Raw genomic sequence first — 57,671 nt, 5'->3', positions numbered from 1 at the left:
CCGCTGCGGGGTGTTGAGCGGTCCCTACCAAATGGGTAAAATTGACCAAGGGGTCATTGTTCTTTGGATGGCAAAACACTTTTGGAATAAGTCTTTGTCCTACATTGGTTTTGGAGGAAAAGGCCAACAAATACGAGATGTGTTGCATGTAAAAGACTTATTCCGATTGGTCCTTTGGCAAATTCAACATATTGATTTACACCATGGTCAGCTTTTCAATGTAGGTGGTGGCCTTGAAAATAGTGTTTCATTAGCTGAATTAACAGACTTATGTGTGGAGATTACAGGAAATACCATTCCTATCTCTTCAAATACGGAAAATAGACCCGGCGATTTGCCGATTTACATTACCGATAACAGCCAAATTACGGCCTTTAGTCAATGGATGCCCGAAATCAGCGTACCACATTTATTAAGAGAGGTTCATGACTGGTTTATTCAAGATCAAGCATTCTTACAACCAATTTTAGCATAAGGGTATGTCGAAACTAAGCATTGTCATACCTGCCTATAACGAAGAAGGCTCCATCATTGAGACTTTAGAGTCCCTCTATGCGGCCTTGAAATCAGAAGAAATTGACCATGAGATTGTTGTAGTTAATGACAATTCCAAGGATAAAACCTTATCGATATTAGAACAATTACAACAATCTATTCCCACCTTAAATTTTTATACTAACCCAGGACCCAACGGATTTGGTTATGCCATTCGCTACGGACTAGAACGATTTCAGGGAGATATAGTGGCAATCATGATGGCGGATTTATCTGATGACCCCAAAGACCTCATCGCCTTCTATCGATTAATGGTGGCCAAAAATTTAGACTGCGTATTTGGTTCCAGATTCATCAAAGGAGGAACAACCCAAGACTACCCAAAACACAAGTACATCATTAATCGATTGGCCAATACCCTGATCCGAATCTTGGTGGGTATTCCCTATAATGATTCAACGAATGCCTTTAAAATGTACCGAAAAAATACCATTGAGGGGCTAAAACCTTTTTTATCTGCACATTTTAATCTAACCATCGAGCTTCCTTTAAAAGCCATTATTAGAGGCTATTCATATGAAGTTTTACCTAATTCTTGGAAAAATAGAAAAGCAGGGCAATCCAATTTGAAAATTAAAGAAATGGGAAGCCGCTATTTGTTCATCTTATTGTATATCTTGATTGAGAAATACCTTTCTAGAAACGATTATTTGAAAAAATAATGCTTCCAACTCTTCCATCAACCATGCCCTCCAAGGAAAAACTAGCTTGGTTATTGGCTTTGGGAGCCATACTTTTTTTCCACTTTTACCGACTGCATCTTTATACCCTTAACTTCCCTAATTGGGGAGATGATTATGCCTTTTTGGAACTGATAGACTATGTGAAAAACCATAATTTGACAGAGAACATTTCCTATATTTTTCACTTCCATAATCAAATACATCGAATCGCTTATGCCAGACTTTGGGTTGTCATTCAATATGCCATTGGGGGCGAATTGAACTTCAAAACTGCCATTTTCTTGGCTAATCTACAACTCATCTTACTACTTATTCCTTTTCATTTATTCTTACAAAAAATCAAACGCTCTCCTTGGCATTTAATAGGTATTGCTTGCCTACTCTTTTCGCCATTGGGCAATTTAGACAACTATAATCTAATTGGCGTTTTACAGCATACGGGGTCAATCCTATTTTTGGTTTGGATAAGCTACGGTCTATTTTATGCTGAAAACTCTTTTTGGGTTCTTTTTTTAGCGCTTTGTTATCCCTTTGTCTCGACAGAAGGTCTCGCATTTTTGCCCATGGTAACTTATGTTTGGTGGACCAAAAATTCTAAGTTAAAAATTGTTTTTAGCCTTCTTGCCATCACGGTAATTGTCTTTTATTTCCATGATTATGTAGGAACAAGCAGCAGTAAAGGCTCCTTTTCATGGTTGCATTTAAAAGGTTTATTAATATTCTTAGGAAACTGGGCCTTACCTATTTCTGATTCCTTCAGAGCTTGGATTAACTTATTGGCTGGTACCCTAGTTTTACTCTATTTCACTTGGAAAATCATTGGCTCCATTAGCATCAAACTTTCCTTTCCTGCATTACTATTTCTTCAAGTTCTTGCCACGGGTGTGCTCATTTGCCTCGGTAGAGCAAGTATGGGAGATTTAGAGTTAATCACGCTATCAGACAGATTTTTACTTTATGGCCATATAACATTGCTTGCTGTTTATGGGAATTTACTCATAAATAAGAATTTCACCTTTCGCTTAGCTTGGGGCTTACTCCTTTCTGGTGCTTGGATGCTTGCCTCATTTTTTATGGCCAGAAGACCTTTGCAAGAAATTACTCTACGTTGGAAATCAGATCTACTTGGAGCTTATTTCTTTCAAAATGCTAGCTCTTACAATTGTCCTGAAGAAACAATACAATTACTAACTAAGTCCTATTTTAGCTTTAATCCATTAGAAATCCCCAAAAAACTTCCTGCTTTTCAAGAAAAAAATAATATCCAAATTCTTCCATTTAGACAAGAATTCAAAGATGGCCAATTAGCACTATCTTGGAAAAACCTTCCTGAAAAAAAATCCCAGACAGATCAGAGATTTATTGTAATTAAAGAGCTCCAAGCTCATAAAACCATTTTCAAAATAGCTGCTTTGGCAAATGATTATCCTAACCGAATCAAATTTAGCCAAGCAACATTGGGAGGAAATTCCAGCTCCACTAACGTGGAAATATACTTATTGAATCTATCCAAAGAGAAGATTACAAGAGCCCAATATGTATGTTCATTAACCCTAAATAATTGATTTTCTGGCAGTTTTGGTAATTTCTATCCATATTTAGAAAATTTTAGTTAATTTTCACTCGGCATGGAAATACTTACCGTTCATTAAAGAATGCCTCCCACTCTTCCAATCATTAATAAAATCTTATGAAATTTTTAAAGCACATTCCCACTTACCTGTTGGCATTCCTGTTTTTATTCGGAGGCCTAAATTTTTTCTTTGACTTCGTACCAGCACCTCCTTTATCAGGAAATCAGGCAACGTTTTTTAATTTGATGGTTCCTACAGGCTTTATGAGGATTGTCAAAATTTTAGAAATTCTAGGTGCCGTTTTATTATTATTCCCTTCAAAAAGAGCTCTTTCATTATTGATTCTTACCCCCATCGCCATCAATATCTTGTTACTCGAATGGCTTGTACTAGGTGGACTTGGTGCAGGACCACTGTTAATTATATTGATTGGAATTATCGCTTATCAGGAGTTTGATAAATTTAAGGCTTTATTATAGCCAATAATGGAATGGGAACAGTATCCAGTTTATTGGACAATAAACCCAAATTTTGATTCGTTCGAACAACGCTGTTAAGGTTTCAAACCTTGACAGCGTTGTTTAAACCATCATTTATTTCTTCAATAAATACTGCCTAAAACTGGCATAATCCGTTCCGAGAGAAATGGCTACTTTTTCTTTATTCAAAAGTGCCGACAAACGCTCTGGAACAGGAACTTGCTGACCCAATGTTGATTCTACAGTAGGTAGAAATTTAGCATAATGTGCCGTGGATAATAATATACCTGTATATTCCCCAGGGTTCTCCGATCGATACTGCTGTAAGCCATCATAAGCTACTGCTGTATGGGGACACATCACATAACCCGTTCTGTCATACACCTCTTTCATCCGCAGCTTGGTTTGCTCATCATTCGTAAAATAGCCTTTCACCAACTCTCTAACTTTTTCCCATTGCTCTCCAGCAAGCAGTTTCATCCTAATAAAATTGGAAGGATTCCCAACATCCATGGCATTCGAAAGTGTCTCGACACTAGGTTGTGGACTAAACTCCCCAGAACTAAGGTACTCAGGAACTACCTTATTTTCATTACATGCCGCCACAAAGGCCTTCACCGGAAGCCCCATTCGATAAGCCATTAATCCTGCACTTAAGTTTCCAAAATTCCCAGAGGGCACACTAAACACAATCGGCAATTTTAGACCTTTCCTCTTCGCTTCCGCATAGGCAGAAAAATAGTAAAAAGACTGTGGTATCAACCTCGATATATTGATAGAATTTGCCGATGCTAAATTAAATTTTGCCCTTAATTCTTCATCCAAAAAGGCTTGTTTTACTAACCTTTGACAGTCATCAAAAGTGCCATCTATTTCCAAAGCACTTACGTTTCCACCTAAAGTAGTTAACTGTTTTTCTTGAATGTCTGAAACCTTACCCTTGGGATATAAAATCGTTACAGAAATGCCTGGAGTATTAAAAAATCCTTGTGCCACAGCCCCTCCCGTATCTCCAGAAGTGGCCACTAAAATGCGAATTTCCCTATTAGATTTTAGCAAATAATGGGACATAATGGCCGCCATAAACCTTGCTCCAAAATCTTTGAATGCCATAGATGGTCCATGAAACAATTCCAATACTTGCACATCCTTCTCTAAATCAAACAAAGGTGCTGGGAATGTCATGGACTGACTAATCATTTGATGAATCTCCTCGAGACTCAAATCCTCTCCCAATAAATGCTGACATACCGCCTCTGCTATTTCTGGAAAGCTTTTATCCTGAATGGTTTCAAAAAATGAAGGGTCCATTTTTTCAATGGAAATGGGCATATATAAACCATTGTCAGGCGGCAAACCACGAAAGATTGCCTCCTCTAAGCTTACATCAGGACTTTGGTGTTGTGTACTATATAACTTCATCACATTACTTATTTCGGCCAATAGAATTTAAAATCAATCTAGCCTTAATTTATTTCCTTTTAAACGAGGAAGAATGGGGTATAAATCCCTCTCCAAGCAAAAACTAATATCCTTTTCAATCCCTAATCCCAATAAACGATTCACATGGGAAGATCCCTTCACCGCTTGAAGCATATTAGACGCAGCTTGATGATAGGTTCCCAAAGCCATCATAGCAGCATCATCTGCTACACGATAAGTACCCTGCAATAAATCAATCAATGCCCCCGCAAACAAGGTATCCTCCAAATTAGGCTTTCCCTTCCATCCTGCACAAACAATTAACGCATCCCCTTCCCACTGTTTCAACGCCTCTGCCACTCGAGAAATATTTAGAAATGCCCCTACAAACAAAGCAGGCGACTTTCTTGACTTCCTAATGGCTACCGTTCCATTGGTTGTGGTAACGCATATTTTGGATCCTTTGACCTTTTCAACCTGATAGCTAAAAGGTGAATTATCAAAATCAAAACCCTCTGGAGTCACCCCATTTCGCTCCGCAGACGTCAAATACCCTTTCAATCCATAAGCATGACATAAATCCATTTTCTCTACGGGAACAATTTCCTTTGCCCCATGTGCAAAAGCTGTCACCATACATGAAGTAGCCCTAAAAATATCTACGACCACAACTGCCAAATTAGGAATGTCATACAAATGAATCAGCTCTGGTGATAAACAAACGTCAATTTTCCTCATAGCTAAGTCTAGATAAAAGGCATTTTAACTATCACTGCCTTCAAGGATTTATCCCTGATTTGAACAAAAATTTCTGTTCCAATTTTGGCATATTCTGTTTTTACATAACCCATCCCAATTCCCTTGGATAAATTTGGCGACTGCGTTCCCGATGTTACTTCCCCAATAGATTCTCCTGCGGCATTGACCAAAGGATAATGCTGTCTGGGAATTCCACGATCAATCATTTCAAATCCTACCAATTTTTTCTTCGGGCCTTCTGCTTTAATCTTAGCATGAATATCTGAAGCAATAAAGGTTTTGTTGAATGAAGTAATCCAACCCAACCCTGCTTCAATCGGTGAAGTAGTATCATCAATATCATGTCCATACAAACAATAACCCATTTCGGTACGCAAGGTATCCCTAGCCCCTAATCCAATAGGCTTAATGCCGAATTCTTCTCCTGCCTGAAATATAGCGTTCCACATAGCCAAGGCTTCCTCATTCTTCACATAAATCTCAAATCCTCCCGCTCCTGTATATCCTGTATTAGAAATGATAATATCATCCATCCCTGCCATCTGATCTATGGTAAAAGCATAATAGGGAATAGCAGATAAATCCACCTCCGTTAATTTTTGAAGCACATTAATGGCATCTGGACCTTGAACCGCAAATAGACTATAATCATCGCTTAGATTAGTCATTTCTACACCAAATGAATTGTGCGATGAAATCCAATTCCAATCTTTTTCAATATTGGAGGCATTCACCACCAACATATACTCTTGCTCTGAAATTCTATATACCAACAAATCATCCACAATTCCTCCTTGCTCATTCGGCAAGCAGCTATATTGAACTTTCCCATCAACCAATTTAGAAGCATCATTTGAACAAACATATTGAATCAAATCCAGCGCCTTCGGCCCCTTCAATATAAATTCCCCCATGTGACTAACATCAAATACTCCCACTTTTTGGCGAACGCAAAAATGCTCCTCAATTAAATTTGAATACAAGACAGGCATGTTAAAGCCTGCAAAAGGAACCATTTTCGCCCCTAAAGCTACATGGGTGTCGTTCAAATGAACTTGTTGTAATTGTTCTGACATAGTTATTCTCGATATAATACTTGTAGTAATGTTTGCCCTACGGCATATAATGTCTTGGGATCAATAATGGACATATTGTCTCTATGTGTATGATGATATGGACCAAAAATATCCCCCATACTTCCGGGTGCCTGAGGTCTTAAGTCAATAATATCAATCATTTGAATCTTAGCGACCTCATTTACCGCTGTATGATCATCTGTAATTCCAGGCCCTTCTTCTTGAATAAATAAACTGCTAAAGCCTAAATCTTCTGCTGCCGACCATATAGACCTAACTACGCTCGGAGCATATTGCATGGATCCATATTCCTGAGGAAATACGGCTCCTTTGGCTCCTACCATGTCCAACAAAATTCCATAATATGGCCTATAATTCTGTGGGAAAATATGGGCCGCCCAATACTGAGATCCCAATGCCCAGGTATTCTGTACATTGGTTTCTACACCATGTGGCTCTCCTGTATCTTCTAAATCAAAAAACAAAAAATCTACCCCAACTGTCGTCTTTTTTTGTGCCGAGGAAAGTTGCCTAGCTAATTCAATCAATACCGCCACCCCACTTGCTCCATCATTCGCCGCATCAATAGGCTCATTTTTACGTACAGAATCTTTATCGGCCACAGCTCTGGAGTCCCAATGGGCTGCCAACAATATTCGCTTCCCAATCCCAGGCTGAAACTGTGCCATGATATTTGTTCCCTTCAATACTTTTCCCTCATAATTGGTGGCTGTAAACGGCTGCGTACTGACTTGTAATCCGTAAGATTTCAATTTGGCAATAATCCAATCTTGACAATTTTTATGAGCTACTGTTCCTGGGACCCTGGGACCAAAATCCACCTGCTGCTTGACATATGCATAAGCCGAATCTGGACTAAAATTCGGAGTTTCAACCAATTGAACAGCCGAAGGACTTGTCTCAGTACTTATTTTATTCGACTTAAACCAAAAAATCAGGCCAGAAGCTATAAAGACGACTAATAATACGAGAGCAATCTTGGATCGATTCATGTAATAAAAGGAAAAACAAGCTCAAAAGTACTAAATAGAATTAGGATTAGAGAATGAAGCCATTGGAATTAATCCGATTCAGCATCAATTTGCTAAATTGACCGCCTATGTTCCTTGAAGAATTTGTCAAAGCCCGTTATTCATGAATTTATTGATCCAAGAGGAAATAAACAATGGATAATCATTGTGTAGGTAAAAACCCGTACCTTCGGGATAGTTTTAAATTTCAATTTATATGCCAACTTCCCCAAAGGAACAACGTTTTTTGGCTGCTTTACAAAAAGAGATCCTGGAGTTTTTCGAATTAAACGACTACAGGTCCTACTCCATCAACCAAATTCATAAAGCTTTTGCTATTCGTGACCGCAAAACCAAGGAGCTTTATGCCGACATAGTACATAAACTTGCCTTAGAAAATCGATTGATTAAACAGTCAGACGGTAATTACCGATATGACAATGAGTCTTTCCAAACCGAAGGACGCGTGGATCACGTCAACGCCCGATTTGCCTTTGTCATCCCAGATGATGGAAGCAAAGACATTTGGGTAGCTACCAGTGATTTAATGAATGCCAAAGACGGAGATCGTGTACGTGTTCAAGCAAGAAAACCTTCAGAAAAAAAGAAAAATGACCGCCCAGAAGGTGAAGTCATTGAAATATTAGATAGAAAATCCTCCGAAATCGTGGGGGTCATTCAAGTTACTCCACATTACTCTTTCTTGATTCCCGACTCCAAAAAGATCTACGAAGATATCTATATCCCAAAAACAGAAACACTTGAAGCTAATCATTTGGATAAAGTGATAGTAGAAGTAACCCGTTGGGGAACCCCAGGAAAAAAGGCAGAAGGCCGAGTGATTAAAGTGTTGGGTAAATCTGGAGAGAATGAAACAGAAATGCACTCCATTTTGGCCGAATTTGGGCTACCATATGAATTCCCTGAACAGGTGGAATTGGCCGCCGAAGCGATACCGACTGAAATAAGTGCAGAAGAAATAAAAAGGAGAAAAGATCTCCGAAAAATCTTAAGTTTTACCATTGACCCCAAAGACGCCAAAGATTTTGATGATGCTATCAGCTACCAAAAACTGAAAAATGGGAACATCGAAATAGGAGTGCATATCGCTGACGTTTCTCATTACGTCAAACCAGGAAGTGTACTAGATCAAGAAGCTTACCGAAGAGCTACATCTGTGTACTTGGTAGACAGGGTGGTTCCTATGCTTCCGGAGAAGCTTTCCAATGGCCTATGTTCGTTAAGACCAAATGAAGATAAACTAACATTTTCTACTCTTTTTGAGTTTGATCCAAATGGAATCATCGTCAAAGAATGGTTTGGGAAAACCATCATTCATTCTGACCGACGATTTGCCTATGAAGAAGCGCAGGTGCTCATTGAACATGAAGGAGAAAGTACGGATCCCTATGAGCCTGTCATCAAAGATCTCAATCGAATAGCCAAAAAATTAAGGGAACACCGATTCAGTCATGGCTCCGTTAATTTCGAAACTGTGGAGGTAAAATTTGAATTGGACGAGCATGGAACGCCTTTGGCCGTATTTCCCAGAGAGAGAAAAGATGCCCATAAATTAATCGAGGAATTCATGTTGATGGCCAACAAAAAAGTAGCCGAATATGTGCATGAATTGAAGAAAACCGAACCTCGCAACACGATGGTGTATCGAGTACATGAAGCTCCTGACCCAGAAAAATTACGAGTATTTTCTGCTTTTGCTAAAAAGTTTGGCTATCAAGTTTCTACCGAACCCAAACAAGTTTCTCAATCCTTCAATGCCTTGATGGAAAATGTGGAAGGTAAGGCAGAAGAGCATGTATTACAGAGTTTGGCCGTAAGAACTATGTCAAAAGCCCGATACAGTACAGATGCTATTGGGCACTTTGGCCTAGCTTTCCCTTTCTATTCTCATTTTACCAGCCCTATCCGTAGGTATCCCGATGTGATGACACATCGATTATTACAATTGTATTTAGAAAAAGGGAACTCCCCTGAAAGAGCCCCTCTGGAAATTCAGTGTAAGCATTGTTCAGATCGAGAAAAACTAGCGGCTGATGCAGAAAGGGCTTCGGTTAAATACAAACAAGTGGAGTACATGGCTTTACATGAACCACAAATATTTGATGGTATCATTACTGGTGTAACTGAATTTGGAATCTTTGTGGAAATCGGAGAAACCTCTTGCGAAGGGCTAGTAAGAATGGTTGACCTAAACGATGATTATTACGATTTAGATAAGGAAAATTACCGAATTGTTGGGAAATCCAATGGCCGAGTGTTCTCCTTTGGAGATGCAGTCAAAGTAAAAGTCCGTGATACTAATTTGGCCAAAAGAACCATCGACTTAGAACTAGTTGGAATGAGATCCAATGGTCAGCGATTTGAAAATAATCGCATAAGAAAGAGACAAAGCCGTTCAAGCCACGTGATACCCAGAGGAAAATCCAGAAAAAATAACATCGGAAGGAAAAGAAGATAAAAAATGAGACTTATTCCAATCAAATGAAATAAGTCTCTTCATTACATTATAGTCAATTTTTAATGCCTATTAATCCAGCACAGCTGGGGAAGGACGGGTAGTATGGTATAATTCATACCAATCTTGATGATCCAATTTAACACTGAAGGAGTTTACGATATTCCGAATACGATTTTCTTCCAGAGTACCAATCAATGGCAATGCTCCTAACTTCACAATCCAAGCTACTGCAATGGATTCAATATTACTAGAATATTTTTCTGCCATCTCCACTAATTTCTTACGCACCTTTAAAGCCAACTCATCTGTTCCATGTTCAATTCGGCCACCTGCTAAAGGAGAAACGGCCAAGGGGCGCATATACTTTTGCTTGACATAATCCAATGCCCCATTATCCAAAGCAGCTGTTTGTAATAAATTCAAATCTATGTGATTAGACACGACAGGAATCGATAAATATGACTCCAACAATTGATGCTGATATACAGAAAAATTGGATACTCCGATATTCTTTACCTTACCTGAACTCTTTAATTTTTCCAAAGCTAAGGCCGTACTTTCTAGGTCAGACAAAGGGTCCAATTGATCCAATAAAAAGACATCCAAATAATCCGTCTGAAGATTCTTTAAGGAGTTTTCCACGCTTTTGGTAATATGAGCAGCTGAGCTATCCACATGGCTCACTCGAATCTCGGGCTTAGATGGATCAGGCACATTCACCCCACATTTGGAAAATAAGACTATGTCACTACGCTTAAACGATTTGGTGGCTAATACTTTCCCAAATTGACCTTCACAACTATATTTCCCATAGCGATCAGCGTGATCAAAAGTATTAATTCCCAATTCTAGACATAAATGAACAATCTTATCCATGTCTTTTTGGCTATTCGCACTTTCCTTTTCCCATCTCCAAAATCCATAAATGGCTGGAGAAACCTTAGGACCTGCGTCACTTAAATATATTTTTTCCATGATACTATGATAATATGATCTTAGATGCTGCTAATAAATCTTTTACTACGTAATTGGCTTCAGTAAGCGTACCCTCTTCGGCAATACGGATGGTCCTAAGACCCGCTCGTTTTCCTGCTAGTACATCTCTTTCATGATCTCCTACCATGTAGGATTGACTCATGTCTACATGATATTTTGCTACCGCTTTTTCAATTAATAAAGACCCTGGTTTCCTCGTTAATGAAGCGCTATCGTATAATTCATGATAAGGACAAAAATACAGATCATCCAACCTTCCTCCACATGCTTCTTGTAAAGCCTCATGTATAAGCCAAACATCCTTTCTCTCATATATTCCCTTGGCAATACCACTTTGGTTGGTAATCACAATCAATAAATACCCCGCATCCTTCAATACTTTCAAGGCTTCCACTACTCCATCAGGAATCACAAAATGACCTAGGTGATACACGTAATCCACACGATCCACATTTAATACACCGTCGCGGTCCAAAAATACGCACTTATTGGTCATTAGGCTAGACGACTCCAAGGAATACGGCTTAGAATCAATAAAAGAGCAATACCAAATAATAACCACGCATTCTTGTGCTTTTGTGCGTCAGCAATAGCTTTTTTGTTTTTAGAATACGCAATCGTAACTAAAATAGCCGCTAATATATTCACTGTAATATGCTCTACCGCGATTAATCTGACCGCTGGGTCTTTCATCGCCGCTCCAAAATCTGCAAATGCCGCTTGTGTGATTGGACTAAATACAAAATACAACAATAACCCAATTAAAAGCTGGGTATGAACTGATATTAAGAAAAACAAACCTGATTTTCTGTCAGATTCAGTAAATGGCGCCGCTGATTGAGCTCCTTTAAAACCTCGATAAATGGCTAAAACGCCTAGGATTAATACGAGCCAACGTAAATAAGAATGAACATTTAATAAAATAGGATACATAAGATGGTATAGTTTAGTTGTTTACAAAGATACAAATTCCCCTAAGATGCCCGCCCGCTTTCGAGTTAATCCTTGAATTTTCTTTACCTTTGTACCTTTAACCGAAAAATTATGTCAAACCCATCTAAATTGGCAGCCACCATTAATGCCCGTTGTCCTCAATGCCACGAAGGCCGAATTTTTACTTATAAATGGTGGAATATTTTCAAATTTAGCCAGATGAATGAACACTGTCCATCTTGTGGTTTACGCTATGAAGTGGAGCCTGGATTTTTCTTTGGTGCCATGTATATATCTTATGCCTTTACAGTAGGCATCATGATTGTGGGAGGTATCATCATCTACAATTTCTTTGGTGACCCATCTGCTGAGGGATATATCATCCCTATTACACTTGTTTCTGTCATCATGGTACCATTTAATTTCCGCATGGCCCGGGTGTTGTTCATACACTTGTTTTCCATGGTTAAATATAAAAGTGACGCTGCCGGTACTGCTCCAAGCAAATAATGAAAATATTAGATCTATACATTTTAAAAAAATTTCTGAAAACATACGTTTTCGCTGTTTTTCTAATTGTATTGATTGTGATGGTGATTGACTACACGGAAAAAATCGATGATTTTATTCGTAAACAAGCCCCATTAAATGAGATTATTTTCGACTACTACTTAAATTTTATTCCTTACTGGGCCAATTATATTAGCCCTTTGATGGTATTTATAGCCACGGTATTCTTCACCGCTAACCTGGCTGCTAAAACTGAAATTATCGCCATTTTAAGTTCTGGAGTAAGTTTCACCCGACTCATGAGACCTTACCTCATAGGTTCAGGAATCATTGCCGTAGGTACTTTCATTATGATTGGTTGGATTGTACCCAATGCCAACAAAATTCGGGTACCCTTTGAACACAGGTACATCAACAATACCTATTTCTTTGATAAGCGGGACGTGCACATTAAAATTGCCCCGGAAATATACGCCTACATTGAAAGCTACGATAACAGTACCAATACGGGCTATCGATTCAGTTTAGAAAGAATTTCCAACAATGAAATCAAAGAAAAGTTGATGTCAGACCACATCACATGGGACTCTGTCAGAAAAAAGTGGACCATTCATGATTACCGAATCCGTAATCTGGAAGCGGGAAAAACGGGTATTGTTTTTGGGACCAAAATAGACACTACATTAAATCTTTTCCCCAAGGACTTTCAGAATAAGCACTTATTGCATGAAACCTTCACCCTGCCCGAGCTTGAAAGACATATTCAACTAGTTCGATCACGTGGTGCTGACGGGATAGAGGTATTCTTAATTGAAAAATACTTACGATTTGCTAATCCCTTTTCAGTTATCATACTTACCATCATCGGCTTTTTGGTTTCTGCCAGAAAATCAAGAGGTGGCGTGGGATTTCAAATCGCCTTAGGTTTTTCTTTGGCCTTTGTCTACATCCTATTTTTCATGATGAGTAAAGGAATTGCTGAAGGTGGAGGAATGCCCCCCCTTTTAGCCGTGTGGTTACCCAATATCATATTCGGGGGAATTGGCGTAGGACTTTATTACACCCTTCCTAGATAATGAAACAAGCGCCAAGGCTTTTAGACTATTTGAAGATTCACTTCATTGTGATCTTGTACGCATTTACTGCCATTTTAGGAAATGCGACTCAAGCTAATGCGCTGAGTATCGTGTTTTTTCGCTGCGTCATTAGCTCCATTTTTTTACTGGCCATACTTCGATTTCAACAGGTAAATTTCAAAGTTCCAAGTAAAATATTGTACCAATGGATTCTAAATGGATTTTTTATTGCCCTCCATTGGCTTCTCTTTTTTGGCGCAGCTAAAGTTTCCACGGTAGCCATGTGTTTGGCAGGATTATCAACTCAAACCTTTTGGACAAGCCTATTGGAACCTTGGACCAAAAAAGAAAAAATAAAAAGAGTAGAAGTATTTTTGGGCGTGCTAGTCATCATTGCCCTTCTCATTATTTTTTCGGTAGAACAAGCCCAAGCTCTCGGACTGATGATGGGCATTGCCTCTGGTTTCTTTGGTGCTTTATTTTCGGTGATTAACGGAAAATATACTCACCAATATGACCCTCGACTCATAACTGTCTACGAAATGATCACCGCAGGGATCATCACAGGAATCATTTGGATTTATGGCTATGCGGTTCAAATGCCCCATTATTTACCTGTCAATCTAGATTGGCTATGGATCAGTATTTTAGCCATCGTTTGTACCGTATATGCCTACACTGAAACCATCCGGTTGTACCGAGTATTTTCGGTATTTTCCATCAATCTGGTTATCACCTTAGAACCCGTTTATGGTATTTTACTCGCGGTGTTTATTTTTGGAAGCAAGGAAATCATGCACTCCGGTTTCTATTGGGGCACTGCGCTGTTAGTGATTACGGTCATGATTCACCCTTTCCTGACAAATCGAAATAAAAAATAGTAAAAAAATTCAGATATTGCCTTATAATAAACATGAGAAGTATTTAAGTATACCTGTCTAATTTAAATCTTACTTTCTACTATGAAAAAATTTAATCTTGCCATTGTTGGCTTAGGATTTGGAGCGGAATTCATCCCCATTTATTTAAAGCACCCATTGGCCAATATGTATGCCATTTGCCAAAGAAATGAGGAAAAACTCAATTCCATTGGCGATGCATACGGAATTACAAATCGATATACGGACTTTGAAAAATTAATCCAAGATCCCAATATCGACGTAGTTCACATTAATTCTCCCATACATTTACATGCCCAGCAAACCCTTCAAGCCTTATTGGCAGGAAAGCATGTGGCGTGCACGGTACCTATGGCAACTACCGTAGAAGAATGTAAGGCTATTGTAGAGGCAAGCCGTAAGATGGGCAAAAAGTACATGATGATGGAAACCGTGGTATATTCTCGCGAGTTTTTATACATCAAAGAGTTATATGAAAAAGGAGAACTAGGGAAGATTCAATTCCTAAAAGGCTCCCACCAACAAGACATGGATGGATGGCCAGATTATTGGCCAGGTTTACCTCCTATGCACTATGCCACTCACTGCGTAGGACCCGTAGCTGGACTTTTACGCCTTGAGGCAGAATATGTTTCCTGCTTTGGCTCAGGTACTATCCGTGAAGAATTAATTCAACATTATAATTCTCCATTTGCCGTAGAGTCAGCCCATATCAAATTCCGTAATTCAGACCTGTGTGCTGTCGTTTATCGCTCACTCTTCGATGTGGCTCGTCAGTATAGAGAAAGTTTTGAAGTATATGGTTCCAAAAAAAGTGTGGAATGGCCATTAATTGAGGGCGAGGAGTTGGTCGTTCATACTGCCAAAAAGCCAGAGCCTGAGATTCCAGAAAAAGTTGTCACTCCTGATTTTGCCCATTATTTACCTGAAGAAATCCAACGATTTACGACCAAAGGAGTGTACGATGAAAGCGAAAACACACACCTTTCATTCACCCAAGGCGGAGGACATGGAGGCTCACACCCTCATTTGGTTAATGAGTTCTTACAAGCATTGGCCCAAGATCGTGATCCATTCCCGAATGCACCGCAGTCGGCCAACTGGACCTCTGTCGGCATATTAGCCCATGAATCAGCTTTACAGGGCGGTAAAATTATCGAAATTCCTGAATTTTAATCCTTCCCCAATTGGTAATAATCACATGAAAAAACTTACCTGTTTTCTGTTAGTATTTGTAGCAACATTTCAGCTGCTGGCTCAAAATTCCAGGCCTAGGAGATTGGAAATGCTTTTTTTGGGAGATCGTGGACATCATAAACCATTGGACCGCTTTCCTGCCTTACAATCAGCATTAGGAGTAAAAGGCATCAACCTAACTTATACCGCATCATTAAATGATTTAAACCCTAGCTACTTAAACAAGTTTGACGGTTTGATCATTTTTGCTAACCATGATTCCATACCAAAGCCACAAGAAAAAGCGCTTTTGGACTACATTAGTTCTGGGCATGGATTAGTGGCTTTACATTGCGCATCCTTCTGTTTCAGAAATTCCCCGGAATATATGAAAATGGTCGGGGGGCAGTTTTGGCGCCATAAAATGGATTCAATCCGCATCCAGAATGTACAGCCCCAACATCCAGTGCTAAAAGGATTTCCTGGGATTAAAACAATCGATGAAACTTATTTGCACAGTCAATTACAAGCAGATAACATAGTAATTCAATCCAGAATCATTGGGCCTGAACAGGCAAATGATAAACCTGGCCAATCAACCGAGCCTTATACTTGGGTAAGAAGTTATGGTAAAGGAAACGTCTTTTACACGGCCTATGGGCACGATGAAAGAACTTGGGAAACCGAAGGCTTCCAAACTTTAGTAGAAAAAGGAATCTTATATGCTGTAGGGAAAGACAAAGTTGCCCTCTTGGAAAATCTGAGATTAGCTCCTCTTGCCTATAAGGAAGCCAATTTGCCTAATTACGAGAAAAGACAAGGGCCACAATTACAACAGCTACCACTTAGTCCTGAAGAGTCTGTTAAATACATTCAAATTCCGGTAGACTTTAACTTAAGTGTTTTTGCGGCAGAACCTGATGTCATGCACCCAATTGCCATGGCTTGGGATGAAAAGGGTCGCTTATTTGTACTAATCACCAAAGACTATCCAAATGAACGAAAAAATTCGGGAGGAAGCGACTACATCTTAATGTGTGAGGATACTAACCACGATGGTAAAGCCGATAAATTTACCCGATTTGCTGATGGTTTAAGTATTCCAACAGGGATGGTTTTTGCCAACGGTGGACTCATCGTTTCTCAGGCTCCTCATATTTTATTCTTAAAAGATACCGACGGAGATGATAAAGCCGATGTAAAACAAGTTCTAATCACAGGATTTGGAACGGGAGATACCCATGCTGGTCCTTCTAATTTGCATTACGGTTTTGATAACTGGATCTGGGGATCAGTAGGTTACTCTGGATTTAAAGGAAAAGTAGGAAATGATTCCCTACAATTTGGCAATGCCTTTTTCCGCTTTAAACCAGATGGTTCCAAAATGGAACATGTGACGAATACCTCCAATAATACCTGGGGATTTGATTTCAATGAAGCGGGTGATGCTTTTGGGTCCACGGCCAACAACTCCCATGGCTGGTATATTCCTATTCCGAATAAAAACATCTGGCAAGCTCCATTTTCTTTCAACGGAAGTAAGAGTACTGATACCCACAAAGACATGAAAACTATCACCAAAAAGGTGCGTCAAGTAGACGTATTTGGTGGTTTTACGGCAGCAGCTGGACATAATTTCTATTCGGCTAGAGCTTTTCCTAAAAAGTACTGGAATAAAATTGCCTTCGTGTCAGAGCCTACTGGGCACGTAGTTCACCAAAATAAAATGGTTAGAACCGGTAGTGATTACAACGACGAGGAGGCCTTTAATTTATTAGCGGGTGCTGATGAATGGGTTTCCCCCGTATTCGCTCAAGTAGGTCCGGATGGAGCCGTTTGGATTGCCGATTGGTACAGTTTCATCATTCAACATAACCCCGTTCCTAAAGGATTTACCAATGGATCGGGTAATGCTTATGAAACAGATTTACGTGATTATACCCACGGACGTATCTACCGAGTAGGGTGGAACCAGGCTCCAGCTTATCAGCCCATCCAATTGTCTAGCAACGACCCAGCAGCCTGTGTTAAGGCCTTATCTAATTCCAATTTATTCTGGAGATTACATGCTCAACGTTTATTGGTAGAACGTGGCAAAAAAGATGTAGTACCGGCTCTATTAGCATTAATTGCCAATAAAAAAGTCGATGAGATAGGCTTAAATGTGGGTGCAATTCATGCTTTAAGAACCTTAGATGGATTAGGAGCCTTGGATCTTCCTGCTGTTAAATTAGGACTAAGCCAAGCCTTAAGTCACCCTAGTGCAGCAGTACGCAAAAATGCCGTTCAAATTTTACCTAGAACGAATGCCGGAGCCAAATTATTGATTCAAAAAAATGTCCTAAATGATTCCGATACGTTAGTTGCCCTTCACGCGGTATTAGCCAGCATAGAGATGCCAGATAGTCCTGAGTTAAGCAAAGCCATGGAAGCGAAGATTGCTAAAGAACAAAACAACCGCGATCGCTGGTTGCCTGAAGCTTTCTCTGCTTGGATTATGGCCAAAGGTGGGCAAAGAATGAAGGATTTTATTGTAGCTGAAGGTAAAAGAAAACCTGTAGCTGCTGCGGAAAAAGTAGGTAAAGAATTGAACAATCCTAGCACAGACGGACAGAGTTCCGGCTTAGATTTAGTCGTTACGGAAGTTCAAATCAGGGGAGGTCAATTTAAATTGAGAGAAAACTCAAGTTTTGTGATTCGCATCAAAAACAAAGGAGATCAAGCCTTAGCTAAGGGAACAGTTCTACCTGTATTCTTAAAAATTGAGGGAATGGGTCGCCGAGTGGATATGGAATCATTCACTTTTACCGATGGAGTTGCCCCAGGAGAAACAGTATCGGTAACTAAAAATACCAATGGTCCATGGACTGGAAATTTTGGTTGGACAGCCGATATTGCTGGTTCATACCAAATGGAAATCCAAATTGACAAAGTAGGTGTTTTACCAGAAAGTGTTCGTAACAACAATACTTACCGCAAAGCATTAGAAGTAAGCGGGCCAAGCTCCCTTAATGTGTATATGATCGAAAAGGTCTTCCGTGGCGGAGCTTCTGTTTGGTCTGGTGACGAATTGGTAAACCACCTAAAAAGTATGGAAATAATTGAATCCCCTGCCTTTGGTGCGGCATTGAAAGGGGCATCTGCTACTTGGAATGCCAAAAAAGAGCCTCATTTGTCGGCAGAAAACCTAGCTTATTTCAAAAAAATTGGAGCATCTATTCGTCCTAGTGATTACGATTACTATGAGCGCCTTGCTACTACTTGGAAAATAGAGGTCGCTAATCAAAATAGCGCAACTAATGTAGTCAGAAAGGTCATCAAAACCGTAAAAGAAGCCATGCAATTTGACATCAGGGAATTCAGTGTTCCGGCTGGTGCTAATGTGGAAATCATTTTTGAAAACATCGACGCCATGCAACATAATTTGGTCATTGGTCAAATGGGAAGTCAAGAAAAGATTGGTTTAGCTGCTGATAAAATGATCACGGCTGCAGACGGAGCTCAAAAAAATTATGTTCCTAGTATTCCAGAAGTAATCGCTTACACCGCTTTGGTAGACCCAGACGGAAGAGCAAAATTGGTTTTCAAAGCCCCTAATACCAAAGGAAATTATCCTTATTTGTGTACATTCCCGGGCCACTGGAGAATCATGAATGGAGTTATGAAAGTGGAATAATTCCCTTCCAAAACAAATAAGCGGTACATGTTAACTCATGTACCGCTTTATTTTTTCCCTACCTTTGTGGCATGAAATTTGAGATCCAATCCACAGATGCCCATTCCAAGGCTAGAGCAGGTAGTTTACATACGGACCATGGAGTTATTCAAACTCCTATTTTCATGCCAGTAGGCACAGCAGGTACCGTAAAAGGGGTACATATCTCAGAACTGTCGGATCCAATCCACGCTCAAATTATCCTAGGAAATACTTACCATTTATACTTGAGACCCGGCTTGGAAGTCATGGAAGCCGCTGGAGGATTACACCAATTTAATTCTTGGAACGGCCCCATTTTAACGGATTCAGGTGGTTACCAAGTTTATTCATTAGCTGGAACTGGCCGAAAAATTGTGGAAGAAGGTGTCAAATTTAAATCGCACATCGACGGTAGTACCCATTTCTTTAGTCCAGAATCGGTCATGGATATTCAAAGAACCATTGGGGCAGATATCATCATGGCATTTGATGAATGCACGCCTTATCCTTGTACCTATGAATATGCGCGTAAATCCATGCAAATGACGCACCGCTGGCTAGATCGTTGCATCCATAGATTTGAAGCCACAGAGCCCAAGTATGGACACAGTCAAGCCCTTTTCCCCATTGTTCAAGGAAGTGTTTTTAAAGATTTGAGAAAAATTTCTGCCGAATACATCGCAGAAAAAGAAGCCTTTGGAAATGCCATTGGTGGATTATCTGTGGGGGAACCTGTAGAGGATATGTATGAAATGGCCGATGAGGTAACGGATATTTTACCCAAAGACAAACCTCGCTATTTGATGGGGGTTGGAACTCCTGCCAATATTTTGGAAGGTATCGCGCTGGGAATTGATATGTTTGATTGTGTCATGCCAACTCGAAATGCCCGCAATGGAATGATTTTCACCACTCAAGGGATCATTAACATCAAAAATGAAAAGTGGAAATCAGATTTTTCAGTCATTGACCCCGCCTTTGTGGATACAATACATGGTCAATACAGCAAAGCCTACCTTCGTCATTTAATCCGTTGTGAAGAAATGTTGGGCGCTATGATTGCCAGCGTATGTAACCTCCGCTTTTATTTGTGGCTGGTGGGAGAAGCCCGTAAAGAGATTTTACAAGGAACCTTCACTATTTGGAAAAATCGCATGATTCCTCAACTCATGCAACGTCTCTAATCAAGGAATTGGTAATACTTTGGATTCTTTAAAGGTAGATAAAATCACCATGGTAGAGGTTGCAGAGACTTCCTCTATTTCATTGATTTTTTCCAACATCAGTTTCTGGTAGGTAGAGATATCTTTAGAAATAATCTTTAACATAAAGTCTCCCGCTCCCGTCACATGGTGGCATTCTATCACCTCTGGAATTTGATTGATCTGACGAACAAATGATTCTGTCACTTGCTTTTTGTGGCCTGTCAATGTCACTGTCACAAAGGTCGTTACACCTAAACCAACCTTATCACGGTCCACTTGAGCATGGTAGCTCTGAATGATTCCAAGGCTTTCTAGCTTTTTAACGCGTTCTAAGGTGGGAGCAGGAGAGAGGCCTATTTCCTTCGACAATTGGGCATTGGTAATTTTGGCGTTTTGTTGCAAAATTTCCAGTAATTTGTGATCGGTTTGATCGAGTTTCGTGATGTTCATGGAATAATCGAAAAAACAAAATTAGAGAATATTTAAGGGAAATTTACGTTTACTCTTGCATAAATAAGCAAAGGTTCTTAATTTTGCCCCACGAAAATGCGAAAGTAGCTCAGCTGGTAGAGCGCGACCTTGCCAAGGTCGAGGTCGCGGGTTCGAACCCCGTCTTTCGCTCCACTTGGAAGCACCCCACGGTGCTTTTGAGTTTTACAGGGCCGCCTGGGTGGTGGAACTGGTAGACACGCAGGACTTAAAATCCTGTGAGCCGAAACGCTCGTATGGGTTCGATTCCCATCCCAGGTACGATAATCGACATGAACCCTTCCAATTCTTGGAGGGGTTTTTTGTTGGACATAAATCCCATTCTAGGGGATAAAATTTCCTTCATTATTATTCTTCCTATTTTCCTTTTAACTTAGAATAAAATCTAAAAACCATCTAAGCCATGAAAAAAGCTTTACTACTCCTTGCCTTCTTATTCATTAGCCTGACCCATTGGGGCCAAGTGCTTTCTCCTATCATTAAGCCTCATCCCTCTATCGACAATCAGCGATTAGCTTACATTGATACCGTATTAAAGCAATATGTGGAAAAAAATTGGTTGACTGGAGCAGTTACTTTGGTCATCAAGGACAATCAAGTGGTTCATTACAAGGGTCATGGGTATTTAGATGTAAACTCTAAAAAGCCTATGCCTGCTGATGCCATCTTCCGTATCATGAGTCAAACTAAGGCTATTACTAGTGTAGGCATCATGCAATTATATGAAAAGGGGAAATTTAGCCTTGATCAATCCATTGGAGATTTCATCCCTGAATTTAAAAAACCCAAAGTCATCCAAGACTATAATCCTGCCGATACCTCTTATACTTTCATCAACGCCAAAAGAGAAATCACCTTCCGCGATTTATTGACTCATAGTTCTGGCATTGGCTATGCGGATATTGGTTCCGACCGAATGAAGGCGATATATGCCAAAGCGGGTGTTCCTTCAGGATTGGGAACATTCAGAGCCAATCTCTTAGAAAAAATGAAAATCCTGGGCAAATTACCTTTGGAGCACCAACCGGGTGAAAAGTTTACTTATGGTTTAAATACCGATTTATTGGGCTGCTTGATTGAGGTCATTAGCGGTCAAAGTCTCGAGGAATACCTACAAAAAAATATCTTTGACCCACTGGGCATGAAAGATACGTATTTCAATGTTCCAGGAGAAAAAGCGAGCCGACTTCCCGGTGTGTACACAGAAGATGCCCAAAAAAATATCATCGCTTGGGCGCCTACTTTTAGAAACATCAATCCCAATTATCCATTGGATAAAAAGTCGTATTTCTCAGGTGGTGCTGGACTTTCTTCCACAGCATTTGACTATGGTATTTTCCTACAAATGCTCTTAAATGGTGGTAAATACAGCGGAAAACAAATTCTTGGAAGAAGAACTGTGGAACTCATGATAAGTCCACAATTAGACTTCATCAAAGACGGTGCCGATAATTTTGGTCTTGGATTCTCCATTACTTCTGAACGCTCCAGCCATTTACATGGCAGAAACAAGGGTTCTTTTAACTGGGGTGGATATTATGGAACAAGCTATTGGGCTGACCCTAAAGAAAATATGATTTGCCTCATCATGACACAGCATACACCCAATTCCCATGGTGATTACAGCAGAAAGGTGGAAAATATCATTTATAGCAGTTTGCTGCGCTAAGATTTGCCAACGTGAAATTGTCGCCGTAGATTTGTCCACTTAGAATTGTCAACTTGTTGAAGGTTGACAATTTTTTTGATTTTATCATGCAGAAAATAGTCCTTACCATATGCTCCATCAATTATTTAGCACAAGCTAAATCATTGGGGGATTCTCTTCTACAACATAATCCAGACTACCATTTTTTAATTGGTTTAGTGGATCGTTTGGACCAATCCAGCATTGATAAATCCCAATTACCAGAGTATCCACTCATTGAATTACATACCATTGGAATAGAGGATTTAGATGAGCTTTGTGAGAAATATAATATCACCGAACTCAATACGGCGGTGAAACCATTTTTCATGGAGTATATCTACCATACCTATCCAGAAGTAGAAATATTACATTATTTTGACCCTGATATTTTGGTTTTTCAGGCACTTGATGAAATTGAAAATCCATTGAAAAACCATAGTTTGGTTTTAACTCCCCACATTTTAACTCCCTATCCAGACACGTCCCGTCCCCAAGAAACGGACCTTTTGAATACTGGAATTTTTAACTTAGGTTTCATCGGTACGAAACGAAGTCCTAATACCTTAGCATTTCTGCATTGGTGGAAGGAACGCCTCCGCGACCAATGTTATATTGATCTGGCCAACGGCATGTTTGTGGATCAATTGTGGGTAAATTTCGCACCGGTGTATTTTGATGACGTGTACATTAGTCGACATATGGGACTAAACATGGCCTATTGGAATTTGCATGAAAGAGTATTAACCGGGGAAAATATTCCTTACTCCGTGAATGATACGGTTCCCCTCATCTTTTTCCATTTTTCGGGTTATCATCCAGAAAATCCTACAGTCATTTCTAAATACCAAAATCGCTATACCTTCCAGGAAAAACCTGATGTGGCCACTATTTTCGATCAATACGCCCAAATATTGATCAAAAACGGGCATGAGATGTATAAAAAGTTCCCATGTTTTTACATTAAAGCCCCTGAAGTGAAACCTAGAAAACGCTTTCTACGAGTTAGAAAATACCTTAGCCTTCCGTTTCAAAAGGTGGTCAATTTTATCGATAAGGTTCAAATCTAATTTTCGTAGGAATTAATTATTTCATATCGATTCCTTAACCATAAGTTAATATAGGCTTCCGTTCTTTGTGCAGTATTCTGCCAATATATGAACTTATTCGTCCTAATCTTGCACATATTTTTAGTGCAAGATACCCCAATTAATCACTTAAATGGTCAAATTCTGGACAAAAGAGGAAATCCTCTACCGGGAGTTTGCATACGTTCTAATCAGTTGAACGTATACACCGACGAGAAAGGCCATTTTCAACTAAAAAATGCCTCAAGAAAAATTAAAATTTCGGCGATTGGTTACCTTCCAAAAACACAACAAATAGATAGTCAACAAAAGCAGATTACGATCATTTTGGAAGAGCAAATCCCCATAAGCTTCCAGCAGCCCTGATTATAAAATAGCGAATTCCACGCGACGATTCTGTTGTCTTCCTTCTTCCGTAGAATTATCAGCTTTAGGCTTCGTCTTTCCGTATCCTTTGGTTCTAATTCGTTCTGACTTAACTCCTGCGCTCAACAAGTAATTTTTAACCGCATCGGCGCGATCTTGAGATAGCTTGTTATTCAATTCATCAGAGCCCGTATTATCGGTGTGACCAGAAATTTCAATTTGAAGAGAAGCGTTTTCTTGCATTACCTGAACTATACGTTTCAATTCTGGGTCAGATTCCGGCGTTAAAGTCGCTTTACCCGTTTCAAAGAATAAATTATTGATGGTCATACTGGAGCCCTTGGCTATCGTCGCCATCACTAAATCCCGCTCATCTAATTCTAAATACCGTCCTCTCAGTTTACTCAAATCAATATTAATGGAGCTAGGTAAAAAACCCTTTGCCTTCGCCGTAATTCCATAATTTACTCCATACGGTAAAACTAGCTTATACAAACCCGTCTTTGGGTCAGGTTTGGCAATACCAATGGTTTTACCTGTTTTTAGGTCCTCGTAGCTGATATTAGTCTCTTCGGGAACCTTACCTGTCTGTGGATCAATTACGCGACCAGAAACCAAAACAACGGCTTCAGACTGCTCGCTGGATACGGATCTTGGACTTCCCTTAACATCTTGCTGGGCCAATATGGGTTTTTCTTCCGTTTTAGCTTGACTAGGTTTTGCGGGAGCAGGAACTTCTATCGGCTCCGGTTCTATGGCAATTCGAAAAACATCTTTTTTACCCAGGGAGTTTTTTGAAGAAAGAAAATAGGCAAAATCCCCTTTGGCAGATAAACTATAATAAGCATCATATTCCTCCGTATTAATGGGTCCTCCTAGATTGATGGGCGTACGCCAACTGGTCCAACTATTATCTAGGCGTTTGGACATATAAATATCCTGACTACCTTGTCCGCCGGGTCTATCCGATGAAAAATACAAGGTCTTACCATCAGCGGCTAAAAAAGGCGTTGTCTCTGAATGTTCGGTATTAATCGTCTTACCCAAATTCATGGGCTCAGTCCATTTGTTATCCTGCAAAAAGCTAATATATAAATCATCCCGATCAGAGTTTTTTTTCTCCGAAAAAGCCAGAAGTAAAGCCTTCCCATCCATGGTTAAATAGGCATATTCATTTTTCCCCCGACTCATTTTTTCATAATTAGGGATATCCAATTTTTCGGGTACCGACCAAGAATTTACTGTTTTTTTGGCTATCGAAAAACCTCTCGTTTCATAGGCTCCTTGCACATAGGCTCCCTTCAATAAAATGGTTTGACCATCAGGAGAAATGGACAAAATGGTATTGTATTGATCCCGATTCAACACATCTGGCATTCGCTTGGCCGTACTCCACACATCCCCAATACGCTCACTATACCAAATATCTTGTGAGCCGGCTACTGTTTCAGAACCAGTAGTTCCATATTTATTTGAGGGATGATTTTTCCTTCCAAAATACAAGGTCTTACCATCAGGTGCCATGACTGGATTTAATTCCGAGTACTCCGAATTGATCGCAGAACCCAAATTCTCTGGTAATTTTTGAGCAGAGAGCTCCTGTAAACCTACAAGTAATAAGAAAAAAACCAGATATTTAATCATTCAGAACAAGACATTAAGCTCGATAAATCCATTTCTTTTCCATTTTCTCAGGCACGTATTCCATCATCCAATCTGCCAATTTAGCCGCATCGGATTCTACATGCAATGCGGTCAAATTTCGTTCTTTTAAAAATCCTTCTTGGATCATGTGATTCAATTGCTGCAACAATAAATCATAATATCCGGCTGTATTAAAAATGGCAATGGGCATTTGATGTAAATCCAATTGTTTCCAAGTTAGCATCTCGAAAAGCTCATCAAAAGTCCCAAATCCACCTGGCATGGCAATCACCCCATCTGCTAACTCTGCCATGATTTGCTTTCTTTCATGCATGGATTCCGTGACATGGCATGTTTGAATCCCTAAGTGTTTTACCTCCCATGGCTCCATAAAAGAGGGAATCACTCCTATCACCTCTCCTCCTAAACGTAAATATTCGTCAGCCATCACGCCCATTAAACCCACACTACCTGCCCCAAAAATTATGGTGCAGTCATGTTTTTTAAGTTCTTGAGCTAAGCGTTTAACTTCCTCCTCATACACAGGGTTATTACCCTTTGATGAACCACAGTAAATCAATATTTTTTTCGACATATTAAGAAATTAAATCCGCGAGTGCTTCTGAAAATCGTACAAATCTAAACGAAAAACCGGCTTCTTTCTGTATGCGAGAGGAAGAAACTAAATTTCCACCTGTGACTAAGACTGCCATTTCTCCCAAAATGAGCTTTAAGACCCAAGCAGGGACAGGTGGTAAAAACAATGGACGATGCATCGCTTTAGCTAATTGCTGATTCAAATCGGCTTGTCGCAAAGGTTCTGGTGCCACCGCGTTATACACCCCATGCATCGATTTTTGATGTAAGGCCCAATCAAACATGGCCAATAAATCATCCAAATGTATCCAGGATTGCCATTGCCTTCCGTTACCTAAATTTGCCCCCACAAACCATTGAATAGGTTTCTGTAACACCGGTAAAATTCCTCCTCCATTTCCCATGACCAGACCTATTCTAAATTTTACTAACCGAATGCCTAAGGACTCAATGCCCGACAAACTACCTTCCCAAGCCTGTGTACATTGCGAGATAAAATCATGCCCTGGTTCGGAATTTTCCTCACATATTTGCTCCCCTGTATCAGCTCCATAATAGCCAATACCCGAGGCAGAAATAAGCGTTTGAACTTGATTAGGATGCTCTTTTAGCGTCTTAAATAAAAGAGCAGAACTTTGTACTCGGGATTGTATTAATTCCTCTTTCCTGGCCTTTGTCCAGCGTTTTTCTGCGATACCAGCACCCGCCAAGTGTACGATGGCATCCACTCCCTCCAAAGCTCTACTATCTATTTCTCCTTTGGCAGGATTCCACTGAAAATCCCCACCATGACGAGATAAAACAACTACTTCATAGCCCTTTTCTCGGCATTTTTTTTGCCATGCTTGCCCTATAAATCCAGTTCCTCCCGTGATCAGTATACGCATGATACTAATTGCCTTTTTTGATTGCCTGATAAATTACCTCATTGATACCCGTTCTGATATTCAAATCGCTAATCTTACTATTATTTCGAGTTGGGTAAACCCGATTAGATAAGAATACATACACCAAATCATGGGCAGGATCAACCCAAGTGTAAGTCCCTGTAAAACCAGAATGGCCAAAACTTTCCGCACTAGCAGAAGCTGCCGCTGAAATACCTGGTTTTTTGCGATCAGGTTTATCAAAACCTATACCCCTTCGTGAATTTTCATCCATCGAAAATGGATAAGATGTCCAAGAGCGCATGGTTTCTTCTTTGATGAATTGATTACCTCCATAATAGCCTCTTTGCAAATACATCTGCATCAACTTAGCTAAGTCATTCGCATTACCAAATAATCCAGCATGACCACTAATTCCTTGTAACAGTGCTGCACCCTCATCATGAACCTGACCGTGAATTAAAGTCTTTCTAAACAATGAATCATATTCCGTAGGTACGATTCTATCCAAGGGGAAGTGCTTATCTGCTTGATAAACTAGCGTACTTGCGCCAAGAGGCTTATAAAATGTTTCTGATAAAAACTCTGTCCATTCTTTTCCAGTCATGCGCGGAGAGACCGTTGGTAAATAATAATAGGATAAATCCGAGTACACGTATTCCTTCTTCTCTCGAAGGGGAGAGTTTTTAATCGCAGAAAATAATTGAGATGACAAGCTGGTATGTCCCCATAAATTATTAGTAATTTTTATCGGGTATTCCTCAGAATGTTGATAGGAAATCGTTTTGGGCTTCCAACGTGTGACTTCCGATTTAATATCCACACAGCTATCCCAAAGCATTTTAAGCTGCTGTTTAATCAAAGCTTTTACCCGATCCTCGCCCTGAGTTTTGGTGATAAACTTTTCCACCACACTTGTCTTTAATTCTTTTTTAGCAAATCGTTCATTGAATTTTTTGCTATGAAAAATCATGTCTGTACTGTCGATGTACTCTTGCCAAAAAGGAATCCAAGCTCTTAATCTCGCTTGATGAGTAAGCACATCCAGGTATTTTAAATTGGCTTTATTGGAGGATTTTAAATCAGGAATCAATGCGCCCATTCCCTCCTGCAAAGAAAATTTACCTTCGTCCTGCCATTTCATTAGAGCCGGAATAGAAGTAGAAATTTTAGTGATAGATGCCAAATCAAAAATATCCGTTTTCTTCAAAGGGATATTGGATTCATAGGTAGGATTACCAAAGGCCTTGTGATAAATCACTTTTCCCTCTTTGGCAATTAAAACCACCACTCCGGGCGCTCCTTTTACCTGAATGGCTAATCGGGCCAAAGAGTCTACATGTTTATTTAAATAGGCTCCCGAAAGCCCCACAGATTCTGGTAACACTTGGTATTGTAAACGGGCCAGGGAAGGGGTAGAAATTCCCATTCCTCGCACATACTTATTATTCAAAGTCACTGGGAATTTTCCCGCAGCGGCAAGTCCACCAAAAATAATTTCTGCAGCTACTTCTTGTTGGGCTATCCCATCTTGATACATGGTAATCAAAGCAGCCGCTTTCTGCAAAGAATCAAACTTGGTCAAAGTAAAGGCATTTCCCAAGTGCACAACGACCGTCTTATTGGTCACAAATCGATCCACCAATGATTTTATAGCAGGCTTTATACTATAATTATTTGCCGGACGGATCGAGGTTCCATGTATGCCCAAAAGCACGACATCGTAAGCATTTAATTTTTGCTGAGCATTCACAATACTCGTATCAGCACTGGTTTCATCTAAATAATAATGGTCCATTTCCATGTAGTTCTGAGCCATTTTTTGAAACTCAGTCGGGAATGTATTTCCATAATTTGCCTTACCAATTGCCAAGGTTGCTACTTTTATTTGATGTAAATTCCGTAAGGGAATTATGTTTTCTGTATTCTTAAGTACCGTAGCTGTTTTTTCTGCCAATTGCTTATTGAGGACTTCAGATTGTATAGGATTTAAGTCTTCAATTAAATTTTCAATCGCAATAGGTTGATATTGATCTAATCCTGCCCAGGCTTTGGCATTCAATATCTTCTTTACCCGGAAATTCAAATCTTCCTCGGTCAATTCTCCCGTACTTAAAGCCTTTTTGATGGCATTAAAGGCTGATGGAACATCCACAAATGTTTCTAGAATATCATTTCCCGCTAAGATGGCTTTTACATTGGCTGTGCCCTCAGGAAACATTTTGGTGGCCCCTTTCATATCCATGGCATCCGTAAAAACCAAGCCCTCAAATTTCAATTCATCTCTCAATAGCCCTTTGACAATGGGTTTAGAAAGGGTAGACGCTAAGTTGGCGGTGCTATCTAGCGAAGGAATATTCAAATGGCCGACCATGATACCTTGAAGTCCTTTTTGAATTAATTCCCGATAAGGGAATAACTCCAAACTATCCAACCTACTTCGAGTATGGCTTAAAAGAGGAAGGTCGTAATGTGAGTCTGTGCCTGTGTCACCATGCCCAGGAAAATGCTTGGCAGAAGTTATAATGCCCCCTTTTTGAAGCCCCCGCATATAAGCCAAGGCTTTCTGGGTAACTAAATCTCTGTCTTCACCAAAGGAACGAAAATTAATGACTGGATTATTCGGATTATTATTCACATCTACCACAGGAGCGTAGTTGACGTGTACTCCCATGCGCTTACATTGTTGAGCAATTTGGAAACCCATTTTTTCAATCAACATATCGTTTCCTTGCATCGCCCCTAAAGTCATTTGATAGGGATAGCGAACCGTAGAATCTAAACGCATATTTAAGCCCCATTCTAAATCCATTCCTATCAGCAAAGGGACTTTCGACATAGCCTGCAATTTATTGACCAATTTGGCTTGATTAGTGGGGTAACCTGCAAAAAAGACGAACCCTCCTACATGATAATCTCGAACAATAGAAAATAAACGAGTCGTATCATAGATGGGACTTGAATTACCTCGAGGCATCAAAACTTGTCCAATCTTCTGGTCTAAACTCAGGCTAGCAAAAACAGAGTCTACCCATTTTTGCTTGGCATGTGGAAATAAACTTGATTGGGCCCAGGCTGAACTGGACATTAATATGAAAAATACCACCCATACATTGGATCGAAGTGATTTAAATAAACGCATCATGAAAGATTCAAATTTGAAAATACCATTGTGAAAATACGGTAAAAGCCTGAATCTTTTGGGCTTTGGAATTGATTTTTCGAAGTAATTTTTCGTATGCAAGAAAGGAATCGTAATTTCGCCAACCAAAAAAGATGAACGTATGAGAAAAAAGATTGTTGCCGGAAACTGGAAAATGAATAAAACGGCTGCTGAGGCAGTTGCTCTAGCTACGGAAGTTGCTGCATTAGTAAAATCAGAGGTTCCCTCAAGCGTGCAGGTAATTATGGCTCCTCCTGCATTGTTTATTTCTGAAGTAAACAAAGTTACCGAAGGTATTTCCAATTTATCTGTTTCAGCACAAAACTGCCATGAAAAAGCTTCTGGAGCCTATACAGGTGAAATTTCAGCTTCTATGTTAGCCTCTGCTGGAGTACCTTATGTTATTTTAGGTCACTCAGAGCGCAGACAATATTTTAATGAAACCAATGCCCAATTGGCTGCCAAAGTGGATGCCGCATTAGAAAATAATGTAACACCTATTTTTTGTTGTGGAGAAAGCCTTGAATTGCGTGATGGTGGCGATTTTTTAGCTTTTGTGGCAGAACAACTTACGGAAAGTTTGTTCCATTTAAGCGCCGAAGCATTCGGAAAAGTGGTGATTGCTTATGAACCGATTTGGGCGATTGGAACTGGCTTAACGGCTTCTTCTGCTCAAGCGCAAGAAATGCACGCTTATTTACGTCAGCATATTGCGGCCAAATATGGTCAAGCGGTAGCCGATGATTGTTCCATTTTATATGGCGGTAGTTGCAACGCTCAAAATGCGGCAGAATTATTCGCTTGCGCGGATGTAGATGGAGGATTAATCGGTGGTGCTTCCTTGAAAGCCGGCGATTTTATCACCATTGCGAAGTCATTCTAAAATTTTGATTTTTTTCTAAACCTTGACAGCGTTTGAAACGCTGTCAAGGTTAACGATAAGTCGCTATATTTCTTGTCCAAGAAATTGATTAAACACCCTCTGCGACTACTTCTTTCACCTGAGGAATCATTCTTGTCAGCAAGGCCTCAATACCTGCCTTTAAAGTCATCGTAGAAGATGGACACCCAGAGCAAGAACCTTGTAATAGCACTTTTACTTGGCCAGACTCTTCATTAAATGAGTAAAAGGAGATTGCCCCACCATCAGACTCCACGGCAGGTTTCACATACTGCTCCAATGCATCTTTAATCTTGGCAATTACTTCAGAATCGTTGCTATCAGCATCCGGCATCGCACTTTCTGGCAAACTAAAAATAGGTCTTTTTTCTTCGAAGTATTTCTTCAAAAATTGCTTAATACCAAATAGCTCATCCTCCCAAAGTACATGTTCTGCCTTAGTCAGCGTAACAAAATTACTGGTAATGAAAACCCTTTTGACAAAATCAAACCCAAATAAGGCAACCGCCAATGGGGAGTTTTTATCTTTAGTTAGTCCATCCGCTGGCTGAGTATAATCAAATGACATCCCATCGGGTAACAGTTCCACATTGAATACAAACTTCATAGATTGTGGATTGGGAGTAGATTCTGTGTATATGTGTATGGGTGAATTCAACATAGAAATTTTATTTTGCTCAACAAAGTTAGTGGCTTTTTAGTTTCAAAAGCACAAAAAAAACCTGATGTACTCACATCAGGTTCTTTCTTACATCTTCAAGACAAATTATTCAGCTGCTGGAGCTGCTTTCTTTGCTGGAGCTTTCTTAGCTTTTGGCGCAGCTTCTACTGCAGCTTCCACTGCTACCTCTGCTTTTGGAGCAGTTTTCTTTGCTGGAGCCTTAGCCACTGCTGGCTTATCTGCTGCTACAGCTTGAGAAGCTAATGGTAATACGTGAACAAAAGAACGTCCTTTGAATCCCTTTTTGAAGGCGATAACACCATCAGATAAAGCAAACAAGGTATGATCTTTTCCCACACCTACATTTAAACCTGCATTGTGAGCTGTTCCTCTTTGACGAACAATGATATTTCCTGCTACAACTTCTTGGCCACCAAATAACTTAACACCAAGTCGTTTACTATGCGATTCGCGACCGTTTTTGGATGATCCGGCCCCTTTTTTATGTGCCATGTTTTAATATATTAGAACGTGTAAAACGTTGATTAAACAATTATTTTAAAGAAATCGACTCGATCAAAACTTTCGTCAAATCTTGACGATGACCATTCATTTTTTGATAACTCTTTCTACGCTTCTTCTTGAAAACCAAGACTTTCTCTCCACGTACGTGAGCTACAATTTTTCCTGTGATTTTAGCCCCTTCTACAGTGGGTGCTCCTACGGTCACATCTCCGTCTTTGTCAACAAGTAAAACCTTGTCGAATACCAGTGCAGCGCCTTCCTCTCCCGCCAAACGGTGGGTATAAACGGAACGGTCTTTCTCAACTTTAAATTGCTGCCCGGCAATTTCTACGATTGCGTACATTCTTTTATGTATTTAAGTGAAACAATCCCACGAGGCTAGGAATACCTTTCAAAAGCCTTTTAAATGGGGGTGCAAATATAAAAAGTTAAAGACAAACTTGCAAGTAAGCCTCTGATTTAATTACAATTAATACACAAACTCGCCGAATTCACTGCGTATCGTCAACTTCTTTACTGGCGCTAACTCTACTCGACCAATGATCTGAGCAGGTATGCCAAAGCTTTGAGAAATTTGGATGATTTGTTCCGCAAATGTTGGATTCACATATATCTCCATCCGATGCCCCATATTGAAAACCTGGTACATTTCTTGGTAACTAGTCCCGCTTTCTTTTTGAATTAAATCAAACAAAGGAGGTACAGGAAACAGATGATCCTTAATGATGTGTACCTGATCCACAAAGTGCATTACCTTCGTTTGAGCACCTCCAGAGCAATGTACCATACCATGAAGATGTGGCCTTAATTCTTCTAAAATAGCCTTTATAACCGGCGCATAAGTCCTTGTTGGCGATAAAATCAATTGCCCTACATTCAGTGGGGTACCAGCGACTGGTTCCGTCAATTCACGAGAACCCGAATACACCAAATCATTAGGAACTTGCGGGTCAAAGCTTTCTGGGTATTTTGAAGCTAAATACTTAGCCAAAACATCATGGCGGGCAGAGGTCAAACCATTACTTCCCATTCCTCCATTATACGACTTCTCATAAGTTGCTTGACCGTCAGAGGCCAATCCAATAATCACATCTCCTGCTTGTATGTTTTCATTGGAGACCACCTCCTCGCGCTTCAATCGAGCTACTACTGTACTATCAACGATAATGGTACGTACCAAATCCCCCACATCTGCCGTTTCGCCTCCCGTACTGTAAATTCCTATGCCGTTATCCCTCAGCATTTGCAATACCTCTTCCGTTCCCTGAATAATCTCTGCTATCACCTCACCAGGAATCAAATTTTTATTTCTGCCAATCGTACTGGATAACAACATATGGTCCGTAGCACCGACACATATTAAATCATCCGTATTCATAACAACGGCATCTTGAGCAATTCCTCTCCAAACTGAAATATCTCCCGTCTCTTTCCAATACAAATAAGCCAAAGATGATTTTGTCCCCGCACCATCTGCATGCATGATGTTGCAATATGTATCATCTCCACCCAACATATCAGGTGAAATTTTACAAAATGCACGAGGAAATAATCCCTTATCCAAAGTAGATATGGCTTTGTGTACATCGTCTTTTGATGCCGAAACCCCTCTTTGTAAATACCGCTCTGAAGACATATTAGGCTAATTTTAATTGTGCAAATTCTTTGGCAAAATATGTCAGAATAACTTGCGCGCCCGCTCGTTTGATGGCTAACAAACTTTCCAACATGGCTTTCTCGCCATCAATCCATCCATTTTGTGCAGCAGCTTTTATCATGGCATATTCCCCTGAAACATTGTATGCTGCTATGGGTAAATGACTATTTTCCTTCAACAAAGAAATGATATCCAAATAAGCTAATGCGGGTTTTACCATCAAAAAGTCCGCACCTTCCATCTCATCCAATTCCGCCTCAATCAATGCCTCCCTACGATTCGCAGGATTCATTTGGTAGGTTTTCTTATCCCCAAACTTAGGCGCTGACTCTAATGCATCCCGAAAAGGTCCATAAAATGCGGAAGCGTATTTTGCCGTATACGCCATAATTCCAACCTCTTCAAAACCCGCCTCATCCAATGCTTGACGCAAATAGCCAACCCTTCCATCCATCATATCTGATGGACCAATCAACTTGCTTCCGGCCTGCGCTTGTGCAATGGCCATTTTGGCTAAAACCGGCAATGTTTCATCATTGAGAATTTTTCCATCACGCACGACGCCATCATGACCATCTGAGCTGTAAGGGTCCATCGCCACATCTGTTAATAAACTGATTTCCGGAAAACGCTTACTGATTTCATAAATGGACTCCGTATAAATATTACCTTTTTTATGACTCTCCGATGCCATGGAATCCTTTTTGGATTCTGGAATTTGAGGAAATAAAGCAAATGATTGAATACCTAGTTTGACACAAGATTCAATTTCAGATAATAATAAATCCAAAGTAAAACGGTGAATTCCGGGCATGGAAGAAATCTCTGTTTGAGTTTGCTTACCTTCCATCACAAATAAAGGAAACATCATATCCTTGACAGATAGCCTGTTTTCCTCCACCATAGAACGAATTACGGAACTTTGACGATTTCTCCGAGGTCTTTGCAACATGATTAATCAAATTAGTTCGCAAAGTTACAGAATTAATTTAACCTCCTTGCTCCAATTTTTCAGCCAATTGAGCAATTTTCAATTGCAAGTCTAAAATCAAACGTAAGGATTCTTCAAATTCTTTCCTCATCACAAAGCCATAAGCCTCATTTGAATTTAGTTCCTGCGTATTACCAATAGTCAAAGCAGGTTTTTCCATCAAAACTTCTCCCAAATCAAATTCCAATACCTCCGCAATTTGTTTCATCCTGGATAAAGATGGATCCGTTTGTCCGCGCTCAATTTTTGAATAAGAAGAGGTCGAAATATTCAATTTCATAGCCACATAATCTTGGCTATATCCCTTATCAGATCTAATTTTTCGAATACTTTTTGCGAAGTCTTTCATCGCAGTAAAATTCCAAAAGAATTAGAGGATTGATGTGTGCTTCAAATGACATAAAATAAACTTTTGTGACATTTACAATCATTTGACGACAAAAAATGTCGATTATCAATTAATTGATAGCACCTTGAAGCCAAATTCGAGCATCATCATTCAATTCGTCTTGCAAATGATGCAATAGTAATCCTCTATCTGACATCTCTATTTGTAATCCCACAAATTCCAACAACTCATTTAAAGGTAATTCCAAAGGCTCATTGCCCTCCACCCAAATCTCCCAAAACTCCTTCAGGCTCCCTTCATATACTTCTTCTACCACGGCATAAACATCTGCCAACTCATACCCTTGTTGAGGTATACCAAATTGCTGATTCATTTGTAGCATTACCTCACGTATTGACCTCCGATGATTGAACTTTTTCCGAATCAACAAATCAATCGCCAGGGCAACAATAGCCCCCTTGTAATAAATTGAAACACGTTTTCCCGGAATGGCCTTCCCATAACCATCCAACCATAAGTCGATGGAGCTTTCAATCAAGGATTGTCTAGCCTCTCCATCGCGCTCAAAATGCAACTTCAAATTACCTAATAAGGCCGCCAAATATTCTTCTGAACTATATACTCCCGAGGCAACCAAAAACCAGTCGCCCAAATAGGTAGTAACACCTTCTACAAACCAAGCCGTAGTAAAATATATTTCCTGGTCATATCGATAGGGTAATAATTCTTTGGGACGAATAGTCGCAATATTCCAAACATGAAAAAATTCATGCGAGGCCAAGCCAATTAAATCATCATATAAATCCCTGTTACTAGGCCCCAATACCATCATCGTAGAATGAAGATGTTCTACGCCATGATAATAAGCCTCCTCTTTAATCCAATGTAAAAACCGATATTTCTTGACGGGAAAATGCCCCATCCAGGACAATTGATAGGCCACAATTTTTTGATAGGCTCCTAAAATCCGTTCATGAAATAATCCAGATAAACCCATTCCCTCGGCCGAAAATTCATATTCTCCCTCCCTCCATGAATGTATACTAATCGACTCGCCAGCTAAAAATACGGAATCCACCAATTCCCAATAATTAGACGATTCCCAACATCCTAAATTTACCTCTTTCAAGGAAGTAGCTACTTGCCAAGATTCTGGTAAATCCACCTTCACTTCACAGGGTTTCAACTCCTCCCCATGTACATAAATCAAACAATTGATGAAATTGATGTAGAGCATTTCAGCAGAGGAAACACTACCTCCCGCATCTGCTTGTTGGGCATAATAGGAATACCTTATCTCTATCTCTTGAGCTTCATCCACATACATTTCCCAAGCAGAAGTGCCTTTTTTTCTAAGAGTTAATTCCTTTCCTGATTCAGCAAATGCTTTAATTTGAGGGATATTTTTTGAAAAATGTTGAGCCTGATATCTCCCTGGTCGCCAAATAGGCAGCTGTAAACATAAATCCCCTGGATTTACCACTTGAAAGCGAAAAACAATCTGCAAAAATGAATCATTCTTTGCGGAGCGACTAATCCGATAACTATTCCTCTGTTTCATGAGGCCATCACTTCTTGTAAAACCTGCCATGATCTAATTTCTCCGATTGTCTCTAAATGTAATTGATAATAATGTAACATCAGACTCAATAAATCTCTACGCTGCTGCTTCGTCATGGAAACAGCCACCCCAAAACCTGAATGAATTAACTGATCCAAAATAGGAGATAGATCGCCTATTTTTTCCGCTGTTATCCAAGGACTCATTTGCTTAAAAAACTCGGAAGAATTACTCGACCCAAAACCCAAATAAGCACTCAATTCCCATAAAAATTGAATATGAAAATTTTCCACAGGGCTTTCTGATCTATCCAAGTGCTGGAATGCCTCCTCCAAATAATTAAACAATGTCACATTTCCTTCCTCCTCTTTCAATACCTTTCCAAGTATCTCACTTAAAAAAAGGGCAATACTAGACTTGACAATATCGAAGGGTATTTGCTGATAAGGAAAATAACATTTTGCCTCAGAAATACGATGTAACCCTTTCCCGGGTTTATGATATACCTCCAGATCCAACATTGTTAATGGCTGAAAAAGAGCCATTTTATGCTTTGCTTTGGCTGAGCGAACACCATTTTCTATGTAGGAGGCAATGCCATATTCTGCTGTGTAAATGTTGATTAATAAGGAGGTCTCACGATAACGTAAATAATTGATAACAATTCCCCGCGTTTTCTGCTGCATGGCTTACTGTTCCTTATTTTCTTCCTCTAAACTTAAGCCTACTTCCAGTGCAATTTTATTTAGTATCGCCTCCACTGAATCCTCTTCCCGGAAAGTTATAGGTGGTCGAAACTCTACCTCCAATTGGGTATTCCGCTTTTTTAACAAGAGCCCTTTTTTATCAAAGGCTCGTCTAAATCCATTGATTCGCACAGGAACCACAATAGGGTTGGTGCCTTTAATCAAATGTGCCGTTCCTTTTCTCAATGGGGCAAATGCCTTAGTGGTTCCTTGAGGAAAACTAATTACCCATCCGAAACCTAGGCCTTTTTTGATTTTTTCCACCGCTTCTAAATCCACTTCCCTTTTCACATTTTCTCCCTTCGCTCTCCAAGATCTGTTGACCAAAATCGCACCCGCCTGAGCAAAAACCTTTGGTACTATGCCATCATCTTTCATGGTTTCTGCCGCCGCCACATAAAATAAATTGGACCGCGGTGCCAAAAGATATATGGGATAATTGACGGAGTTTTTAAATCCCCATTTGACAGAAAAAAAGATATGATACAAACATATCACATCCATAAAATAGGTCTGATGATTAGATAAAAATAAAACTCCTTTTTCTGGCAATTCCTCTAAGTATTCTGTTCCTTTAATTTTGGTTTTATTCGACATAACCAGTCGACTGTAGGTCAAAAAACCCAAAATCAACATGATGATGCGCTTAAATACAATAGGATTCCCAAAGGGGTCTCGCTCTCCAAGACCTAGGGTGTCCATCAATTGAAATAAACGCGTTAATTTGGATGCCATATTAAAATCCTCCGGATTTAGTTTTAGGTTTTGCTCCTGGAGTAGGTTTTGGTGCTACTTTAGATTTAGGCGCTGGTTTTTTAACAGGAGCATCTTGCCTATATAAGGTCAAAAACTTCTTTAAAAATGCCGCTTTCTCATCTCTTTCCGCTTCCACTACCCGAACTTCCCCTTCTTTTTTATCTTTCTTCTCATTTTTAACCGCCTCTCTGACAGCGGCTAAAAACTGATTGTCGGATGAATAAACTCCTAATTCACCATTAAAATAAGCAAAATAATACCAAAGATCTTCCGACAATTCCCAATAAGCATAAAACTCTTCTTTGCTAGGCTTTTTAATTACCTCCATATAGCCTTTTAAAGTACTATTGATATCCACAGGTCCCACATTGACCAATGGAATTCCTCCTACCGAATAAAAAGCACTCAAATTGGGTGACCATGCCCATTTAATGGATGAAAAATTGATAGACTTGGCAAACTCGGGTGAAACCTTATCTAAAGCCATGTGGTTTTGATCCATTTTAGACTTGATTGACTCGGGTATGACTTTCCCAAGAACTTGTTCAGCCCGTTTTAAATAATCATCCCGCTGTTCTGGTTCATCGGCAGAAACAGTATTTAACCCTTCCTCCAAATTATATTTCACGATTCTATCACCCATAACTTTTAAAATAGTAGGAGCAAATGGGAACTGCAAGCTGGTCCATGTATCTAACCTTGGGATCAAGGTATCCGTAGACATACTGATTTTACCAAATGACGTGAGCAACTTATTTCCTGTAAATAACTGAACGGCTCCCTCTGCCTCTAGTCGTTTTTCCTTAACATAAAGCTTCATGTCACTTTGCTTACCTTTTACTTGATAAAATTCTTTTTCCTCCAATACTTCGCCTTCTGCTGCATATAATACCGGATCTAAATCGTCGGATTGAGGTCCCAAAAATGTTGGATATAGTTTATTGTCGGCATTGATAAATATACCTGCAGTCACTGGCCTTCCCGCCTCATCACGTAAACTTGGGGTCAATTTCAAATTAGGAGATTCTCCTCCCACATTTTCAAACGGTATCCAAGCCGCTTTAAAATTAGATAGGCCAATCACCGGACGAATAAATCCTTTAAAATTCAAGAATTCTTGATTAGACTTAAAAAAGATTTCCCCTTTAAATTGCTGATGAGCAGAAAGAGCCAAAGGGACTTTTTCACTTAAAACAGCCTCCGCTTGAATGTATTTTTCCGCTGCTTTTTTGGCAGTGGCAGGTTCCTCTACAAAAGCAAAATTCCTCATTTTAATCTTCGTGCTATCACCTGAAGCCCTTGGCAACAAATACGTAGCTTCTCCTTTCCAGGAGTCTGCATTTGCTTCCGTTGCCTGCAAATCACTCAACACATGTCGATTATTATCAGGATCTAACAAAGCCCTCGCCGCCGTAAATGGTTTAAATTGGCCATCTTTTTGAATCGCAAATAATCCTTTTGCCGGAAATATGATGGCTGGACCTATTCCCACTTGTTTTACCCCTCCCAATTGCAATAACTGAGCTTTTAAATCATAATCTGCCGTGCTAGCTCGAATAATTCCTCGATCTGATTGAGCAATCTTCTTTTGCTTCATCGTCGAATCCTGATTAAACATAGTAGAATCCTGTGTCCATCTACTTAATTCAAAACCCGACTTTCCAGATAACTTAAACCGCTGGGCAGTCAAATCCCATGTAGCTTCCGATATGGTACTCTGATAACCAATAAATGGGAATAGTAAAGTACTGGTATCATCCGATATTGACTTGGATTTGTTTGCCCGCATAGTAACTTTCTGCGTCCCCATAACTGCCTCCACTGAAATGGATTGTGCATAAACAGATGGTTTAAACAAATTCATCTGCCTACCTATCTTCACGTCACTTAAATCACTTTGCCAAGCATTGGAACTAAACACAAAATTTTGCGAACTAAATACCCCATCTCCATAATAAATCTGCCCTTGTCCAAAAACCTTTTTTTGATGAAAACCCAGATTTCCTGCTAGTTGAATTTGATTATTGAACAAGCTAATTCTATTTTTCTCAGGATATATCCACAAACTATCCACCAAAGGATGCCATTGTAAATGATGAGCTCCGAAAGTAGCGGAAGGAAAAATGTTTTTCCCTTGATATACACTTATCAGCTTTCCCTCCGTTCCCTTTGCCACCAATGAATCGGGATAAAAGGTAGTGGTTTTGGTCTGAGAACTTAAACCCCAAATCGACAGATTACCAGAAGCATGTAATCCTTCTCGATCCATTAGTAGGCTTTCATTCAAGGTAAACCTGGCTTGATTTTTATAAATATCCAATGGACTTTTTACCGAATATTTAAATCCAAATGACTGATCTGGCATCAGTTCCAATTTCGTCTTCAACACCGGAAAAAGTCCATCTGAATAAAAACTACCATCAAATGTGATGTCTTTGGACAACAGACTGTCCAATTCAATTCGAGGAACCTTGAAATAATATTTTTTACTGTATAAACCAGCTGCTCGCCAAGGTTCGTCAAAATAGGTAGTCACTCCTTTAGGTATAATCAGTTTAGGATATGCGGCTACACCCAAGCGTCCCGATTTATTATTGGGCGGACTTAACTGCAACATACCCGACTCATACTTAAATTGGCCACCCAATTCGCGAGTACCTAGGGAGCCATCTTTCAAACGAGGCAGAAAAGTAATGGAATCAATTTTGGGGAAATTGACAGTAAAATCGGCAAAATTAAATTGAAAATTAGGCCCTCTAAATCGATAATTACCTACTTTAATCTCACCATGAAAATCAAAATCCCGTCCTTTCGTAAACACTACTTGTTTATTTATCGGAACAAAATTCGCTTTCAATGAGTCTGAAACGCGGATTTCATCGATCCCACGAACAATCAATTTTTGACTCCCAAGCTCCAAACTAATGTTGGCAGAGTCTTTATCAATTAAATCCGCAAATGAGGCCACATAAAATCGATCAAAATCCTTCTTTTCAAACTGAACTTGGGCATAATGTCTACCCATTTTAGTAAAGGAAATTTGATCTGTTTCTTCTTGATAATTAATATATCCCGCATCCCGATACATCATAAATCCTGACTTCAGGGAGGCATAATCTCGTTTATATTTGACAGCAATATCCCTCAAATAAATCTGTGTACTTTTTGTCTCAATGATTTGGTTATATAAGATTCTGAGGGGATTATAATTTAAAATACCTTGCAAAGCCGTTATTCTACTTTCATCAAAATAATCAAAAGATTCTATCCAAGCAGGAACTTGATTTTTACCAGACAATCTAAAAAAATCTATTTTTCTAAGCTGTGGATTTAAAATAGCTAAATCTGCCGAAATTCTAACCTGATGGTATGAATCTTCGAACAGCAATCGTTCCATAGGTCCACCTTCTATTTTCCTAATGTGCAACAATTCCTGGAGTGGATACCAATTCGCTCGGATAATTGGATGCTGTAAGGTATCTTTCGTCCCCATGTAGGCTACTAATTTACCTGAGGGAATGTTAACATTTCCTTCTGCACTTAGCCACATCAGTTTCGTGGTGATTTGGCCAATAACCTGTTTTTCTGACATTACTTGAAAATACGCCAATTCACTAGTAGAGGAAATCAAGCCTCGTTTCTCATTTAAAATCCAAAGGCGTCCGTTAGCTTTCCAAGATTTTTCTTGAATAGCCGTAGGCATCATATCGATGGATCTAAATTCAAAGGGGAACAAATTTGAATTAGATTTCCGCTTGATACTTATTTTCCCTTTACCTGCTAGATTTTTGTCAAATTGTACCCATTCTCCCTCTAGCCCGACTAACTGGCCCTTTTTAGGTAATATTTCAAAAGATTTGATTTTCCATGTGGCATCCAAATAACCCAAAATTCCGCCAGGCAATTCCGTTTCACTTCCTTTTCCAATTTTATTAACAACTGACCATTGAAAAGACTTAGACGTAAACATCAGGCTATCTCGCCCCGTTTTGTACATGATTTCTGGAAATTTCCAAAGTAATATGGGCCCTGCTGTTTTGGTCTCAACCAGCCAATTTTTATCCGCAGCATTGGGCGTAGGTATATCTGGAGAACCGGGTGCATCCCATCCGTCGTTGTCAGGACTTTTCTGACCCAAAGAATCTGCAAGAACTCCATCGGATGGCCAAGTAACTAAAAGCCTTCCCTTAACTTTCAATAAAATAGTTACCAAGCCTGGAATTTGTTGATTGTATTGCCAGTTTTCAACCGCCTCAGCTAAGGTTTGCGCCGTCTTAATGTCTTTTGTAGCCACTAATTTCTCCCAAACTTGGATGAAGCTCTTTAGAGCCTCAGCATCATCACTAAATTGTACAGTACACCGAATAAATAAATAGGCTAATTGAGGCGATTTGAAGCCCATAGTGGGCATCGACTTAAGCAGTTTTTCAAATTGGTTTTGTTCCGAGGCGTTAAGATTAACATATGGCCATTGGGACATCCATTGTTCGGCTATGGCAGGAGCTTCTTTATTTCGGCTCAACAACATCCAATTTTTTACTTCCGTAGAAAATTCCGTTTTTGAATCAGAAAATTTTTGTGCCTGAATGGATATCCCCATCCCGAACGTGACAAGCAAAAAGATAAAAATAGTCCGAAACATATTCTGCTAAACCAAGGGATAAGCCAGTAAAAATACATAAAAATTTAGGATATTTGCCGTAAATAAGCCCATTATGCAGAACGTACTTTCTCTATTTAATCGTATAAAAGCCTTTGTTTTTGATGTAGATGGAGTCATGACAGATGGACAAGTCCATGTGCTAGAAACGGGTGAACACTTCAGAAGTTTTTACATTCGTGATGGCTATGCCATAGAGAAAGCTAGACAAGCTAATTACCAGATGTGCGTGATTACAGGTGGTAGTCATCCTGGTGTTCAAAAACGTTTAGAAAATTTAAAATTTCAACATATTTATAGCAAATTAGGCGCTCAAAATAAGTCTCAAACGTTTGATCTTTGGTTAGAGGAAGTTGGGCTTCAAGAAGAAGAAGTCCTATACATGGGGGATGATGTACCCGATCTGGAAATTTTATCTAGACCTAAGATTCTAAGTACTTGTCCTTTTGACGCTATACCCGAAATTCATCAAGTGGTTAAATATGTATCTCCATTCAAAGGAGGCCAAGGAGCCGTAAGAGATGTCATTGAAAAAGTCATGAAGCTTCAAGGAAAATGGCCTAATTAACACAATCATATGGCACTTATATTAGCAGTAGAAGGAAAATCACCCCAATTTGGAGAACATGTATGGTTAGCTCCCAACGCTACCGTGGTAGGCCAAGTAAGTATTGGAAAACACGGTACTATTTGGTTTAATGCCGTCATTCGGGGGGATGTCAACCGAATTCAGATAGGAGATTATAGTAATGTTCAAGATGGCGCAGTCATTCATTGCACCTATCAGAAAACAGAAACCATCATTGGTAACTACGTTTCCATTGCTCATAATGCCATCATCCATGGCTGCACCATAGAAGATCGTGTATTAGTAGGTATGGGTGCCATCATCATGGATGGAGCCTACATAGAATCAGGAAGTATCATTGCTGCTGGGGCGGTGGTTACTCAAGGTATGAGAATTCCCGCAGGAAGTATTTATGCAGGTAATCCAGCTAAATTTTTAAAAGCCGTAAGTGAGGACGCTGCCGAAGTATTTATGCGTACAGCCATGAATTACGTCAAATATGCCAGTTGGTTTGATCAAGCCCAATAATCTATTCAGAATTCGAGCTTGTTTGTATTCGAAGTAATCCCTCCGCCAATGTTCGATCATTGGATAAACGTGGAACTTTATTCTGCCCCCCCAATTTACCTTCTGATTTCATATGCTGGATGAAAGAATCTTTTTCTAAAGCTTGGATAACCAAAGTTTGCAGAATATTGCCTTCGATTAAATCCTTATAATAGATATTTTGTCGCTGCATGGAGGCATCCAAGGTGGATTTGAACAATGCTAGATTCTCAGGCATCACATCAAATTCAATCAACCACTCATGGTGAGGTAAAAATCCATTCTGCGGGTTTACTTGAGGGGCCACTGTAAATTCCACTATTTTGGTTTCTGGACAAATCGCTATCGCTTCTCGCATGGCATGCTCTACTTCCTCTGCAATCACATGCTCCCCAAAAGCAGAAATAAAGTGCTTGATTCTACCCGTAACAACTATCCGATAAGGGTTCAATGAAACAAACTTAACCGTATCTCCAATGGAATATGCCCAAAGTCCGGCATTTGTAGTCATAAGTAAGGCATAATTCACCCATAATTTTACTTCAGACAAACAAAGACGTGTAGGCTTCTCGGAAAAATACGTGTCTGTAGGAACAAACTCATAAAAAATACCGGCATCCACCAATAAAAGCAGTCCTTCTTCTCCTGTTGAATCTTGAAAGGCAATAAATCCCTCTGAGGCAGGATAGGTTTCCACCACGTCTATTCCCCGACCTATGGACTCTATAATCTTTTCTCTATAGGGGTTAAAATTTACTCCTCCTGTCACAAATACCTGAAAATCAGGAAATAAATCACCGATCTTTTTCCCCGTTTCTGCCTCCAATCGATCAAAATACATTTGCACCCAAGGCGGAATTCCCGAAATCAAACCCATTCGTTGATCCTTCGTTTCTCGTACTATCTGAGATAACTTTTCTTCCCAATCCTCTAGGCAATTAGTCTCATAAGAAGGTAGTTGATTCGTTCTTAGATAGGAGGGAACATGATGATTCACAATGCCCGATAGCCTACCAGTGGGTATACCGTTTTTCGATTCTAATGTAGGGCTTCCTGATAAGAAAATAAGTTTTCTATCTAAAAATGCAGTATTTCCACTGTGATAAACATAATGTAATAAAGCATCTCTGGCTCCTGCAATATGAAAAGGCATCGACTCCGTACTTATGGGAATGTATTTGGCCCCTGAAGTGGTTCCCGAAGTTTTGGCAAAATAGGCCGGCTTTCCTGGCCATAAAATATTAGATTTCCCCGCTACTGCTTCCTCAATGTATGGCCTTAGTTCTTCATAATCAAAAATAGGAACTCGAGATTTATAATCGGTGTAATTTTTAATTTTTTCAAAACCATAAGCCCTCCCAAATAGCGTTGATTTCGCCTTATTCAAATTGGACTTTAACCAAAACATTTGCCTATCATGTACTTCAGAAGGGTTCAGCCGGTATTTATTGACCACCCAACGGGCAAATGGTTTAGCAAAAAATGAACGAATCCCCATAGCAATCTCTTAATTATCACTTAAAAATACCCTTGGGATCAGGCATTTTTTCCATGAGTTGCTGAGAAAAATTTAAATCCAATTGCGTCAAATCCAAAGCTCGACATTCATGGAAATAACTCCAGGCCAGCTCGTATTTTTCTTGCAAAAATGCCACCTGACTTTTCTTCATCCAAGCATTGGCATTGGTGGGATCCTCTTGTAAGGCTTGACTCAATAAAGCATCTACTTCTTCCAAAGTCCCACATGTCATGCCTTTTAAATAACAACTTAACTTCACAATAGCATAATCCACCCGCATCACGCTAAGCTTAGGATTGATTTGCAGGCCTTTTCCCAACAATTCAATTGAGGAAGGAAAATCCAATCGTTGAAAAGCAATTACACCCAAACCCCAATAGGCTTCTACACTTGTAGAATCTAAAGCATGAACAAGATTAAAGCGAAAAGTCGCTGTATCCAGTTTACCTTCTCCAACGTATTCCCAAGCCCTTTCAGATAAAAATTTTACTCCCTCTGCCCGGTTTGGAAAACTTTGATCCACACTGGTAATAATCTGATTCACCTCTTCCTGATCCTTTTTATTTAAAGGCTTTTTACCAAATAAAGCTTGGTAACGAGGTATTTTCACTAGAGAATCAGCGGGTGTAACAGCTAATACATGAGCTGAAATACATAATAATATGGCGATTAAATAGCCTTTTTTCCTTATCATCATAGCACAAATCTACCTTTTCTTTTTAATGGAGGATGTATTTGAGCGAAATTTTGAAGCACTTTTTGTTTTTCCTCGAGAAGATGACGTCTTGGATGAGGATTTTTGATTCGAATTAGTGGATGATTTAGGTCTTGACTTATGTTTCTTTTCATGAAATGCGCCTTTAAAATCAGGATCTTCTCTTTTGCGCTGATCATCCACAGCCCTCAACATATCTTGCCTCTCCAAGAAAGGTGTATCCTCCTCATAAATAGCTGATGGTAAGGGTTCTATGTCTATTTTTTGCTGAATAATAGATTCAATCTTCGCCCAATGGTAACGTTCAGCTAAGGTAACAAAGGTAATAGACTCTCCGATTTCAGCAGCTCTACCCGTTCTTCCAATGCGATGTACGTAATCTTCATAAATCAATGGAACATCAAAATTGATGACATGCGACACTTTGGGAATATCGATTCCACGGGAAGCCACATCGGTGGTTACCAACACCCTGACCAATCCTTCTCTAAATTGTTGCATGGCGTTGATTCGAGTATTCTGACCCTTATTAGAGTGAATCACACGAACCTGAGACTCCGATAATACTTTTCTGGCTAAATATTTTTCCACTTGATTGGCCACCTCTTTACTCCGACAAAAAATCATAACCCTTTCAAATTCAGGATTTTGCAGAAAATATTCTAATGCATTGATTTTTGTTTTCAAATTAGGCGCATCAAATACAAATTGCTTGACCTGACTCGCCGGCGTAGCCTGAGGAGTAATTTCAATTTTATGCGGAAATTCTAAAAATTCATGGGATAAATTTTCTACTCTTTCAGGAAAAGTGGCGGAAAACAAGGCGTTTTGACGTTTCTTATAGGGTATTACTTCCAAAATTTGGCGAATCTGTGGCATAAAACCCATATCCATCATTTTGTCTGCTTCATCCAGCACCAAATGCTTCAATTCCTTGACTACAATAACTTCCTTACGATAAAGCTCCAAAAATCTACCTGGAGTAGATACTAAAATATCAATCCCATTTTCTATCGCCTGAATCTGCGTTTTTGGGCCTAGACCACCATACAAGGCTAAAAACCTCAAATCAGTAAATTGAGCTAAATCCTGCATGACGGTGTAAATCTGCATGACAAGCTCCCGAGTTGGAGCTAAAATCAATGCGCGAGGATTTTGGCCTTGCGCATATTTACATTGCATAAGAAGCGGTAAAACATAGGCTGCTGTTTTTCCTGTTCCGGTTTGAGCAATTCCTAATACGTCGTGACCTCCAAGCAACAAGGGAATGGTCTTTTCTTGTATTGGTGTAGGACCATCATAACCCAGAGCATCACAAGCTCTTTGTAATTGAGGATTCAATCCCAAACTTAAAAAATCTGCCATTCTACCTAACATTTATCTATCTAACAAAGGTAGCTAAATTCATTCGATTAAATGGAAATACTGAGATGGCAGCCATTTGACATGTATCAAACTATTTCACTTATAATATTTCCCTAACTTTGAACTTGCTAATAAACAAATGGTGAAATCGAAAACCCGAATTTGGCTTTCTAGAATTGGCATGGGATTATCTATTTCATTCCTGGTAGGCTCAGCTTCCTCTCTTTTTTTATGGGGATTAGATAAAATTCAAATCTACCGATCTGAACATTTAGCCTTACTATATTTTTTACCTCTGCTGGGTGCCCTGTTCCAATGGATTGCCACCTCAGCAAATTCCGTCCATTCTTTAGGAACTAATGATCTCATCGATTGTATCAACGAGAAAAAAAATCATATCCCTGATTTATGGGGACCCTACATTTTAGTGAGTACTTGGTTAAGCCAACTGTTAGGAGCTTCCGTTGGAAGAGAAGGAACAGCTGTTCAAATGGGAGGGGTGGCAGCCCATCAATTTTCTAATTTACTCTCATTAGATAATGAAGAAAAAAAGATTTGGATAAGAGCTGGGATATCGGCTGGCTTCTCTTCTGTTTTTGGAACTCCCTGGGCAGGCTGTCTTTTTGGACTTGAAATTGCTACTGTAGGTAAATGGTCCTTCAAGTCCATCCTTCCCTGTATTTTTTCTGCCGTAGGGGCTAATTGGGTCAGTCTCCACGTGTGGAACACAAATCATGTCATTTATCCTACCGTTTTTTTACCAAGTATAAATCTGGCATTTTGGGCCAAATTGCTAATTATAGGGCTATTTTTAGGACTTTTAGGGCTTATATATACGCGCTTAGAATCCGCTATTTCAAAAATCTTTACCCATATACCTATCCATTTCATTCTCAAAGGCATTCTGGCAGGTGGTATTTTACTCATTGTTCTGTCTTTTCCATATTTCCATGAGAGCATTGGATTAGGATCTTCATTTTTACTCCGACCCTTTGAATCAAACGAAACAGCAAGCTTCGCGATTAGCAAAACGATTGCTACCACCTTAAGTTTGGGTTTAGGTTTTAAAGGGGGGGAAGCAACTCCCTTATTTTTAATAGGCGCCCATGCAAGTAGCGCTTTTCAAGAAATACTTTCTTGGCCTGCTCCATTTTTAGCTGCAATAGGTTTTACTTGCTTATACACCGGACTCGCCAAAACACCCCTTACATCCATTGCCATGGGAGTAGAATTATTCGGAACTGAGGCATGGTTCTGTTTCTTCATTTGTTGCCTCATCGTTATGTATATATCAGGCAAAAATGGTATTTTCAAAAAACAAGATTGGTCCAACTGGATTCCTAAACCTTTATATCCATAATGTTTCCATTACTCGTAAACCATTATTCAAGCTTTCAAGAAAATCGTATTACTCAGCGACGATTTCCAGAAGATTTATGGAATCAATTAGTTGAAGAATGGATAAAGAAAGGTCCGTTTAAAATCAGAAAATTAGGTGAAACTTTTGAAGGAAAACCCATTCAAGAGTTGCGCTTTGGAGAAGGTCCTACTCATATAGCTGTATGGTCACAAATGCACGGAGATGAAGCAACGGCCACCATGGCATTGGCCGATATTTTTCATTTTTTATCTCAAAGTGGAGATCATTTTGATAATTTAAGGAAAGAATTGCATCAGAAATTAAGTATTTTCTTTATTCCTCGCTTAAATGCAGACGGCGCCAATAAGTGGACAAGAGAGACTGCTCTGGGCATAGATATGAATCGTGATGCTCAAACACAAAACAGTCCTGAGGCAAAAATTTTAGCTCAGTGGTTACATGAAATTACGCCCTATTTTTCATTCAATCTACACGATCAAAACCGATTATATTCTGCAGGAAAAACACCACATCAAACTCACTTTGCTTTCCTTGCCACTACAGGTGATGAAGCGGGTACATGGACAGCCTCTAGAAAAAGAGCCGCGCAATTAGCCAATCGAATGGCAAAGCAATTAAGCCCAGTTTTTCAAAGGAAAATAGCCAAATGGTCAGATGATTTCGAACCTCGCGCATTTGGTGAATATGCCCAGGAAAAAGGATACGGTCTGATTTTGGTAGAATCTGGTGGGGCAGGTTGGGATCTAGAAAAACATACACTAAGAAAATTCCAGGCATGTCTCTTACTGGATTCCTTTTATGCGATATCTACTGGCTTTTGGCAAAATGAAACCATGGATCAATACCAAGCATTGCCAACCAATGAAAGGCAAATCTTTGATATTTTAATAAAAAATGCTCCACTAAACAGCCATGAGCCTATTTACAGAGCAGATATAGGTTTAAATATTGTAGAACGCGCTACAGAAAATGGCGCCATAGCTTACTCTTGGATCCTAGAGGACCTCGGAGATCTTAGTTCTTGGTATGGATTAACGGAAATTGACGGGGAACACTTACATTTGCATGCTGAAAAAGTACTGAAAAAAGAAGGTATTTATCATCAACTCGTATTGAAAAAAGATGGCGAAATCGTATTTGATTTGAGCCACTATACACAAAAAATTAATTCATAATATGACATCTTTGCCTGTAATTATCATTGGAGTAAATTCATTTGCCTTGGAAGTAGCCTCAATTTTTCAAAAAAATGAGGTGGTTATATATGGTTTTTTAGATGATGATCCCAAGAAAAAAGACACCCAAATAGGAGAGATTCCAGTATTAGGAAGTACCGAAGATGAATCTTATTGGTCTTTAATAGGTAAAAATTGTGGCGTGTTTGTGGCTTTAGAAAATCCCACAGAAAGAAAAAAAATGATTGAAACTATTATAGAAGATCGTCAGGTGAAACCCGTCAACGCCATACACCCTTCTGCTATCATTTCCGACATTAAAAATCTAGCCTATGGCGTCTATGTGGGAGCAGGTGCCATCATACAACCAGAAGCAAAACTGGGAGACCATTGTATCGTAGGTGCGGGTGTTATCGTTGAAACAGGAGCTATTATTGAAGATTTTGTTCAAATCGGCGCCGGTTCTGTCATCGGTAAAGAATGTAAGTTGGACACTAACTGCTACATTGGTATCCAAAGCACCATTGTCGGTAGCATAAAAATTGGAAAAGGAGCCACCGTTGGAGCTGGATCTGTTGTCATAGAACACGTTGCAGCCTCTAAAAGAGTATTTGGAAACCCAGCTAAATTGATGTAATTCGATCAATATTTTTTTCTTCCACCATGTGAAGAAAATGATAGCGAAGATATAGTTGAGCTAAGGTAACCACATCTTCCATACAATAATCTGCTATTTTGGAGAGGTTTTTTTCTTGGTAATAAACGCCATGAACCTTATCGCCCGTAAGGGTCGATTTAGAACCAGAAATCCCTAACAATTCAGCCAATAAATCTAAAGAAATATACACCTTCCGATCGCCAAATTTCCAAAGCTCCATGGTGTCTTGATGCAAAACTTCCCAGGGCTTTTTACCTTGTAATTGCAACGGTTTAGGTATTTCCAATCCATTTACCAACATTCTCCGACACAAATAGGGAAAATCGAATTCTTTACCATTGTGTGCAACCAAGGTCAACTCCCTTGATTGATATGTCTCATTGATAAACTGAATGAATTCTAAAAGCAAAGATTTTTCATCATGATGAGCGATGGTCTTTACCTTCAAACACAATTCTTTGCTACGATTTTGATACAAAAAGCCCATTCCGATAACTACAATTTTACCAAATTCGGCAAACAATGCGGCCCGATCAACATACAATTCTTCTAGTGATATATTTTGCGGATTGCTCAAATTCTTCGCCTTTCTTTGCCAAAATGTTTTCATTTTATCTGAAAGTAGGGAAAAATTAGATTCTCCAGATACTGTTTCAATATCAATAAAGAGGGTGTTTTTAAAACTCTTTTTGGGGTCCATATCTTAGGAATTATGGGTTAGGTTTAATGTTTCACGTGAAACATGTTGTAGGTGACATTCGAACAATTGGCATAAATGGCTCAATACCTTTTCTTTTACTTCCCACATATCCATTTTTCGGCCTAATTCCTGCTCCAAAGAGGTAACACCTCTACTAGCAATTCCACAAGGAACGATATGCGAGAAATAGGTCAAATCAGTGTTAATATTCAGGGCAAAGCCATGCATAGTAATCCAGCGAGAGGCTTTAACTCCTAAAGCACAGATTTTTCTAGCATTTTCTTTCTCATAATCTATCCAAACACCTGTTAATCCATCAATTCTACCAGCCACTAAACCATAATCTTGACACGTTAAAATAATGGCTTCTTCTAACTTTCTTAGATATAAATGAATATCTGTAAAGAAGTTTTCAAGGTCCAAAATAGGATAAGCGACCAATTGTCCTGGTCCATGGTAGGTAATATCTCCTCCCCGATTAATTCTAAAGAAACTCGCACCTATGTTTGCTAAAAATGGCTCCTGCATCAATAAATGGGATTCGTCTCCACTTTTTCCTAGGGTGTAAACATGAGGATGTTCACAAAAAAGCAAAAAATTGGGCGTAGGAGAGACAAGAGCTTGTTGACGATTATTCAGTTTAATTTGGGCAATTCGACCCAGCAGAGACTCCTGCAAATCCCAGGTCTCTTGATAAGGTGACAAACCAATATCAACAAATTGAACATCTTTATTTTGTATCATGAATTATCACTTCTTAAAAGTGTGGGAATTTCTCTTGTGGCTACCTTGCAACACAAAGATACGAGAATGGCAAAACATTTAAAGTTAGGCAAACGGGCAGAAAGGCTAGCAGTAGAGTATTTAGTGCGAAATAACTACCAAATACTTGATAAAAATTATCGAGCAGGAAAAGCTGAGGTTGATATCATTGCCCAAAAAGAACAAATATTAGTTTTCGTAGAGGTTAAATCCAAACATCAAACAGATCATGGATACCCCGAAGAACAGATTAATCAACACAAAATAAACCTGCTATCCGAGGCAGCAAATCGATTTCAAATAGAACATCAATGGGAAAAAGAAATACGATTTGATAGTATCTCCATTACTTTTTTACCACAAGCTTGTAAATTAGAACATTTCGAGGATGCTTTTTCTTAAATTTGCTGTTTGATTAAAATGATATGATACAATTTTGCTCAGAGGATATCAAATTCAATCTTCCACACAAAAACAAACATAAAGCCTGGCTTAAAGCAGTAGCTGCGGAAGAAAACAAATCCATTGGTGAAATTAACTACGTTTTTTGTTCTGATGATTACCTGCTAGAAATCAATAAACAGTTTCTGAACCACGATACTTTGACCGATATTGTCACCTTCGATCATTCTGAAAATGACCATTTACTGGAAGGAGACATCTTCATTTCTTATGAAAGAGTACTCGAAAATGGAAAAAATTTGGCTACAGAAGCTAGCGAATTGCAACGCGTCATGGTCCATGGGTTGTTGCATTTGGCGGGTTACAAAGACAAAAAGAGAGATGATAAAGAAATCATGACCGCCAAAGAGGATTATTATTTGACACAGTATTTTAAAGATTAATACATGTTTCACGTGAAACAAAATAGATGATGCAACAACAAGCATATGATGTAATTGTAGTAGGAGCAGGACATGCGGGTTGTGAAGCAGCTCATGCGGCTGCACAAATGGGATCAAGCGTTTTATTGATTACCATGAACATGCAAACCATCGCACAAATGTCCTGTAATCCAGCAATGGGAGGGGTAGCGAAAGGACAAATCGTAAGAGAGGTCGATGCACTAGGGGGTATGTCTGGAATTATTTCCGATAAAACCATGATTCAATTCCGAATGCTCAATCGATCTAAAGGGCCCGCCATGTGGTCGCCAAGATGCCAATCAGATCGCATGCGCTTTGCAGAGGAATGGCGATTGGCATTAGAACAAAATCCATTAGTTGATTTTTGGCAAGATTCCGTACAACAATTAATCGTCAAAAATCAATCCATCGAAGGGGTAATAACACGAATGGGCATGGAGTTTAAAGCCAAAACAGTTGTTCTCACCAACGGTACTTTTCTTAATGGATTAATTCACATTGGAGAAAAACATTTTGGGGGAGGGAGAATGGCAGAACCCATGGCAATTGGTCTTACTGAACAGCTGGTAACATTAGGTTTTGAATCAGGTAGAATGAAAACAGGAACACCTCCAAGGGTGGACGGAAGAAGCCTGGATTATGCTGCCATGGAAGAACAAAAAGGTGATGACAATCCAAGTAGTTTTTCATACCTAACCGAAAGTCCCATACAGGAACAAAGGTCTTGTTGGATTACACATACTAACACCAAGGTGCATGAAGTACTTAGAAAAGGCTTCGATAAATCTCCCATGTTTGCTGGCAGAATTAAAGGACTTGGTCCTAGATATTGTCCTTCTGTAGAAGATAAAATCAATCGATTTGCCGATAAAGACAGTCATCAAATATTCGTCGAACCAGAAGGTTGGAACACCGTCGAAATATACGTTAATGGCTTCTCTACATCCTTGCCAGAAGAAATTCAATTTGAAGCCATTCGCCTAATTCCTGGCTTTGAAAAAGCTAAATTATTCCGTCCCGGATATGCCATTGAGTACGATTATTTCCCACCAACCCAATTAACATCCACCTTAGAAACTAAGCTAATTCAAGGATTGTTTTTTGCTGGACAAATCAACGGAACTACAGGCTATGAAGAGGCTGCTTGTCAGGGTCTAATTGCGGGCATTAATGCCCACCGAAAAGCACAAGAATTAAATCCGTTTACCCTGTCCAGATCAGACGCTTATATCGGAGTATTAATCGATGATCTCATTAATAAAGGTACAGACGAACCCTATCGAATGTTTACCTCTCGAGCTGAATTTAGAACCCTATTGAGACAAGATAATGCCGATGAACGATTGACTCAAAAAGGCTATGATTTAGGATTGGCTACCTCTACCCGAATGGAGAAATTCCGCAAAAAACAAGAGCAGGTCACAGAGCTCATGAATTATATCAAAAGCACAAAAGTGAAGCCCGATGAATTTAACTCTTGGTTAGAAAGTCAGGGTAGTTCAAGTCTTAGAGAAGGAACACCCTTAATCAACTTGTTGAAAAGATCTGATTTAAATTTCAGTTCCATAGTACAACATCCTTTGGCTAATAGTATCCAACAAGACTATTCCCAAGAGGTAATAGAACAGGTTGAAATTATCGTTAAGTACGAAAGTTATATCGAGAAAGAAAGACTCATGGTAGACAAAATGAAGACCATGGAAGATTTAAAAATTCCCGAGAATTTTGATTACGATAAAATCAAAACTTTATCTACCGAATCAAGAATAAAGTTAAAATCAATTCGACCGCTCACCATCGGTCAGGCTAGTAGAATATCAGGAGTATCTGCTTCAGACATCTCCATTTTACTATTATTTATGGGTCGATAATATGGAAGAATTACATCAGTGTCCAGCTTGTAAAAACACGAATTTCACGAAGGTTTTAGAAGCCAAAGATTATACCGTATCAGAACAACTATTTCAGATTGTTGACTGCCAGCATTGTGGTTTGCGCTTTACTAATCCAAGGCCAAAAGCGGAAGAGGCAGGCCCCTACTATCAATCAGAAAAGTATATTTCACATAGCAATACCAAGGATGGTTTTATCAATCAGCTATATCAACGTGTTAGAAACATCACACTAGAATTAAAAACAAACTGGATACAAAAAGATCAGAAAGGAACCAAAAATCTACTCGATATAGGTTGTGGAACAGGACACTTTTTACACGCTTGCCAAAACAAGGGATGGAACATTCATGGGATGGAATTAGATCCCAATACTGCCAAAAAAGCAAGTGAACTTACCGGAATTTCTATTTATCCAAAACTAGACAGCATACCAGAAAAACAAGTATTTCAAATCATTACGCTTTGGCATGTCTTAGAGCATGTATATGAATTACATGAGTATTTTGCTTTCTTCCAAAAGGCCTTAGATCAAAAAGGGAAATTATTAATCGCACTACCCAATTGCCATAGTTATGACGCTCATTTTTTCAAAGAATATTGGGCAGCTTATGATGTCCCTAGACATATCTACCATTTTACACCCAAAACGATACAATACATCGCAAAACAATATGGGTTTAAACTACAAAAGAAAAGGGGGCTTCTATTCGACAGCTTTTATATTGCTCTCATGAGCCATGAATATAAAACGGGTAATAAAAAAGTCATCCAATCGTTTTTCATTGGATTAATTTCAAACCTAAAGGCTTATTTTGCCAAGGGAAATTATTCGAGTAATTTATACATCTTTGAACATGCTTGATAAGCTTAAAAACTATATTCTAATAATTTTAATATTGGCATTGTTCATCCCTTTGCTACTGCAAAGTTGTGCCCAAATGGCCAATCCTCCAGGTGGAAAAAAAGATACATTGGCTCCCAAAATTTTAGAATCCGTTCCGCTTAACAAAAGCAAAAACTTTAAAGGAAAAAAGATCGAATTAATTTTCAATGAATATGTATCCATTCGAAATTTAAATCAGGAACTTTTGATCACGCCTTCTATAGGAACTTATCAAACCAAAATAAATCCCAAAGGACTCAGTATTACCATTGATAGTACCTTAAAAGATAATACAACATATACCTTTAATTTTAGAAACGCGATTGAAGACGCTTCAGAAAGAAATGTAGGTAAAAACATTAAATTGGTTTTCAGTACTTCCAATGACATTGATTCATTACAAATCAAAGGAAACGTCAAACAGCTACTAAATCAAAAGCATCCAGAAAATATTTTAGTTGCCCTCTATCCCTGGAATGATTCTGTATCCATCAATACTACAAAACCGTATTATTTCGTCAAAACAGATACATCAGGAAATTATTTATTAGAAAACCTGGCCAAAGGGAAATATTACATGGCGGCCTTTCATGATATAAACAATAATCTTCTTTATAATTCCAATAAGGAGCCCGTTGATTTTATAACGGAAGGCTACATCGATTTAAATAAAAATATGGAACAGAATTTTGCCATTAGCTTGCAAAATCAAGACTCCTTAAAAATCAATAAAAGTACAGCAACGGTCAAAACCGTCCTGTATGAATTTAACCGTGGCATCAAATCCATCCAGTTAGAAAATGCTCCTAAAACAAATCTGTATTATCAGTTAGAGGATAACAAAAACATACGATTTTATCAGCTGAATCAGTCAAGTACCGATACACTATTTATACGAGCCAAATTGACCGATTCACTCGATAGAAGCTATCAAGTTCCTTTAAAAATTAAATTCAGAGAACAAACTAGAAAGGAAAAGGTACAACGAGTAGAATTGAACTTTGAGGTAAAACCAGGACTAGGCAAACTTTTGTCTCCCTTGGATTCGATTCAAATTAAATTTACGAAACCTGTACATCAATGGGTTTCAAACGGCCTACAATTTAAAACAGAGGAAGGAGAAGTATTAAGCTTACCAGACGAAGCTTTTCAATGGAATCAATTTCAAAATAATTTGGTCATAAAAAATCTATATTTGCCTAGCCGGACAAAATTTGAATTATATATCAATAAAAATACTTTTATTGGTGTAGAGACAGACAGTAGCAATGTCTACACACAAAAATTAGAATGGCAGGATACAGAAAATTATGGAAGTATAGACGGGAAAGTTATTTCTGCTAAATCAAATTCACACTTC

The 57,671-nt window shown here is 39.2% G+C and carries 51 protein-coding genes, 2 tRNA genes and 1 pseudogene (2 of these 54 only partly in view); 27 read left to right on the top strand and 27 right to left on the bottom strand.

The features are described 5' to 3' along the window. From ESB04_RS08190 to ESB04_RS08175, 4 genes are all read left to right on the top strand, one after another. Positions 1 to 475, top strand: partial view of an NAD-dependent epimerase/dehydratase family protein gene (locus ESB04_RS08190; protein WP_129027244.1) — the 3' end only. 590 nt of this gene lie to the left of the window's left edge; the window shows 475 of its 1,065 coding nt (coding positions 591-1,065); its start codon lies off the left edge, out of view; it ends in the stop codon at positions 473 to 475. A 4-nt stretch (positions 476 to 479) separates the two neighbouring features. After that, entirely contained in the window at positions 480 to 1,217 is a 738-nt protein-coding gene (locus tag ESB04_RS08185) for a glycosyltransferase family 2 protein (protein WP_129027243.1), read from the top strand. A gap of 23 nt (positions 1,218 to 1,240) precedes the next feature. Beyond that, a complete protein-coding gene (locus ESB04_RS08180) occupies positions 1,241 to 2,803 on the top strand; it encodes a hypothetical protein (RefSeq protein ID WP_164969622.1) in 1,563 nt (520 codons plus the stop codon). Between the two features lie 125 nt (positions 2,804 to 2,928). Continuing rightward, positions 2,929 to 3,291 carry a hypothetical protein gene (locus ESB04_RS08175; RefSeq protein WP_129027241.1) on the top strand — a complete coding sequence of 121 codons (363 nt, stop codon included), beginning with the start codon at positions 2,929 to 2,931 and terminating at the stop codon, positions 3,289 to 3,291. A gap of 114 nt (positions 3,292 to 3,405) precedes the next feature. Here the strand turns inward: ESB04_RS08175 and thrC are convergent, their stop codons facing one another. From thrC to ESB04_RS08155, 4 genes are read right to left on the bottom strand one after another with little or no spacing between them, the layout of a single operon-like run. After that, on the bottom strand, positions 3,406 to 4,713 hold the full coding sequence (gene thrC, locus ESB04_RS08170; protein WP_129027240.1) for a threonine synthase: 1,308 nt from the start codon (positions 4,711 to 4,713) through the stop codon (positions 3,406 to 3,408). A gap of 33 nt (positions 4,714 to 4,746) precedes the next feature. After that, a complete protein-coding gene (locus ESB04_RS08165) occupies positions 4,747 to 5,451 on the bottom strand; it encodes a 2-phosphosulfolactate phosphatase (RefSeq protein WP_129027239.1) in 705 nt (234 codons plus the stop codon). 8 nt (positions 5,452 to 5,459) lie between these two features. Further along, the gene (gene gcvT, locus ESB04_RS08160) at positions 5,460 to 6,548 is read right to left on the bottom strand and encodes a glycine cleavage system aminomethyltransferase GcvT (protein WP_129027238.1); all 1,089 of its coding nucleotides are present in this window, start codon (positions 6,546 to 6,548) and stop codon (positions 5,460 to 5,462) included. Between the two features lie 2 nt (positions 6,549 to 6,550). After that, positions 6,551 to 7,561, bottom strand: coding sequence for a M28 family peptidase (locus ESB04_RS08155; RefSeq protein WP_129027237.1), 1,011 nt, complete (start codon positions 7,559 to 7,561; stop codon positions 6,551 to 6,553). A gap of 235 nt (positions 7,562 to 7,796) precedes the next feature. Between ESB04_RS08155 and rnr the strand changes: the two genes are divergently transcribed. Beyond that, entirely contained in the window at positions 7,797 to 10,058 is a 2,262-nt protein-coding gene (gene rnr, locus ESB04_RS08150; protein ID WP_129027236.1) for a ribonuclease R, read from the top strand. Positions 10,059 to 10,127: 69 nt separating this feature from the next. Here rnr and ESB04_RS08145 read toward each other — a convergent pair whose 3' ends face one another. The 3 genes from ESB04_RS08145 to ESB04_RS08135 are packed head-to-tail and all read right to left on the bottom strand — an operon-like array spanning position 10,128 to position 11,987. Beyond that, on the bottom strand, positions 10,128 to 11,033 hold the full coding sequence (locus tag ESB04_RS08145; protein WP_129027235.1) for an aldo/keto reductase: 906 nt from the start codon (positions 11,031 to 11,033) through the stop codon (positions 10,128 to 10,130). A 4-nt stretch (positions 11,034 to 11,037) separates the two neighbouring features. Further along, complete coding sequence (locus ESB04_RS08140; protein ID WP_129027234.1) at positions 11,038 to 11,550, bottom strand: D-glycero-alpha-D-manno-heptose-1,7-bisphosphate 7-phosphatase; 513 nt, start codon at positions 11,548 to 11,550, stop codon at positions 11,038 to 11,040. After that, positions 11,550 to 11,987 (bottom strand): hypothetical protein, encoded by a 438-nt coding sequence (locus ESB04_RS08135; RefSeq protein WP_129027233.1) that lies wholly within the window; start codon positions 11,985 to 11,987, stop codon positions 11,550 to 11,552. The genes ESB04_RS08140 and ESB04_RS08135 overlap by 1 nt, the downstream gene beginning before the upstream one ends. 111 nt (positions 11,988 to 12,098) lie before the next feature. On the opposite strand from ESB04_RS08135, the gene ESB04_RS08130 reads away from it, so the two are divergent. The 6 genes from ESB04_RS08130 (at position 12,099) to tgt (ending at position 20,529) form a co-directional block, all read left to right on the top strand. Next, entirely contained in the window at positions 12,099 to 12,497 is a 399-nt protein-coding gene (locus ESB04_RS08130; RefSeq protein WP_129027232.1) for a DUF983 domain-containing protein, read from the top strand. Further along, positions 12,497 to 13,573, top strand: a complete 1,077-nt coding sequence (locus tag ESB04_RS08125; protein ID WP_129027231.1) for an LptF/LptG family permease — start codon at positions 12,497 to 12,499, stop codon at positions 13,571 to 13,573. The genes ESB04_RS08130 and ESB04_RS08125 overlap by 1 nt, the downstream gene beginning before the upstream one ends. Beyond that, complete coding sequence (locus ESB04_RS08120) at positions 13,573 to 14,454, top strand: DMT family transporter (protein WP_129027230.1); 882 nt, start codon at positions 13,573 to 13,575, stop codon at positions 14,452 to 14,454. Before ESB04_RS08125 ends, ESB04_RS08120 begins: the two co-directional genes overlap by 1 nt. Before the next feature lie 81 nt (positions 14,455 to 14,535). Next, on the top strand, positions 14,536 to 15,648 hold the full coding sequence (locus tag ESB04_RS08115) for a Gfo/Idh/MocA family protein (protein WP_129027229.1): 1,113 nt from the start codon (positions 14,536 to 14,538) through the stop codon (positions 15,646 to 15,648). Positions 15,649 to 15,673: 25 nt separating this feature from the next. Continuing rightward, positions 15,674 to 19,324: a PVC-type heme-binding CxxCH protein gene (locus tag ESB04_RS08110; RefSeq protein ID WP_129027228.1), complete on the top strand. Its 3,651-nt coding sequence runs from the start codon at positions 15,674 to 15,676 to the stop codon at positions 19,322 to 19,324. A gap of 71 nt (positions 19,325 to 19,395) precedes the next feature. Continuing rightward, positions 19,396 to 20,529: a tRNA guanosine(34) transglycosylase Tgt gene (gene tgt / locus ESB04_RS08105; RefSeq protein WP_129027227.1), complete on the top strand. Its 1,134-nt coding sequence runs from the start codon at positions 19,396 to 19,398 to the stop codon at positions 20,527 to 20,529. Here tgt and ESB04_RS08100 read toward each other — a convergent pair whose 3' ends face one another. Further along, positions 20,530 to 21,000 (bottom strand): Lrp/AsnC family transcriptional regulator, encoded by a 471-nt coding sequence (locus ESB04_RS08100; protein ID WP_109321773.1) that lies wholly within the window; start codon positions 20,998 to 21,000, stop codon positions 20,530 to 20,532. Positions 21,001 to 21,098: 98 nt separating this feature from the next. Between ESB04_RS08100 and ESB04_RS08095 the strand changes: the two genes are divergently transcribed. The 5 genes from ESB04_RS08095 (at position 21,099) to ESB04_RS08075 (ending at position 24,180) form a co-directional block, all read left to right on the top strand. Then, positions 21,099 to 21,174: transfer RNA gene (locus ESB04_RS08095), tRNA-Gly, on the top strand. A gap of 40 nt (positions 21,175 to 21,214) precedes the next feature. Then, positions 21,215 to 21,300: transfer RNA gene (locus ESB04_RS08090), tRNA-Leu, on the top strand. Positions 21,301 to 21,442: 142 nt separating this feature from the next. Further along, positions 21,443 to 22,708, top strand: coding sequence for a serine hydrolase domain-containing protein (locus tag ESB04_RS08085; RefSeq protein ID WP_129027226.1), 1,266 nt, complete (start codon positions 21,443 to 21,445; stop codon positions 22,706 to 22,708). Between the two features lie 86 nt (positions 22,709 to 22,794). Then, positions 22,795 to 23,796 (top strand): glycosyl transferase, encoded by a 1,002-nt coding sequence (locus tag ESB04_RS08080; RefSeq protein WP_129027225.1) that lies wholly within the window; start codon positions 22,795 to 22,797, stop codon positions 23,794 to 23,796. A gap of 87 nt (positions 23,797 to 23,883) precedes the next feature. Continuing rightward, positions 23,884 to 24,180, top strand: coding sequence for a carboxypeptidase-like regulatory domain-containing protein (locus tag ESB04_RS08075; protein WP_129027224.1), 297 nt, complete (start codon positions 23,884 to 23,886; stop codon positions 24,178 to 24,180). Here the strand turns inward: ESB04_RS08075 and ESB04_RS08070 are convergent, their stop codons facing one another. Genes ESB04_RS08070 through ESB04_RS08055 form a run of 4 tightly spaced genes read right to left on the bottom strand, consistent with a single transcriptional unit; the run spans position 24,181 to position 30,453 of the window. Continuing rightward, positions 24,181 to 25,824: an OmpA family protein gene (locus tag ESB04_RS08070; RefSeq protein WP_129027223.1), complete on the bottom strand. Its 1,644-nt coding sequence runs from the start codon at positions 25,822 to 25,824 to the stop codon at positions 24,181 to 24,183. Positions 25,825 to 25,837: 13 nt separating this feature from the next. Then, positions 25,838 to 26,419 (bottom strand): LOG family protein, encoded by a 582-nt coding sequence (locus ESB04_RS08065; protein ID WP_129027222.1) that lies wholly within the window; start codon positions 26,417 to 26,419, stop codon positions 25,838 to 25,840. 1 nt (position 26,420) lies between these two features. Beyond that, on the bottom strand, positions 26,421 to 27,308 hold the full coding sequence (locus ESB04_RS08060) for a TIGR01777 family oxidoreductase (RefSeq protein ID WP_129027221.1): 888 nt from the start codon (positions 27,306 to 27,308) through the stop codon (positions 26,421 to 26,423). 4 nt (positions 27,309 to 27,312) lie between these two features. Then, the gene (locus tag ESB04_RS08055) at positions 27,313 to 30,453 is read right to left on the bottom strand and encodes a glycoside hydrolase family 3 N-terminal domain-containing protein (RefSeq protein WP_129027220.1); all 3,141 of its coding nucleotides are present in this window, start codon (positions 30,451 to 30,453) and stop codon (positions 27,313 to 27,315) included. 139 nt (positions 30,454 to 30,592) lie between these two features. Here ESB04_RS08055 and tpiA point away from each other — a divergent pair, with 139 nt between their 5' ends. Then, a complete protein-coding gene (tpiA, locus tag ESB04_RS08050) occupies positions 30,593 to 31,354 on the top strand; it encodes a triose-phosphate isomerase (RefSeq protein ID WP_129027219.1) in 762 nt (253 codons plus the stop codon). 88 nt (positions 31,355 to 31,442) lie between these two features. Here tpiA and ESB04_RS08045 read toward each other — a convergent pair whose 3' ends face one another. From ESB04_RS08045 to ESB04_RS08000, 10 genes and pseudogenes are all read right to left on the bottom strand, one after another. Further along, positions 31,443 to 32,033, bottom strand: a complete 591-nt coding sequence (locus tag ESB04_RS08045; protein WP_129027218.1) for a NifU family protein — start codon at positions 32,031 to 32,033, stop codon at positions 31,443 to 31,445. Between the two features lie 264 nt (positions 32,034 to 32,297). After that, positions 32,298 to 32,546 (bottom strand): annotated as a pseudogene (gene rpmA, locus ESB04_RS12620) (50S ribosomal protein L27); the annotation flags it as partial. A gap of 40 nt (positions 32,547 to 32,586) precedes the next feature. Continuing rightward, positions 32,587 to 32,901: a 50S ribosomal protein L21 gene (gene rplU, locus ESB04_RS08035; protein ID WP_129027216.1), complete on the bottom strand. Its 315-nt coding sequence runs from the start codon at positions 32,899 to 32,901 to the stop codon at positions 32,587 to 32,589. Positions 32,902 to 33,027: 126 nt separating this feature from the next. Continuing rightward, positions 33,028 to 34,194: an AIR synthase related protein gene (locus ESB04_RS08030; protein WP_129027215.1), complete on the bottom strand. Its 1,167-nt coding sequence runs from the start codon at positions 34,192 to 34,194 to the stop codon at positions 33,028 to 33,030. A 1-nt stretch (position 34,195) separates the two neighbouring features. Then, positions 34,196 to 35,167: a porphobilinogen synthase gene (gene hemB / locus ESB04_RS08025; protein WP_129027214.1), complete on the bottom strand. Its 972-nt coding sequence runs from the start codon at positions 35,165 to 35,167 to the stop codon at positions 34,196 to 34,198. A gap of 37 nt (positions 35,168 to 35,204) precedes the next feature. Beyond that, complete coding sequence (locus ESB04_RS08020) at positions 35,205 to 35,555, bottom strand: helix-turn-helix domain-containing protein (protein WP_129027213.1); 351 nt, start codon at positions 35,553 to 35,555, stop codon at positions 35,205 to 35,207. A 109-nt stretch (positions 35,556 to 35,664) separates the two neighbouring features. Further along, complete coding sequence (locus ESB04_RS08015) at positions 35,665 to 37,146, bottom strand: M61 family metallopeptidase (RefSeq protein ID WP_129027212.1); 1,482 nt, start codon at positions 37,144 to 37,146, stop codon at positions 35,665 to 35,667. Next, a complete protein-coding gene (gene recO / locus ESB04_RS08010; RefSeq protein WP_129027211.1) occupies positions 37,113 to 37,802 on the bottom strand; it encodes a DNA repair protein RecO in 690 nt (229 codons plus the stop codon). The genes ESB04_RS08015 and recO overlap by 34 nt, the downstream gene beginning before the upstream one ends. Positions 37,803 to 37,805: 3 nt before the next feature. Continuing rightward, positions 37,806 to 38,597, bottom strand: coding sequence for a lysophospholipid acyltransferase family protein (locus ESB04_RS08005; RefSeq protein ID WP_129027210.1), 792 nt, complete (start codon positions 38,595 to 38,597; stop codon positions 37,806 to 37,808). A 1-nt stretch (position 38,598) separates the two neighbouring features. Further along, positions 38,599 to 43,218 carry a hypothetical protein gene (locus ESB04_RS08000; RefSeq protein ID WP_164969621.1) on the bottom strand — a complete coding sequence of 1,540 codons (4,620 nt, stop codon included), beginning with the start codon at positions 43,216 to 43,218 and terminating at the stop codon, positions 38,599 to 38,601. A 115-nt stretch (positions 43,219 to 43,333) separates the two neighbouring features. Between ESB04_RS08000 and ESB04_RS07995 the strand changes: the two genes are divergently transcribed. Then, positions 43,334 to 43,846 carry a KdsC family phosphatase gene (locus ESB04_RS07995; RefSeq protein WP_129027208.1) on the top strand — a complete coding sequence of 171 codons (513 nt, stop codon included), beginning with the start codon at positions 43,334 to 43,336 and terminating at the stop codon, positions 43,844 to 43,846. 9 nt (positions 43,847 to 43,855) lie between these two features. Beyond that, positions 43,856 to 44,374, top strand: coding sequence for a gamma carbonic anhydrase family protein (locus ESB04_RS07990; RefSeq protein WP_129027207.1), 519 nt, complete (start codon positions 43,856 to 43,858; stop codon positions 44,372 to 44,374). Position 44,375: 1 nt separating this feature from the next. Here ESB04_RS07990 and ESB04_RS07985 read toward each other — a convergent pair whose 3' ends face one another. From ESB04_RS07985 to ESB04_RS07975, 3 genes are read right to left on the bottom strand one after another with little or no spacing between them, the layout of a single operon-like run. Continuing rightward, positions 44,376 to 45,890: a GH3 auxin-responsive promoter family protein gene (locus ESB04_RS07985; RefSeq protein ID WP_129027206.1), complete on the bottom strand. Its 1,515-nt coding sequence runs from the start codon at positions 45,888 to 45,890 to the stop codon at positions 44,376 to 44,378. A 16-nt stretch (positions 45,891 to 45,906) separates the two neighbouring features. After that, the gene (locus tag ESB04_RS07980; RefSeq protein ID WP_129027205.1) at positions 45,907 to 46,608 is read right to left on the bottom strand and encodes a tetratricopeptide repeat protein; all 702 of its coding nucleotides are present in this window, start codon (positions 46,606 to 46,608) and stop codon (positions 45,907 to 45,909) included. Positions 46,609 to 46,617: 9 nt separating this feature from the next. Beyond that, entirely contained in the window at positions 46,618 to 47,991 is a 1,374-nt protein-coding gene (locus ESB04_RS07975) for a DEAD/DEAH box helicase (RefSeq protein ID WP_205749492.1), read from the bottom strand. Positions 47,992 to 48,130: 139 nt separating this feature from the next. Between ESB04_RS07975 and ESB04_RS07970 the strand changes: the two genes are divergently transcribed. The 3 genes from ESB04_RS07970 to ESB04_RS07960 are packed head-to-tail and all read left to right on the top strand — an operon-like array spanning position 48,131 to position 51,184. Continuing rightward, the gene (locus ESB04_RS07970; protein ID WP_129027203.1) at positions 48,131 to 49,351 is read left to right on the top strand and encodes a chloride channel protein; all 1,221 of its coding nucleotides are present in this window, start codon (positions 48,131 to 48,133) and stop codon (positions 49,349 to 49,351) included. Beyond that, a complete protein-coding gene (locus ESB04_RS07965) occupies positions 49,351 to 50,547 on the top strand; it encodes a M14 family zinc carboxypeptidase (RefSeq protein WP_129027202.1) in 1,197 nt (398 codons plus the stop codon). The genes ESB04_RS07970 and ESB04_RS07965 overlap by 1 nt, the downstream gene beginning before the upstream one ends. 1 nt (position 50,548) lies before the next feature. Beyond that, on the top strand, positions 50,549 to 51,184 hold the full coding sequence (locus tag ESB04_RS07960) for a NeuD/PglB/VioB family sugar acetyltransferase (RefSeq protein WP_129027201.1): 636 nt from the start codon (positions 50,549 to 50,551) through the stop codon (positions 51,182 to 51,184). Here ESB04_RS07960 and ESB04_RS07955 read toward each other — a convergent pair. Both ESB04_RS07955 and lipB read right to left on the bottom strand, forming a co-directional pair. Further along, positions 51,171 to 51,905 carry a 3'-5' exonuclease gene (locus ESB04_RS07955; RefSeq protein WP_129027200.1) on the bottom strand — a complete coding sequence of 245 codons (735 nt, stop codon included), beginning with the start codon at positions 51,903 to 51,905 and terminating at the stop codon, positions 51,171 to 51,173. The genes ESB04_RS07960 and ESB04_RS07955 overlap by 14 nt on opposite strands. Positions 51,906 to 51,908: 3 nt before the next feature. Then, positions 51,909 to 52,649 carry a lipoyl(octanoyl) transferase LipB gene (lipB, locus tag ESB04_RS07950; RefSeq protein WP_129027199.1) on the bottom strand — a complete coding sequence of 247 codons (741 nt, stop codon included), beginning with the start codon at positions 52,647 to 52,649 and terminating at the stop codon, positions 51,909 to 51,911. A gap of 66 nt (positions 52,650 to 52,715) precedes the next feature. Between lipB and ESB04_RS07945 the strand changes: the two genes are divergently transcribed. The 5 genes from ESB04_RS07945 to ESB04_RS07925 all read left to right on the top strand — a co-directional run. After that, on the top strand, positions 52,716 to 53,069 hold the full coding sequence (locus ESB04_RS07945; protein WP_129027198.1) for a YraN family protein: 354 nt from the start codon (positions 52,716 to 52,718) through the stop codon (positions 53,067 to 53,069). Positions 53,070 to 53,092: 23 nt separating this feature from the next. After that, positions 53,093 to 53,512: an rRNA maturation RNase YbeY gene (gene ybeY, locus ESB04_RS07940; RefSeq protein ID WP_129027197.1), complete on the top strand. Its 420-nt coding sequence runs from the start codon at positions 53,093 to 53,095 to the stop codon at positions 53,510 to 53,512. A 26-nt stretch (positions 53,513 to 53,538) separates the two neighbouring features. Further along, a complete protein-coding gene (gene mnmG / locus ESB04_RS07935) occupies positions 53,539 to 55,404 on the top strand; it encodes a tRNA uridine-5-carboxymethylaminomethyl(34) synthesis enzyme MnmG (protein WP_205749491.1) in 1,866 nt (621 codons plus the stop codon). 1 nt (position 55,405) lies between these two features. Then, a complete protein-coding gene (locus tag ESB04_RS07930; RefSeq protein ID WP_129027196.1) occupies positions 55,406 to 56,290 on the top strand; it encodes a class I SAM-dependent methyltransferase in 885 nt (294 codons plus the stop codon). 76 nt (positions 56,291 to 56,366) lie between these two features. Further along, positions 56,367 to 57,671, top strand: partial view of an Ig-like domain-containing protein gene (locus tag ESB04_RS07925; protein WP_164969620.1) — the 5' portion only. Its footprint extends 255 nt past the window's final position; only the first 1,305 of its 1,560 coding nucleotides appear in the window; it begins with the start codon at positions 56,367 to 56,369; its stop codon lies off the right edge, out of view.

It is taken from the genome of Aquirufa rosea (assembly GCF_004118285.1).
Classification (GTDB): Bacteria; Bacteroidota; Bacteroidia; order Cytophagales; family Spirosomataceae; genus Aquirufa; species Aquirufa rosea.
The sequence above is the reverse complement of the archived record's forward strand: the minus strand, read 5'-3'. Positions and strand labels throughout refer to the sequence as shown.

What these genes read in the sequence shown, in the direction of transcription:
- ESB04_RS07965 (WP_129027202.1), top strand. Translation starts at nt 49,351, where the DNA reads ATGTTTCCATTACTCGTAAACCATTATTCAAGCTTTCAAGAAAATCGT.
- thrC (WP_129027240.1), bottom strand. Translation starts at nt 4,713, where the DNA reads ATGAAGTTATATAGTACACAACACCAAAGTCCTGATGTAAGCTTAGAG.
- ESB04_RS08015 (WP_129027212.1), bottom strand. Translation starts at nt 37,146, where the DNA reads ATGGCAGGTTTTACAAGAAGTGATGGCCTCATGAAACAGAGGAATAGT.
- ESB04_RS08000 (WP_164969621.1), bottom strand. Translation starts at nt 43,218, where the DNA reads ATGGGGATATCCATTCAGGCACAAAAATTTTCTGATTCAAAAACGGAA.
- mnmG (WP_205749491.1), top strand. Translation starts at nt 53,539, where the DNA reads ATGATGCAACAACAAGCATATGATGTAATTGTAGTAGGAGCAGGACAT.
- ESB04_RS08145 (WP_129027235.1), bottom strand. Translation starts at nt 11,033, where the DNA reads ATGGAAAAAATATATTTAAGTGACGCAGGTCCTAAGGTTTCTCCAGCC.
- tpiA (WP_129027219.1), top strand. Translation starts at nt 30,593, where the DNA reads ATGAGAAAAAAGATTGTTGCCGGAAACTGGAAAATGAATAAAACGGCT.
- ESB04_RS07970 (WP_129027203.1), top strand. Translation starts at nt 48,131, where the DNA reads ATGGTGAAATCGAAAACCCGAATTTGGCTTTCTAGAATTGGCATGGGA.
- ESB04_RS08135 (WP_129027233.1), bottom strand. Translation starts at nt 11,987, where the DNA reads ATGTATCCTATTTTATTAAATGTTCATTCTTATTTACGTTGGCTCGTA.
- recO (WP_129027211.1), bottom strand. Translation starts at nt 37,802, where the DNA reads ATGCAGCAGAAAACGCGGGGAATTGTTATCAATTATTTACGTTATCGT.
- ESB04_RS08030 (WP_129027215.1), bottom strand. Translation starts at nt 34,194, where the DNA reads ATGTCTTCAGAGCGGTATTTACAAAGAGGGGTTTCGGCATCAAAAGAC.
- hemB (WP_129027214.1), bottom strand. Translation starts at nt 35,167, where the DNA reads ATGTTGCAAAGACCTCGGAGAAATCGTCAAAGTTCCGTAATTCGTTCT.
- ESB04_RS08070 (WP_129027223.1), bottom strand. Translation starts at nt 25,824, where the DNA reads ATGATTAAATATCTGGTTTTTTTCTTATTACTTGTAGGTTTACAGGAG.
- ESB04_RS08125 (WP_129027231.1), top strand. Translation starts at nt 12,497, where the DNA reads ATGAAAATATTAGATCTATACATTTTAAAAAAATTTCTGAAAACATAC.
- ESB04_RS08085 (WP_129027226.1), top strand. Translation starts at nt 21,443, where the DNA reads ATGAAAAAAGCTTTACTACTCCTTGCCTTCTTATTCATTAGCCTGACC.
- ESB04_RS07945 (WP_129027198.1), top strand. Translation starts at nt 52,716, where the DNA reads ATGGCAAAACATTTAAAGTTAGGCAAACGGGCAGAAAGGCTAGCAGTA.
- ESB04_RS08065 (WP_129027222.1), bottom strand. Translation starts at nt 26,419, where the DNA reads ATGTCGAAAAAAATATTGATTTACTGTGGTTCATCAAAGGGTAATAAC.
- ESB04_RS08055 (WP_129027220.1), bottom strand. Translation starts at nt 30,453, where the DNA reads ATGATGCGTTTATTTAAATCACTTCGATCCAATGTATGGGTGGTATTT.
- ESB04_RS08140 (WP_129027234.1), bottom strand. Translation starts at nt 11,550, where the DNA reads ATGACCAATAAGTGCGTATTTTTGGACCGCGACGGTGTATTAAATGTG.
- ESB04_RS07975 (WP_205749492.1), bottom strand. Translation starts at nt 47,991, where the DNA reads ATGGCAGATTTTTTAAGTTTGGGATTGAATCCTCAATTACAAAGAGCT.
- ESB04_RS08180 (WP_164969622.1), top strand. Translation starts at nt 1,241, where the DNA reads ATGCCCTCCAAGGAAAAACTAGCTTGGTTATTGGCTTTGGGAGCCATA.
- ESB04_RS07955 (WP_129027200.1), bottom strand. Translation starts at nt 51,905, where the DNA reads ATGGACCCCAAAAAGAGTTTTAAAAACACCCTCTTTATTGATATTGAA.
- ESB04_RS07990 (WP_129027207.1), top strand. Translation starts at nt 43,856, where the DNA reads ATGGCACTTATATTAGCAGTAGAAGGAAAATCACCCCAATTTGGAGAA.
- lipB (WP_129027199.1), bottom strand. Translation starts at nt 52,649, where the DNA reads ATGATACAAAATAAAGATGTTCAATTTGTTGATATTGGTTTGTCACCT.
- ESB04_RS08005 (WP_129027210.1), bottom strand. Translation starts at nt 38,597, where the DNA reads ATGGCATCCAAATTAACGCGTTTATTTCAATTGATGGACACCCTAGGT.
- tgt (WP_129027227.1), top strand. Translation starts at nt 19,396, where the DNA reads ATGAAATTTGAGATCCAATCCACAGATGCCCATTCCAAGGCTAGAGCA.
- rplU (WP_129027216.1), bottom strand. Translation starts at nt 32,901, where the DNA reads ATGTACGCAATCGTAGAAATTGCCGGGCAGCAATTTAAAGTTGAGAAA.
- ESB04_RS08045 (WP_129027218.1), bottom strand. Translation starts at nt 32,033, where the DNA reads ATGTTGAATTCACCCATACACATATACACAGAATCTACTCCCAATCCA.
- ESB04_RS08175 (WP_129027241.1), top strand. Translation starts at nt 2,929, where the DNA reads ATGAAATTTTTAAAGCACATTCCCACTTACCTGTTGGCATTCCTGTTT.
- ESB04_RS08155 (WP_129027237.1), bottom strand. Translation starts at nt 7,561, where the DNA reads ATGAATCGATCCAAGATTGCTCTCGTATTATTAGTCGTCTTTATAGCT.
- ESB04_RS08120 (WP_129027230.1), top strand. Translation starts at nt 13,573, where the DNA reads ATGAAACAAGCGCCAAGGCTTTTAGACTATTTGAAGATTCACTTCATT.
- ESB04_RS08060 (WP_129027221.1), bottom strand. Translation starts at nt 27,308, where the DNA reads ATGCGTATACTGATCACGGGAGGAACTGGATTTATAGGGCAAGCATGG.
- ybeY (WP_129027197.1), top strand. Translation starts at nt 53,093, where the DNA reads ATGATACAATTTTGCTCAGAGGATATCAAATTCAATCTTCCACACAAA.
- ESB04_RS08110 (WP_129027228.1), top strand. Translation starts at nt 15,674, where the DNA reads ATGAAAAAACTTACCTGTTTTCTGTTAGTATTTGTAGCAACATTTCAG.
- ESB04_RS08165 (WP_129027239.1), bottom strand. Translation starts at nt 5,451, where the DNA reads ATGAGGAAAATTGACGTTTGTTTATCACCAGAGCTGATTCATTTGTAT.
- ESB04_RS08115 (WP_129027229.1), top strand. Translation starts at nt 14,536, where the DNA reads ATGAAAAAATTTAATCTTGCCATTGTTGGCTTAGGATTTGGAGCGGAA.
- ESB04_RS07985 (WP_129027206.1), bottom strand. Translation starts at nt 45,890, where the DNA reads ATGGGGATTCGTTCATTTTTTGCTAAACCATTTGCCCGTTGGGTGGTC.
- ESB04_RS08020 (WP_129027213.1), bottom strand. Translation starts at nt 35,555, where the DNA reads ATGAAAGACTTCGCAAAAAGTATTCGAAAAATTAGATCTGATAAGGGA.
- ESB04_RS07960 (WP_129027201.1), top strand. Translation starts at nt 50,549, where the DNA reads ATGACATCTTTGCCTGTAATTATCATTGGAGTAAATTCATTTGCCTTG.
- ESB04_RS08075 (WP_129027224.1), top strand. Translation starts at nt 23,884, where the DNA reads ATGAACTTATTCGTCCTAATCTTGCACATATTTTTAGTGCAAGATACC.
- rnr (WP_129027236.1), top strand. Translation starts at nt 7,797, where the DNA reads ATGCCAACTTCCCCAAAGGAACAACGTTTTTTGGCTGCTTTACAAAAA.
- ESB04_RS08185 (WP_129027243.1), top strand. Translation starts at nt 480, where the DNA reads ATGTCGAAACTAAGCATTGTCATACCTGCCTATAACGAAGAAGGCTCC.
- ESB04_RS08100 (WP_109321773.1), bottom strand. Translation starts at nt 21,000, where the DNA reads ATGAACATCACGAAACTCGATCAAACCGATCACAAATTACTGGAAATT.
- ESB04_RS08130 (WP_129027232.1), top strand. Translation starts at nt 12,099, where the DNA reads ATGTCAAACCCATCTAAATTGGCAGCCACCATTAATGCCCGTTGTCCT.
- ESB04_RS07930 (WP_129027196.1), top strand. Translation starts at nt 55,406, where the DNA reads ATGGAAGAATTACATCAGTGTCCAGCTTGTAAAAACACGAATTTCACG.
- ESB04_RS07995 (WP_129027208.1), top strand. Translation starts at nt 43,334, where the DNA reads ATGCAGAACGTACTTTCTCTATTTAATCGTATAAAAGCCTTTGTTTTT.
- ESB04_RS07980 (WP_129027205.1), bottom strand. Translation starts at nt 46,608, where the DNA reads ATGATGATAAGGAAAAAAGGCTATTTAATCGCCATATTATTATGTATT.
- ESB04_RS08080 (WP_129027225.1), top strand. Translation starts at nt 22,795, where the DNA reads ATGCAGAAAATAGTCCTTACCATATGCTCCATCAATTATTTAGCACAA.
- gcvT (WP_129027238.1), bottom strand. Translation starts at nt 6,548, where the DNA reads ATGTCAGAACAATTACAACAAGTTCATTTGAACGACACCCATGTAGCT.